The 57,671-nt window shown below is 40.4% G+C and carries 63 protein-coding genes and 10 pseudogenes (2 of these 73 only partly in view); 35 read left to right on the top strand and 38 right to left on the bottom strand.

The features are described 5' to 3' along the window. Positions 1–217 carry the beginning of a right-handed parallel beta-helix repeat-containing protein gene (locus WG932_RS27925; protein ID WP_483086087.1) on the bottom strand. Its footprint begins 947 nt before the window's first position, so only the first 217 of its 1,164 coding nucleotides appear in the window; it begins with the start codon at positions 215–217; the stop codon falls past the left edge of the window. 458 nt (positions 218–675) lie between these two features. Here WG932_RS27925 and WG932_RS27920 point away from each other — a divergent pair, with 458 nt between their 5' ends. From WG932_RS27920 to WG932_RS27895, 6 genes and pseudogenes are all read left to right on the top strand, one after another. Further along, complete coding sequence (locus tag WG932_RS27920; RefSeq protein WP_483086086.1) at positions 676–2,829, top strand: SusC/RagA family TonB-linked outer membrane protein; 2,154 nt, start codon at positions 676–678, stop codon at positions 2,827–2,829. A gap of 8 nt (positions 2,830–2,837) precedes the next feature. After that, positions 2,838–3,839, top strand: coding sequence for a hypothetical protein (locus WG932_RS27915; RefSeq protein WP_483086085.1), 1,002 nt, complete (start codon positions 2,838–2,840; stop codon positions 3,837–3,839). Positions 3,840–3,858: 19 nt separating this feature from the next. Next, on the top strand, positions 3,859–5,349 hold the full coding sequence (locus WG932_RS27910) for a RagB/SusD family nutrient uptake outer membrane protein (protein WP_483086084.1): 1,491 nt from the start codon (positions 3,859–3,861) through the stop codon (positions 5,347–5,349). Further along, positions 5,346–6,893: a sulfatase-like hydrolase/transferase gene (locus tag WG932_RS27905; RefSeq protein ID WP_483086083.1), complete on the top strand. Its 1,548-nt coding sequence runs from the start codon at positions 5,346–5,348 to the stop codon at positions 6,891–6,893. Before WG932_RS27910 ends, WG932_RS27905 begins: the two co-directional genes overlap by 4 nt. Positions 6,894–6,933: 40 nt before the next feature. Beyond that, a complete protein-coding gene (locus WG932_RS27900) occupies positions 6,934–9,033 on the top strand; it encodes a CehA/McbA family metallohydrolase (protein ID WP_483086082.1) in 2,100 nt (699 codons plus the stop codon). A gap of 151 nt (positions 9,034–9,184) precedes the next feature. After that, positions 9,185–9,733: pseudogene (locus tag WG932_RS27895) on the top strand (DUF3841 domain-containing protein); the annotation flags it as partial. 129 nt (positions 9,734–9,862) lie between these two features. Here the strand turns inward: WG932_RS27895 and WG932_RS27890 are convergent. Continuing rightward, the gene (locus WG932_RS27890; protein WP_483086081.1) at positions 9,863–11,368 is read right to left on the bottom strand and encodes a sulfatase-like hydrolase/transferase; all 1,506 of its coding nucleotides are present in this window, start codon (positions 11,366–11,368) and stop codon (positions 9,863–9,865) included. Between the two features lie 571 nt (positions 11,369–11,939). Here WG932_RS27890 and WG932_RS27885 point away from each other — a divergent pair. After that, the gene (locus tag WG932_RS27885) at positions 11,940–12,680 is read left to right on the top strand and encodes a DUF3891 family protein (protein ID WP_483086080.1); all 741 of its coding nucleotides are present in this window, start codon (positions 11,940–11,942) and stop codon (positions 12,678–12,680) included. Positions 12,681–12,727: 47 nt separating this feature from the next. On the opposite strand, the gene WG932_RS27880 is transcribed toward WG932_RS27885, so the two are convergent. The 7 genes and pseudogenes from WG932_RS27880 to WG932_RS27850 form a co-directional block, all read right to left on the bottom strand. Then, positions 12,728–13,354 (bottom strand): hypothetical protein, encoded by a 627-nt coding sequence (locus tag WG932_RS27880; protein WP_483086079.1) that lies wholly within the window; start codon positions 13,352–13,354, stop codon positions 12,728–12,730. Positions 13,355–13,520: 166 nt separating this feature from the next. Then, on the bottom strand, positions 13,521–15,572 hold the full coding sequence (locus WG932_RS27875; protein WP_483086078.1) for an aceric acid hydrolase: 2,052 nt from the start codon (positions 15,570–15,572) through the stop codon (positions 13,521–13,523). Positions 15,573–15,748: 176 nt separating this feature from the next. After that, positions 15,749–16,660, bottom strand: coding sequence for a hypothetical protein (locus WG932_RS27870; RefSeq protein ID WP_483086077.1), 912 nt, complete (start codon positions 16,658–16,660; stop codon positions 15,749–15,751). Then, the gene (locus WG932_RS27865; RefSeq protein WP_483086076.1) at positions 16,657–16,980 is read right to left on the bottom strand and encodes a hypothetical protein; all 324 of its coding nucleotides are present in this window, start codon (positions 16,978–16,980) and stop codon (positions 16,657–16,659) included. Before WG932_RS27865 ends, WG932_RS27870 begins: the two co-directional genes overlap by 4 nt. 151 nt (positions 16,981–17,131) lie before the next feature. Next, positions 17,132–18,120 (bottom strand): annotated as a pseudogene (pelA, locus tag WG932_RS27860) (pectate lyase). Positions 18,121–18,319: 199 nt separating this feature from the next. Next, on the bottom strand, positions 18,320–18,679 hold the full coding sequence (locus WG932_RS27855) for a DUF5060 domain-containing protein (RefSeq protein WP_483088733.1): 360 nt from the start codon (positions 18,677–18,679) through the stop codon (positions 18,320–18,322). 168 nt (positions 18,680–18,847) lie between these two features. Then, positions 18,848–19,446: pseudogene (locus WG932_RS27850) on the bottom strand (DUF1593 domain-containing protein); the annotation flags it as partial. A 475-nt stretch (positions 19,447–19,921) separates the two neighbouring features. Here WG932_RS27850 and WG932_RS27845 point away from each other — a divergent pair. The 22 genes and pseudogenes from WG932_RS27845 (at position 19,922) to WG932_RS27740 (ending at position 35,105) form a co-directional block, all read left to right on the top strand. Continuing rightward, positions 19,922–20,095 (top strand): DeoR family transcriptional regulator, encoded by a 174-nt coding sequence (locus WG932_RS27845; RefSeq protein ID WP_483086075.1) that lies wholly within the window; start codon positions 19,922–19,924, stop codon positions 20,093–20,095. Between the two features lie 65 nt (positions 20,096–20,160). Continuing rightward, positions 20,161–20,693, top strand: a pseudogene (locus tag WG932_RS27840) (DeoR/GlpR family DNA-binding transcription regulator). 38 nt (positions 20,694–20,731) lie between these two features. Continuing rightward, positions 20,732–22,147: an L-fucose/L-arabinose isomerase family protein gene (locus WG932_RS27835; protein ID WP_483086074.1), complete on the top strand. Its 1,416-nt coding sequence runs from the start codon at positions 20,732–20,734 to the stop codon at positions 22,145–22,147. Between the two features lie 36 nt (positions 22,148–22,183). Next, a pseudogene (locus WG932_RS27830) lies at positions 22,184–23,010 on the top strand (transketolase). Between the two features lie 3 nt (positions 23,011–23,013). Then, positions 23,014–23,556, top strand: coding sequence for a transketolase family protein (locus WG932_RS27825; RefSeq protein WP_483086073.1), 543 nt, complete (start codon positions 23,014–23,016; stop codon positions 23,554–23,556). Then, entirely contained in the window at positions 23,553–23,984 is a 432-nt protein-coding gene (locus tag WG932_RS27820; protein WP_483086072.1) for a transketolase C-terminal domain-containing protein, read from the top strand. The genes WG932_RS27825 and WG932_RS27820 overlap by 4 nt, the downstream gene beginning before the upstream one ends. A gap of 118 nt (positions 23,985–24,102) precedes the next feature. Next, positions 24,103–24,953 (top strand): annotated as a pseudogene (locus WG932_RS27815) (substrate-binding domain-containing protein). Continuing rightward, complete coding sequence (locus WG932_RS27810; RefSeq protein ID WP_483086071.1) at positions 24,950–25,573, top strand: DUF2291 domain-containing protein; 624 nt, start codon at positions 24,950–24,952, stop codon at positions 25,571–25,573. The pseudogene WG932_RS27815 and the gene WG932_RS27810 overlap by 4 nt, the downstream one beginning before the upstream one ends. A gap of 1 nt (position 25,574) precedes the next feature. Beyond that, positions 25,575–27,095 carry a sugar ABC transporter ATP-binding protein gene (locus WG932_RS27805; protein WP_149394734.1) on the top strand — a complete coding sequence of 507 codons (1,521 nt, stop codon included), beginning with the start codon at positions 25,575–25,577 and terminating at the stop codon, positions 27,093–27,095. Then, positions 27,092–28,066: an ABC transporter permease gene (locus WG932_RS27800; RefSeq protein ID WP_149394735.1), complete on the top strand. Its 975-nt coding sequence runs from the start codon at positions 27,092–27,094 to the stop codon at positions 28,064–28,066. The genes WG932_RS27805 and WG932_RS27800 overlap by 4 nt, the downstream gene beginning before the upstream one ends. 46 nt (positions 28,067–28,112) lie before the next feature. After that, positions 28,113–28,631 carry an FGGY family carbohydrate kinase gene (locus WG932_RS27795; protein ID WP_483086070.1) on the top strand — a complete coding sequence of 173 codons (519 nt, stop codon included), beginning with the start codon at positions 28,113–28,115 and terminating at the stop codon, positions 28,629–28,631. Further along, positions 28,616–29,587 (top strand): FGGY family carbohydrate kinase, encoded by a 972-nt coding sequence (locus tag WG932_RS27790; RefSeq protein ID WP_483086069.1) that lies wholly within the window; start codon positions 28,616–28,618, stop codon positions 29,585–29,587. Before WG932_RS27795 ends, WG932_RS27790 begins: the two co-directional genes overlap by 16 nt. 27 nt (positions 29,588–29,614) lie before the next feature. Next, positions 29,615–30,145: a DUF1593 domain-containing protein gene (locus tag WG932_RS27785; protein ID WP_483086068.1), complete on the top strand. Its 531-nt coding sequence runs from the start codon at positions 29,615–29,617 to the stop codon at positions 30,143–30,145. Beyond that, positions 30,133–30,447 carry a nucleoside hydrolase-like domain-containing protein gene (locus WG932_RS27780; protein ID WP_483086067.1) on the top strand — a complete coding sequence of 105 codons (315 nt, stop codon included), beginning with the start codon at positions 30,133–30,135 and terminating at the stop codon, positions 30,445–30,447. Before WG932_RS27785 ends, WG932_RS27780 begins: the two co-directional genes overlap by 13 nt. 5 nt (positions 30,448–30,452) lie before the next feature. After that, on the top strand, positions 30,453–31,037 hold the full coding sequence (locus tag WG932_RS27775) for a hypothetical protein (protein ID WP_483086066.1): 585 nt from the start codon (positions 30,453–30,455) through the stop codon (positions 31,035–31,037). 89 nt (positions 31,038–31,126) lie between these two features. After that, a complete protein-coding gene (locus WG932_RS27770) occupies positions 31,127–31,921 on the top strand; it encodes an apiosidase-like domain-containing protein (protein WP_483086065.1) in 795 nt (264 codons plus the stop codon). Continuing rightward, entirely contained in the window at positions 31,873–32,370 is a 498-nt protein-coding gene (locus WG932_RS27765) for an apiosidase-like domain-containing protein (protein ID WP_483088732.1), read from the top strand. Before WG932_RS27770 ends, WG932_RS27765 begins: the two co-directional genes overlap by 49 nt. Beyond that, positions 32,337–32,597, top strand: a complete 261-nt coding sequence (locus WG932_RS27760) for a putative collagen-binding domain-containing protein (RefSeq protein WP_483086064.1) — start codon at positions 32,337–32,339, stop codon at positions 32,595–32,597. Before WG932_RS27765 ends, WG932_RS27760 begins: the two co-directional genes overlap by 34 nt. Positions 32,598–32,760: 163 nt before the next feature. Next, the gene (locus WG932_RS27755; RefSeq protein ID WP_483086063.1) at positions 32,761–33,084 is read left to right on the top strand and encodes a nucleoside hydrolase-like domain-containing protein; all 324 of its coding nucleotides are present in this window, start codon (positions 32,761–32,763) and stop codon (positions 33,082–33,084) included. Next, a complete protein-coding gene (locus WG932_RS27750; RefSeq protein WP_483086061.1) occupies positions 33,060–34,106 on the top strand; it encodes a nucleoside hydrolase-like domain-containing protein in 1,047 nt (348 codons plus the stop codon). Before WG932_RS27755 ends, WG932_RS27750 begins: the two co-directional genes overlap by 25 nt. Positions 34,107–34,260: 154 nt before the next feature. Further along, positions 34,261–34,899, top strand: coding sequence for a mechanosensitive ion channel family protein (locus WG932_RS27745; protein ID WP_483086060.1), 639 nt, complete (start codon positions 34,261–34,263; stop codon positions 34,897–34,899). Positions 34,900–34,919: 20 nt separating this feature from the next. Then, complete coding sequence (locus WG932_RS27740; protein ID WP_483086058.1) at positions 34,920–35,105, top strand: hypothetical protein; 186 nt, start codon at positions 34,920–34,922, stop codon at positions 35,103–35,105. 101 nt (positions 35,106–35,206) lie between these two features. Here WG932_RS27740 and WG932_RS27735 read toward each other — a convergent pair whose 3' ends face one another. Genes WG932_RS27735 through WG932_RS27725 form a run of 3 tightly spaced genes read right to left on the bottom strand, consistent with a single transcriptional unit; the run spans position 35,207 to position 36,754 of the window. Further along, positions 35,207–35,434, bottom strand: a complete 228-nt coding sequence (locus tag WG932_RS27735) for a hypothetical protein (RefSeq protein WP_014020916.1) — start codon at positions 35,432–35,434, stop codon at positions 35,207–35,209. Positions 35,435–35,445: 11 nt separating this feature from the next. Further along, entirely contained in the window at positions 35,446–36,231 is a 786-nt protein-coding gene (locus tag WG932_RS27730; RefSeq protein WP_483086057.1) for a S8 family serine peptidase, read from the bottom strand. Then, positions 36,134–36,754: a hypothetical protein gene (locus WG932_RS27725; RefSeq protein WP_483086056.1), complete on the bottom strand. Its 621-nt coding sequence runs from the start codon at positions 36,752–36,754 to the stop codon at positions 36,134–36,136. The genes WG932_RS27730 and WG932_RS27725 overlap by 98 nt, the downstream gene beginning before the upstream one ends. Positions 36,755–37,190: 436 nt before the next feature. On the opposite strand from WG932_RS27725, the gene WG932_RS27720 reads away from it, so the two are divergent. Genes WG932_RS27720 through WG932_RS27710 form a run of 3 tightly spaced genes read left to right on the top strand, consistent with a single transcriptional unit; the run spans position 37,191 to position 38,325 of the window. Then, on the top strand, positions 37,191–37,907 hold the full coding sequence (locus WG932_RS27720; protein ID WP_483086055.1) for a DEAD/DEAH box helicase: 717 nt from the start codon (positions 37,191–37,193) through the stop codon (positions 37,905–37,907). 14 nt (positions 37,908–37,921) lie between these two features. After that, positions 37,922–38,125 carry a C-terminal helicase domain-containing protein gene (locus WG932_RS27715; RefSeq protein WP_483086054.1) on the top strand — a complete coding sequence of 68 codons (204 nt, stop codon included), beginning with the start codon at positions 37,922–37,924 and terminating at the stop codon, positions 38,123–38,125. Further along, a complete protein-coding gene (locus tag WG932_RS27710) occupies positions 38,122–38,325 on the top strand; it encodes a helicase-related protein (RefSeq protein ID WP_483086053.1) in 204 nt (67 codons plus the stop codon). Before WG932_RS27715 ends, WG932_RS27710 begins: the two co-directional genes overlap by 4 nt. A 98-nt stretch (positions 38,326–38,423) precedes the next feature. Here WG932_RS27710 and WG932_RS27705 read toward each other — a convergent pair whose 3' ends face one another. From WG932_RS27705 to WG932_RS27665, 9 genes are all read right to left on the bottom strand, one after another. Beyond that, positions 38,424–38,879 (bottom strand): phage tail protein, encoded by a 456-nt coding sequence (locus WG932_RS27705; RefSeq protein WP_483086052.1) that lies wholly within the window; start codon positions 38,877–38,879, stop codon positions 38,424–38,426. Between the two features lie 21 nt (positions 38,880–38,900). Further along, the gene (locus tag WG932_RS27700; protein WP_483086051.1) at positions 38,901–39,371 is read right to left on the bottom strand and encodes a hypothetical protein; all 471 of its coding nucleotides are present in this window, start codon (positions 39,369–39,371) and stop codon (positions 38,901–38,903) included. A gap of 451 nt (positions 39,372–39,822) precedes the next feature. After that, the gene (locus tag WG932_RS27695) at positions 39,823–40,056 is read right to left on the bottom strand and encodes a hypothetical protein (RefSeq protein WP_483086050.1); all 234 of its coding nucleotides are present in this window, start codon (positions 40,054–40,056) and stop codon (positions 39,823–39,825) included. A 106-nt stretch (positions 40,057–40,162) separates the two neighbouring features. Next, entirely contained in the window at positions 40,163–41,680 is a 1,518-nt protein-coding gene (locus WG932_RS27690) for a cryptochrome/photolyase family protein (protein WP_483086049.1), read from the bottom strand. Then, positions 41,640–41,783 carry a DUF2256 domain-containing protein gene (locus WG932_RS27685; RefSeq protein ID WP_339680073.1) on the bottom strand — a complete coding sequence of 48 codons (144 nt, stop codon included), beginning with the start codon at positions 41,781–41,783 and terminating at the stop codon, positions 41,640–41,642. Before WG932_RS27685 ends, WG932_RS27690 begins: the two co-directional genes overlap by 41 nt. Continuing rightward, on the bottom strand, positions 41,780–42,670 hold the full coding sequence (locus tag WG932_RS27680; protein ID WP_483088731.1) for an FAD-binding domain-containing protein: 891 nt from the start codon (positions 42,668–42,670) through the stop codon (positions 41,780–41,782). Before WG932_RS27680 ends, WG932_RS27685 begins: the two co-directional genes overlap by 4 nt. A gap of 197 nt (positions 42,671–42,867) precedes the next feature. Beyond that, positions 42,868–43,137 carry a TIGR03643 family protein gene (locus WG932_RS27675; RefSeq protein WP_014020907.1) on the bottom strand — a complete coding sequence of 90 codons (270 nt, stop codon included), beginning with the start codon at positions 43,135–43,137 and terminating at the stop codon, positions 42,868–42,870. A 205-nt stretch (positions 43,138–43,342) separates the two neighbouring features. Then, entirely contained in the window at positions 43,343–43,588 is a 246-nt protein-coding gene (locus WG932_RS27670; RefSeq protein ID WP_483086047.1) for a hypothetical protein, read from the bottom strand. Then, positions 43,576–44,310, bottom strand: a complete 735-nt coding sequence (locus WG932_RS27665; RefSeq protein ID WP_483086046.1) for an acyl-CoA thioester hydrolase/BAAT C-terminal domain-containing protein — start codon at positions 44,308–44,310, stop codon at positions 43,576–43,578. The genes WG932_RS27670 and WG932_RS27665 overlap by 13 nt, the downstream gene beginning before the upstream one ends. A 317-nt stretch (positions 44,311–44,627) precedes the next feature. Here WG932_RS27665 and WG932_RS27660 point away from each other — a divergent pair. Together WG932_RS27660 and WG932_RS27655 are read left to right on the top strand one after the other, a co-directional pair. Further along, positions 44,628–45,915, top strand: a pseudogene (locus WG932_RS27660) (prolyl oligopeptidase family protein). Further along, positions 45,882–46,520: a prolyl oligopeptidase family serine peptidase gene (locus tag WG932_RS27655; protein ID WP_483086045.1), complete on the top strand. Its 639-nt coding sequence runs from the start codon at positions 45,882–45,884 to the stop codon at positions 46,518–46,520. Before WG932_RS27660 ends, WG932_RS27655 begins: the two are co-directional and overlap by 34 nt. A gap of 33 nt (positions 46,521–46,553) precedes the next feature. On the opposite strand, the gene WG932_RS27650 is transcribed toward WG932_RS27655, so the two are convergent. The 6 genes and pseudogenes from WG932_RS27650 to WG932_RS27625 all read right to left on the bottom strand — a co-directional run bounded on the left by WG932_RS27650 (position 46,554) and on the right by WG932_RS27625 (position 48,806). Further along, entirely contained in the window at positions 46,554–46,688 is a 135-nt protein-coding gene (locus WG932_RS27650) for a transposase domain-containing protein (RefSeq protein WP_483086044.1), read from the bottom strand. Between the two features lie 67 nt (positions 46,689–46,755). Further along, a complete protein-coding gene (locus WG932_RS27645) occupies positions 46,756–47,004 on the bottom strand; it encodes an IS66 family transposase (RefSeq protein ID WP_483086043.1) in 249 nt (82 codons plus the stop codon). Next, positions 46,989–47,099 carry a hypothetical protein gene (locus WG932_RS27640; RefSeq protein ID WP_483086042.1) on the bottom strand — a complete coding sequence of 37 codons (111 nt, stop codon included), beginning with the start codon at positions 47,097–47,099 and terminating at the stop codon, positions 46,989–46,991. Before WG932_RS27640 ends, WG932_RS27645 begins: the two co-directional genes overlap by 16 nt. An 870-nt stretch (positions 47,100–47,969) precedes the next feature. After that, positions 47,970–48,095: a hypothetical protein gene (locus WG932_RS27635; protein ID WP_483086041.1), complete on the bottom strand. Its 126-nt coding sequence runs from the start codon at positions 48,093–48,095 to the stop codon at positions 47,970–47,972. A 111-nt stretch (positions 48,096–48,206) separates the two neighbouring features. After that, positions 48,207–48,365: pseudogene (gene tnpB, locus WG932_RS27630) on the bottom strand (IS66 family insertion sequence element accessory protein TnpB); the annotation flags it as partial. Between the two features lie 210 nt (positions 48,366–48,575). Beyond that, positions 48,576–48,806, bottom strand: a complete 231-nt coding sequence (locus WG932_RS27625; protein ID WP_483086040.1) for an IS66 family insertion sequence element accessory protein TnpA — start codon at positions 48,804–48,806, stop codon at positions 48,576–48,578. A gap of 48 nt (positions 48,807–48,854) precedes the next feature. On the opposite strand from WG932_RS27625, the pseudogene WG932_RS27620 reads away from it, so the two are divergent. Further along, positions 48,855–49,157 (top strand): annotated as a pseudogene (locus WG932_RS27620) (prolyl oligopeptidase family serine peptidase); the annotation flags it as partial. 258 nt (positions 49,158–49,415) lie between these two features. Here WG932_RS27620 and WG932_RS27615 read toward each other — a convergent pair. From WG932_RS27615 to WG932_RS27565, 11 genes and pseudogenes are all read right to left on the bottom strand, one after another. Beyond that, positions 49,416–49,829 (bottom strand): type II toxin-antitoxin system VapC family toxin, encoded by a 414-nt coding sequence (locus WG932_RS27615; protein ID WP_483086039.1) that lies wholly within the window; start codon positions 49,827–49,829, stop codon positions 49,416–49,418. Further along, on the bottom strand, positions 49,829–50,071 hold the full coding sequence (locus tag WG932_RS27610) for a DUF6364 family protein (protein WP_242067829.1): 243 nt from the start codon (positions 50,069–50,071) through the stop codon (positions 49,829–49,831). Before WG932_RS27610 ends, WG932_RS27615 begins: the two co-directional genes overlap by 1 nt. A gap of 194 nt (positions 50,072–50,265) precedes the next feature. Next, the gene (locus tag WG932_RS27605; RefSeq protein WP_149394751.1) at positions 50,266–50,916 is read right to left on the bottom strand and encodes a peroxiredoxin-like family protein; all 651 of its coding nucleotides are present in this window, start codon (positions 50,914–50,916) and stop codon (positions 50,266–50,268) included. 704 nt (positions 50,917–51,620) lie between these two features. Beyond that, entirely contained in the window at positions 51,621–51,923 is a 303-nt protein-coding gene (locus WG932_RS27600) for a histidine phosphatase family protein (protein WP_483086038.1), read from the bottom strand. Then, positions 51,920–52,102, bottom strand: coding sequence for a hypothetical protein (locus WG932_RS27595; protein WP_483086037.1), 183 nt, complete (start codon positions 52,100–52,102; stop codon positions 51,920–51,922). Before WG932_RS27595 ends, WG932_RS27600 begins: the two co-directional genes overlap by 4 nt. A 478-nt stretch (positions 52,103–52,580) precedes the next feature. Continuing rightward, positions 52,581–53,150: a PIN domain-containing protein gene (locus WG932_RS27590; protein ID WP_483086036.1), complete on the bottom strand. Its 570-nt coding sequence runs from the start codon at positions 53,148–53,150 to the stop codon at positions 52,581–52,583. Next, positions 53,147–53,605, bottom strand: coding sequence for a helix-turn-helix domain-containing protein (locus tag WG932_RS27585; protein ID WP_339680088.1), 459 nt, complete (start codon positions 53,603–53,605; stop codon positions 53,147–53,149). The genes WG932_RS27590 and WG932_RS27585 overlap by 4 nt, the downstream gene beginning before the upstream one ends. 445 nt (positions 53,606–54,050) lie before the next feature. After that, complete coding sequence (locus tag WG932_RS27580; RefSeq protein ID WP_339680090.1) at positions 54,051–54,482, bottom strand: hypothetical protein; 432 nt, start codon at positions 54,480–54,482, stop codon at positions 54,051–54,053. Between the two features lie 136 nt (positions 54,483–54,618). Further along, complete coding sequence (locus WG932_RS27575) at positions 54,619–54,981, bottom strand: IS66 family transposase (protein ID WP_483088730.1); 363 nt, start codon at positions 54,979–54,981, stop codon at positions 54,619–54,621. A 1,592-nt stretch (positions 54,982–56,573) separates the two neighbouring features. Next, positions 56,574–56,888 (bottom strand): annotated as a pseudogene (locus WG932_RS27570) (phosphoenolpyruvate carboxylase); the annotation flags it as partial. A 220-nt stretch (positions 56,889–57,108) separates the two neighbouring features. Beyond that, positions 57,109–57,671, bottom strand: the 3' portion of a protein-coding gene (locus WG932_RS27565) for a sterol desaturase family protein (protein ID WP_483086035.1). 22 nt of this gene lie beyond the right edge of the window; only the last 563 of its 585 coding nucleotides appear in the window; its start codon lies beyond the right edge, outside the window — the gene reads right to left on this strand; it ends in the stop codon at positions 57,109–57,111.

The following is a 57,671-nucleotide window of genomic DNA, read 5'->3' as shown; positions in this document are numbered from 1 at the left end:
TCGGCCCCATATCACTAGGTTTGGCGCCATAAATCTCATCATTAATAGCGAGCCAACTTGGCTTTTCCGGATTTTCGCCTTCAACAGGTTCAGTCAAAAATGTACTTGGGTTCCAATCTTTTAAGGGAAACCCTAAAGTGCAGGCCGCTAAACTGCTTTTAGCAGCAGTAGAAAAAAATTGCCTTCTGGAATGTTTGCTATTATTATTTTCTTCCATATGTCTTTTCAATGCAAAATACTAAACTGGTTTCAATCCGTATTTTATAAATCTAATTAATTCAAGTTAATTATACAGAGAAATTAATAGTTAATAAGCTTAGAAATAGGGTAGCCATAACCCTAGCACTTCTTAGATAAAATGATTTTATGGTTTAATCATTTAAAATTGTTGGATAGACTTCCTCCCTCATACAATTTCAGTTATTAATTTAAATAGTGAAATAAATTAATGTACTAATCCATTGCCCATCAGCCAGAAATTTAAAGTCAAATCAGAATAATAGGACATAAATTCATACTGAGACACATTTTGAATTCAGAATTTACATTAAACATTATCATAATAAAATTTTAAAAATATAGTATTGTTTTTAATCATAAATTAAATTTAAAATTTTATATTATTGCTTAATCTGAAAAGATTTCAATTAATAATTAAATTATAAACCCAAAAAAATGACGCCAAACATACATTATCATCAAAGGCTTATTAGGCAGCTTTTGACTGGAATAGTGACTTTTGTATTCCTCTCATGCTATATCCCAGCTTTAGGAAACAACAAAAAAGCCCCTAATTCGAATAGGGGCAAATTTATTCAACCGCATGTTTTTCCGGAAAACGAAAATGTTAGGCCTATAGCTAAAGTGGTGGACGTTTCTGTATCCGGTACCGTCCTGGATCAGGCAGGGGAACCCATTCCCGGAGTAACGGTTTCTGTTGCTGGAGCAGGAATAGGCACGGCAACAGACCTGGAAGGAAAATACAGTCTTTCCGTTCCAGAAGGCTCAATACTGGTCTTTTCTTTTATTGGTTTTGAATCCCAAAGAATCCCTGTTGGGGATCAAAGTATCATAGATGTAACCCTTGAAGAAGACATTTCTTCACTTGATGAAGTTGTAGTCGTCGGGTACAGCGCTAAGCGTCAATCAGAGTTATCATCATCAGTTGCTATCGTTGGAGAAGAAGATTTAAAAAACGGTGTGGTATCCAACAACTTGGGAACCATGCTTCAGGGAAAAGTTGCCGGTTTAACCGTATCTAACACTGAAGGCAGACCCGGAAGCGCTACTAACCTTGTTATTAGAGGGGTCGGTTCTATTGGTGCCGGTTATGGGCCTTTGTACGTGGTAGATGGTGTAATTGGCGGATCTGCAAACCCTATGGATATCGCCTCTATTACAGTACTAAAGGACGCTGCCGCTACAGGGCTGTATGGTTCACGTGCAGCAAATGGAGTAATCATCATTACAACCAAAAAGGGAAAAAGTGGTGAAACCAAAGTAAGCTATAGTGGATCAGCAGGAATTAGTCAATTCAGAAATGGCAATTTAGAAATGATGAATTCCGCGGAATTGTATGACAGACAAGAGCAAGGATTTAGGAATTTTTACGATGCTCAAGTTGCAGCAGGTGTTCCGACCTATACCAACCAAACCTTTGACCAATACCTTAACAATGTCCTACCCTCTTCCTTATTGGCTTCCGATACAGACTGGCAATCCCTACTTACCAGAACCGGACATGTTAACCAACACCAGCTTTCTGTTTCCGGTGGCTCTGATAAAACCACCTTTTACGTTAGTGGAAATTATTACAATGAACTTGGGACGGTCTTAGGAACTGAATATCAAAATTTGGATCTCCGTGCCAACCTAAAACACCAGATTTCGGACAGATTTACCCTACAAACCAGAATCAACGCCGGCGCAAACAGAGCCCCAAATGAACCTCTCAGCGGACAGGAAGGAACCATGACACAGTTGTACAATAATTTACCATGGGATCCTGCTTTTGAAACCGATGGAGTCACTCCATACAATCCATTGGAACCGGGATATGTCTGGATAGGAAATGCCAAATCCAATTATTTCTACAACAAAGACCACCAAAGAGACATTACCAAAAACATGCGATTTGGAATCGACCTTCAACTTGACGCTCAAATCACGGATTGGATGCGATTTTCTACCACTAACAGGGTCGGATTAGCCGGTACAGATTGGACCCAGTTGCTGGATAAAGACCATCAATTGGCGAGTTTTGAGAATGGAAGAATTAGCCAGACCTATTCTTATGACCAATCATTTCTTACCTCAAACCTTTTAAACTTGGAACACCGCATCGGTGACCACAGTTTGGCAGGAATTCTAGGGCAAGAATACAATTATCTCAGCTCTTCTTTTACAGGAGCTGTTGGGATGGATTTAGCCGGAGGACTAAGCGCGCTAAGTGCTGCCGGAAGTCCAAAGTCTATCTCCGGAAACAATACCGAAACAGGCTTTTTATCCTATTTTGGACAGGTCGATTACAATTACCAAGGGAAATATTTTTTGGTCAGTTCTGTTAGACGGGATGCCTCCTCTAGGTTTGGTGCCAACAATAGGTGGGCTACTCTTTATTCGGTTGGTGCTTCTTGGAATGTTAACAGGGAAAACTTCTTAAAAGATGCCACTTGGATAGATTTATTAAAGATCAGGACTAGCTATGGCACAACAGGAAATGCCAACATTGCCCCCTACTTATCCCTAGGCACATATAGTTTCACCACCAATAGTACTTACAATAGGTTATCAGGAGCGCGGCCTGCAAGACGAGAAACCCGGATTTAACCTGGGAAATGGCCTACACAACCAATATTGGGGTTGAATTTTCCATATTCAATCGAATCAATATTGAAGTCGATTATTACAATAGGGTAAATAAAAATTTATTGCAAAGCGTACCCCTTTCTGCTAGTAGTGGTTTTTCAAGCCAGCAAAGGAATGTTGGATCCGTTAGAAATCGTGGGTTGGATTTTAATATCAGCACTGTAAACATGGATGGTGCTTTCAGGTGGGAAACCAATTTCAATGTAAACATCAACAGAAACAAAGTTTTGGCCTTGAATCAAGGTGAAGACATTGCAAGTGGGCAGATGAGGATCCGAGAAGGCTTACCGATGCGGTATTTCTACATGAAAGAATGGGCTGGAGCAGACCCCCAAACAGGTGATCCTCTTTGGATCAGGTGGGAAGATGCTGAAGGCAATTTAATTCATGGGGCAGATAAAGTTGAACCGGCAAACATTAGCACTACCAATACCTATAATGCAGCAAGCAACCTTTTTGTAAGTTCAGCTTATCCGGATTTTACAGGAGGGATTAGGAACGACTTTTATTATAAGAATTTTTCTTTAAGTGTTTTGGCCAATTATGCTGTAGGACAAAGCATCTATTTCTCTCACAGAGAACGCATAGATTCGGATAACAACAGCACCAATCAAAACCAAATGAAACTTCAGAAAGACTGGGTGAGATGGGAAAACCCCGGAGATATCGCCACACACCCAAAATTATTAAGTGGTGGAAGTGCTTCCAATGGAACCTCCTCCAGGTATTTAGAAGACGGAAGTTATTTCCGGATCCAAAATGTGAGATTAGATTATGCCTTTCCCCAAAAGGTTTACAAATTCACCGGTATGAGAATTTATATGAGCCTGGACAACCTGGCTGTTTTCACCAAGTTTAGTGGTGGTGACCCTGATGTGAATATGGAAAACCCTGTAATCGCACAATCAGCCAATAGTGCAAGGTTTTCTCCTACCAGAAAAATACTTCTAGGTATCAGTTTTGATCTTTAAGAATTTTAATAACCATAAAATGAAAAAGTACATAAATATCTTTTTACTCACTGTTTTCATGGGATATTTGAGTGGTTGTGACGACCTTGAATATTTCCCAATTGACCAATTGTCAGACCAACAGGTTTCAGAATCACCTGAATTACTATCCAACATCACCATAGGCACCTATAGCCGATTGAGAGAAATGCGGTATGTGAGAAACCGGCAAGCAGCCCAAGAATTCCCTGGGGATGATGCGGTGTGGGTGAAGAACAGTGGGGACAATAGAATGTTAACCTACAGTTACCAGCACATTGTTAATTCTTCCGTTTCCACCCAGTTTTGGCAGGAAGCTTATTATGGTATCTTTTCAGCAAACAAGGTCATTGAGGCCATAGACGACAATGCAGATGAAGAAAATCTCCAATTAAAAGGAGAGAATAGTTTCTTAAGGGCTTTTATGCATTTTGACCTAGTTCGAATGTTTGGCAGGCCCTATTCTCAAAACCCCGAAACCAACTTGGGTGTAATGATTAGAGACAATACTGACGTATCTGCCTTGCCTCCGAGAAGTACTGTTAAAGAAACTTATGAATTCATTGAAAGTGACTTCTTAAGGGCAGCCGAATTGATGAGCATTAGCAAACCCTCCATCTTCGGTTCTAAAGAAGTGGCTTGGGGTATGCTCGCTCGATTATACCTGTACATGGAGCAAAATGAGAAAGCCATTGAATACGCCGACAAGGTGATTAATTCAGGGAAATACAGTCTGCTTGAAACCTCTCAATTTGGAAGTTATTTTACCTTATTACCGGAAAATAATCCGGAGACTATATTTGCTATCAAACTCTTGGAAACAGAGAATATGGGCAAAGGATCCATTGGCTCTTTATACCATGGACAAGGTGGATGGGGGGAAATGTTCGCTTCAAAAACCTATAGGAATTTAATTTACCAAAACCCGAATGACGAAAGGGTCAAGTTCATTGATCCTGATTATATTTATGATGAGGAAGGAAACAAAATACCTGATCCTACGGAAGATGTTGGCTTCCTTCTGCAAAAAAGAGATGGTTTGTCTCAATACTTTATAAACAAATACACCATGGAAGGTGGAGTTCAAATGCTTTCATCCCCCATCGTCATGCGCTTGGCAGAAATGTACTTGATCAAAGCGGAGGCCTATGCAAAAACATCGGGAAAGGAAACCGAGGCCATTGAAATGGTCAATATCATTAGAGAGCGGGCCGGATTGTCGGGAGAACAATTGTTTGACACAAATGACCTCAAAGGGTACGAAACTGTACTGGATGTGGTCTTGGATGAGCGACGTCTGGAACTGGCTTGGGAAGGCCATCGTGCCATGGATGTATTTAGAAACAACAGGCCTTTGGACAGAAGTTCTGTACAACCCTTTGGTTGGTCAGGACCTTTATTGGTACAGCCCACCTCCAATAGCATTGTCCATTTAATTCCTGAAACTGAAATGGCTTTAAATCCGAATCTCATACAAAACCCTACAGAATGAACGACAAAGTTTTAAAGACGCACACCTTATCCAATATTTTCGCTGCACTGATTTTAGGAACATTTTTCCTTGGAAGTTGTAGTGATAAGCCCGAAGACATAAGGAAAAGACCTAATATTCTTCTCCTTATGTCTGACAACCATTCCTGGAATCACTTGGGCTGTTATGGAGATCCGGTAGTAAAAACACCATACATAGACAGTTTGGCTAAACGCGGCCTTAGATTTACCAACGCTTATTGTGCCGCTCCTTCCTGCACACCTGCTCGAGCATCCATGCTTACAGGGATGGATATTTGGAAGCTGGGAGAGGGAGCGAATCTTTGGGGAACCATTTCGTCTGACTTCCAAGTATATACCGATTTGCTCGAAGAATCGGGCTATTTGGTTGGTCACCAAGGCAAAGGTTGGGGACCCGGGAATTATGAAGCAGGCGGATGGGAGCGTAATCCGGCAGGCAATAAATTTGACCGCTTTCAGGATTTTTTGGATCAAAGAGAGGAAGAGCAACCTTTCACCTATTGGTTCAGCTCCAGAAACCCCCACCGGCCCTATGCTGACAATGCAACGAAAGGTACTATTGACTTGTCAGCCATTGAAGTCCCTACCTATTTACCTGACAACGATTCCGTTAGAATGGACATGGCTGATTATTATGCTGAAATTCAAAGTTTCGACAGTGAAGTAGGAGAATTTTTGGAGACCTTAAAGGCTTCCGGCGAAATGGAGAATACCATCATCATTGTTTGTAGTGACAATGGTTGGCAAATGCCTCGGGGATTGGCCAACCTTTACACTTTTGGAACTAAAATACCTATGGTGATTTCCATGCCGGAAAGGTCATCTGGTGCGCGGGTAATCAATGATTTTATTAACCTCAGTGATTTGGCTCCTACTTTTCTTGAATTGGCAGGCCTTCAAATCCCCAAAGAAATGACAGCCAAAAGTCTGGTAAATATCTTGGAGTCAGATAAAAGTGGCACAATTGAACCTGAGAGGGACTTTATGGTAACCGGCAGAGAACGGCATGCCTTTGTCCGAAACGGTGGCGCCGGCTATGGAGGGAGATCTATTGTCACCAAAGATTTTCTATATATCCGTAATTACGAACCGGAACAATGGCCAGCTGGCGACCCTCCACTATACGGAGACGTCGATGCCCATATGCTTCATTACCCGTCTCCCACCAAAGAGTACATGCTTAGGTATAGAGACAATGAGCATGTAAAAGAATTGTTTCAACTTGCTTTCGCAAAAAGGCCAGCTGAAGAACTGTTTGATCTTCGCACAGACCCTGACCAGTTAAATAATGTAGTCGACCAAGAACCCTATCAAAACACCAGAAAAATGCTTGCCGATAGACTGGAAGCCTACCTTAGCAAGACAGGAGATCCTAGAGTAGTCGGAGGGGAAATGAAATGGATGGGTGCTAAATACTTTATGGATAGAGACAAACATCCGGCACCAAGTATTAACGTCCAAGAAGTCCTTGGGCTAAAAGCATCCTATAGTTATATTGAAGACAGTGTAAAACAGGAGAAATAAGCACATTAGGAGTTAATCCCTTAAGCCTGAATTTAACAAGATGACCCAAATTGTAATGAACCCCTTACCCTTCCGTTTCAAATTGACCATGCACTGTTTTTTCATGATCGTTTTGTCTCTCTTATTGGAAAATAGCTATGGGCAAGAAATCATTATAAGCTCGGAAATGCATCATTTGCGCTATGGTGAACAACAAGAATGGTCGGATTTTCCCAAAATAGCAGCGGGAGACCGGCTGGAAATCCCACTTGATTTAGAGAATAGGGATGGTAATCAAACCCTTCAATTTCGGCAACAAGATGTAAAACATGCTTGGCAGGTAAAGATTAACGGCCATCTTCTAGGGAATTTAGACAGGGATGAAAAAGACAAGATCATCTACTTAGACATTCCATCAGGAATACTAACTCTCGGAAATAACAGACTGCAAATTGAGCAGATGGATAAAATTCCGGACGACATTAGAATAGGGCAAATAAAATTAATTAATCAATCAAGGCCAGATGTCTTATCAGAAGCCAGCCTCCACATCGAAGTGTATGACAAAACAAGCGGGAATCTTCTCCCGGCAAGAATTACTGTAACAAATCCCGAAGGAGCCCTTCAAACAGTAGGGGTATCTTCTTCCGAGACCCTGGCGGTAAGACCGGGAATTGTCTATACAGGTAATGGAATAGCCACATTTGGAATTCCATCCGGAAAGTATAGCATTTACGCCAACCGAGGAATCGAATATGGAGTTGATTCGCTTCAATTAGCAATTAAACCGGGAGATAAAATTCATAAAAAACTTTACATCAAGCGTGAAGTTCCCATTGAAGGCTGGATAAGTAGTGACACCCATATCCATACTTTTACCCATTCCGGACATGGCGATGCCAGCATGCAGGAACGTTCCATCACCATAGCAGGCGAAGGAATAGAATTACCTATCATAACCGATCATAATAAACATATTGATATGGACTCAACTGCCAAAGCCATGCAGGTAGCAACATATTTCACTTCGGTTATTGGCAACGAAGTAACTACTCATTTTGGACACTTTAATGTTTTTTCCATAAGGAAGAATACTCCTGTTCCAGAAGTTGATGTTGAAAACTGGGATGGGCTGCTACGAAACATGCAAAAAGCAGTGGGTAAGGGAGTTATTGTATTGAACCATGCGCGAGATGTACACGGTGGGTTCAGACCCTTTGATCAGAAAAGGCATATTGGGGATGCAGGAATTAATCTTGAAGGGTGGAAAATTCCGGCCAATGCGATGGAAGTCATTAATTCAGGAGCCCATCAAACAGATCTCATGCAGTTGTATAAAGATTGGTTTGGCTTATTAAATAGGGGGTATGCAATAACACCAATAGGCGCTAGTGATTCCCATGATGTCAGCAGGTATTTGGTAGGACAGGCAAGAACCTATATCCGAAGCCAAAGCAATGATGCCCGACGTATTGACGTAAAGGAAGCCATTCAAAACATCCGGCAGGGAAAGGTCATGGTGAATTTTGGTTTGATGGCAGAAATGATTGTTGACCACAAATATGGCCCGGGGGATCTGGTACCAAACACCGGAGAGATTAATGTATCTGTCCGTGTCTTGGGCCCAAATTGGTTAGATGCAGATACAGTAAGCTTATATGCAAACGGTATAAAAATTCGTGAAGCAGTCATCTCTAAAGACGATGAAAGTGGAACAGGTGTAAAATGGAACGGCACATGGACACTTCCAAGACCTGCGCATGATGTTTTTCTTGTAGCCATTGCCACAGGTCCGGGAAAGGCCTTGCCTTTTTGGCAAATCGCCAAACCCTATCAGCCCGACAGCCCACTTTGGGAACCCAAAGTTATGGGTTCCTCAGGAGCCGTATGGGTTGATGTCAAAGGGGATGGTACGCCCACGAGTGCTTACGCCTATGCTCAACAATTATGGAAAGATGCCGCAGGCAAAGTTGAACGTTTGATAGAAAACCTAAAACTTTATGATGAGGCTGTCTCCATTCAAGCCGCTTCTATATTAATGGAAGAAGGCTTATTAGATAAATTAATGAAGGACAACAAACCATTGGAACAGGCCTCACCAGCCACAAAGACCGGATTTCATAAATTTTATGCGGCATGGTTGCTAATTGGTGCTGATTAATAATGGCAACTTAGAAGGACCTTGTTATAATATTTCGATACTTATTCAAAAGCCTTCAAAAATCAAATGATATGGATTAATAAACCCTTGGTACAATGACTCTTTGGACAATACAGACGATTGATTGGTACAATGATTTCTTAAAAAAGGAACCATTTACGTATCGAGAGAACACATCGACGAATACTATGATTTCTGTTTATTTGGCTATAATTGGTTAAGAAATAAGATGGATAGTAGCGTGGGTAAACGCCCTTTTCAAAATTGTTATCCTATTTGGGCATGGTATCAATATAAAAACAGCGAAAAGAAAAAACCTGATTTAAGAGCAGTAGGCTTTTTAAGAAAAGGAACCAGAGGTGTTCGTATCGAAATTAAAAAGAAAGAGTCAGAAGTTTTATTGTCTGATTTTATGCTCTGGCAAATCCCTTACTTCCACCATGATTTTATTGGGCGAAATAAAAATGAAAGAAAAAACTTTTCTAATAAATTAGAAAAAATAGGCATGGCCACTTCCCATATAGGCAAGTTGCCAAAAGATCTCCGAAAAGAAATGATAAAAAGTTGGGACAGAGTTTTAGATTTGGATTTCAATGACCGGTATTTTACTAAAGCAAGGAAAAACAAAAGGATCCAAGCAACATTTTGGTCTTTGTCAATAGACGAAGTTGTTAAGGTTGATGAATTTACGGCCCGCTAACTTTGAAAAACAATAACATTACCCACTGCCCAAAACTAAATTATCGATCTGTTTTAATTCAAACCCATTTCATAAACCAAGGCATCGACAAATTTAAAAACCTCATTCTCAACCAGCACCCCTCAACTTTCACTCATTCCCTTCCATCAAAAACCTCTTTTGATTCCTTTTAAATTCTTCGGGCTTATTGTGGTTGGCTTTCTTCTCTTCGTATATTGGCAGGCCTTCCCAGTTAGGGCCTTCCTCCTTTACCTCCTCCAGCAAGGTAAACATGGCACTTTTCATTTCCTCAAGCTTCTCCGGTTCGATAGTGGAAAGGTCCTCTTGTTGACCTGCATCGTTTGCCACATTGTACAACTCAAAATATTCCGGGTTAATGGTTTTGATAAATTCCATGTCCTTATCCGTAACGCCATGGGTTCTGGGCATTTCATCATTGGCACGAGCCATCAACATATAATCTCCTTTCCGCATGGCAACCTCCGGAGAACTTCTATAAAAATACCAGAGCATGGGTTTATCCCTTTCTATTTCCCCTCCCTCAAGCAATGGCAATAAATTTATCCCATCGTATTTCCGATCTGAAGGAATGGCCGCCCCAGCCAATTCTCCGATGGTTGGCAGCAGGTCTTGAAACCAAATGGGCGTTTCAATTTCCCTTTTCCCCGGGAAAGCACCCGGATAGGAGAAAATTCCGGGAACCTTGATGCCCCCGTCATATACCTCCCCTTTCAATCCGCGTAACTCCCCTTGGGACCCCATTCGGTAAGGCCCGTTATCAGAAGCAAAGAAAACCATGGTATTTTTATCCAATCCTCTTGATTTCAAAGCTTCTAATACTCGGCCGGCTGCCAAATCCATGTTTTCTATATTGGCAAAGTATTCAGCTGTCTTCTTGTCATAACCAGGGTAATTGGCGATTAAATCATCCGGTGAAGCAACCTTTGCATGAGGCTCATGAAAAGCCACATAGAGAAAGAAAGGTTTTTCTTTTTGATATTTTTGCTCAAACCAAAGGTCCACTTCATCGGCGACCAGTTGACAGGAATACCCCTTCTGTTCTCCTATTGGGGTTCCATTTCTAATAAAGTTGACAGGATTGAGATGAGAAGGTTGCGCATTATTTTCTGTACCAAGTGAATAATCAAAACCCTGTTGATTTGGCTGGGGCTGATTAAGGTTCGGGTCCTGGGGGAGCACACTCAAATGCCATTTCCCAAAATGGGCTGTCTGGTATCCCGCAGGCTTTAGTAGTTCGGCAATCGTTATTTCATTGTCTGGTAGATGCATGGGAGAACCGGGAGGCCTATAGCTATACATGCCCGCACGTGCAGGAATTCTACCTGTCAACAACCCCACCCTTGAAGGCGAACAATTGGGAGCACCGGCATAGCAATTGGTGAATTTCACCCCTTCAGATGCCAAAGCATCCAAGTTTGGAGTGTTGGCTACTCCACCGTACCCTTGAAGATCCGAATAACCCATATCGTCTGCAAGGATGATCACCACATTTGGGAGTGTTTTCCCATTCTCGCTCTTTGTTACCTTATTGTTTTGGGACCAATTATTTTGAGCATTCACCGCCTGAGTCAATCCAAAAAGAGGAAAAGTAAAGCCGGAAGGGCTATTTGACAAATTAAATTCTTTAACATTTGTATGGTTTAATTAAAGTCTTTGATATCCTACTTTTAAAAGGTTGTTTGCTGAATATTCGAACACCACCTACCGTCTACACATGATAATTATTAAAAATGAATTGTTCACTTTATATTATTACAAAAGCTTTGCATCTATTCAGCCTTAGGAACTTAATCCCATCGCAACCAAATATAAACTTACCCTATAACTTCAGTTGTTCAAAATTAAATTAGTCGCTTTATAGCTGATATAGACTGGATGCATTAAAAGGGTGAAACTCCTATTTAAATCATTGAACATCTACTACTTACAATTGTTTTTAAGAACATTATGCTTATAAATATCAAACCCTGAGGACTCCTTAACCATAGTGGCCTTAGATTTGATACTTGTTTATTTCAAATCTATACTCAGACACATTAAGCAATGACTTCGACATGGACGTTCTAATAATTGAACATTAATTAATGAATTTACCATAAATGAGTGCGAGAGAATCTTAACAGAAAATAAATCAAAACGTTTATTACGAGCAATATAAATTCTAAAGATCAAAAACAAAATATCAATGATCGTAAATAAATCCATAGTAGGACTTCATATCATCCTCCATGAGGCACATGGTATGTTGGCAGGTAAGATTGCTAACGAAATTAAAGAAGTTTATAGACCCATTCATTGGTTTGAAACCCTAATAGCCATTAGTGAGCATGATGACAGGCAACTGGACTTGAACGAAAAAGAGTACCTTTCTGACCTTGGCGTACCAATGGATTTTACCGAAGAGAATTATCAGGTAGATGAAGTTGTAGAAAGGATGAAGCGCATTTTGAGAACCTCGGAAAATAAGTCTCAATGGATAAAATTATTGATTTCTTATCATTTGGAATTTATATATGGCCCTCTCAAAAAAAAGAGCAAAAGAATTTCAGCGTTTTTTCAACAGCAAGCGTCTGAACGGAAAATTATACTCAAGCATTTTGGCCTTCCCAATAAAAAAGCAAAGGAATACCATGAGTTTTTGCGCTTTTGTGATCGATTATCCCTCATCCTATGCAAGGATGAAACCCCTGAATTGGAAAGGCTGCTTGAAATTAACACTTCTATTGGTGAGGAAACATTTTTCATAAAGAAAACAGATGATGAACGTTTGATTATAAGCCCGTGGATTTTTAAGAAAGATAAATTTGAGTTATCGATTGAAGAAAGAGTTTTAAAGGAAACCCAATTTAGCTCTAAAGAAAATTTTAAGGAATCTCTCTTGAAAACCAAGCCACAAACAAAAAAATGGATACTCGCTAAAGAATAAGCAATTGAACAATTACCTTCTATCACTTTCAGGCAAAGATAAATTTGTCACTTGTTCTTCAGAATACTTTTCAGGATCGTAAAGGACAATTCGGTCCAAAAATGATGAGCAGATCTCGCTGAGATCTCTAATGAATAGGTACATTTTCTATTGATGCGCACATAAATTTCATGTGGATCGTTGTCACTGGTTTTGGTACGCCATGTCCAGTCTGTAGTACCGTTGCTATATATTTTAAACCAGCCATCCTTGCCTGCCCCTTCAGGACAATCATCCTGACATTTTCCGTGAGGCTTTACAATATGTTCTTCATTTTTTCCGAAAAAGTCTGCTGCATCCAGTATCCTGAGCCAAGTGTCATTATTATCAGTTGAAGAGGTCCCCAAACCTACTTTGGAATGCCAAATGATTTTGTAAAGCCCGGGATTATTGATTTTGACAGGGTACCTAAGTGTCTTATTCCCCGGATCTTTGAAATGTTCGGTGTTTGAATACAAAAAATGAATCGTACCATCTTCTACGCTCGAACTATCTCGCATCCAACCTTCTATCCCAGCGGCCGACTCAACCTCTAAAACAAGCAGGGAATTCTGCTCATTGAAGACACCTTGTGCAATTGCTTGAAAGCCTATCAAATAAATAAAGAAAAATAGCTTCGATAAAATGGTTTTCATAATTGATTCTGAATTTGCGATAACACAGGGTTCAACTTTGACTATTTTTACTAAATAACGCTATAAAAGAGGGTCATCCAGAATCATCTTGGATTGTGATAACATCTATTTATTAAATAATATTCAACCTACGATAATACTCAATTTTTTATGGAAATACGAATTGTTACTTTCTCAGTGGCATCCAAACTGCCATTTCTGATTCTCCTCTATTTCCCCAGGCGAAATAGGGAATCAACCTGATATTGATGGGCTTCAGTGTGTTTTTTTGGTCTACTTCCTGGTACAATTTACCGGCCCAATCGGGCTTTTCTTGTAACAAGGCCTGCCCCTCCAAGAAGGTTAGCGAGGCACCTTTCACCATTTTTATTACAGGGGTAAATTGAATGGCAGCAGGAAGCTCAACATCAAAAATGCGAGCATCTTGCAAATCTGAAGATTCAATACAATAAACGATTGGGCCCCTCACTACAGCTACCTGATTCCTGGTTTCCTCTACCAGCGGGTTGGCCTCCATCAACCGGGCAGTCATGGGTAGATTTAATTCAATCACATCTCCTTTTTCCCACTGTCGTACTAGAGTGAAATAACTTCCGGCTATAGGTTTTTCCTTCGATTTTTCTCCATTAACGGTGATTTCAGCCTGACTGGCCCAGGCAGGGACCCGTAGATCTATGGCAAAGGGATCTTGCCCGGTTTTTTGGATGCTTAGCTTTATCTTTCCATCCCAGGGGTAATCCGTCTCCTGTTTTAACTCCAGGCTTGAGCCATTTGGCAAACTGGTTTTCAGTTCATTGCTACCATACAAATTAACGACCAAACCATTATCAGATAATGCATAGGCATAATTATGGGTTTCGGCAACCGTTCTGACGACATTGGGAGGACAACAGTTCGATTTGGAAATATAGGGTTCCCTGACCTTGTTCCACCGAAATGTAAAGGGCAAATCTTCATCTACCCTAAGGGGATTGGTATAGTTAAAATGAGTTCCACCCAGATCAGTTCCTGACAACACACTATTGAACAAGCTAAGCTCTAATATATCAGCAAAACGGCTATCTCCGGTTATCAAAAGCATGCGGTGGTTCCACAACACATTTCCAATATTAGCACAGGTTTCATTGTAGGCTGAAATATTGGGAAGCTGAAAAGCCTGCCCATAAGCCTGGTGGACTTGCTGAATAATTGACTGCTTGTAGGTGGTTCCATTTGGGGACACTCCGTCATACAAAGCCCCTGTAGCTCCAGTGATGTAGAGTTTTTTAGTGACCACATCCTTCCAAATACTTTCCAATGCCATCATCAAGGAATCCTCCCCTGTCTCTGCATAAAGATCCGCTACGCCAGCATACAGGTAATTGGCACGAACGGCATGCCCTACGGCTTCTCGCTGCTGCCTGAATGGTATTCGATCCTGATTGTGGTCTGTACCATCAGTTATCATTCCACGAATATCAATCATTTTACCTGCCAGGTCGAGATATTCCTTTTTTCTGGTGGTTCTATACATTTCAATTACTCCCATATAATGGGAAGGACAAATCGCATTTTGAGCTTGTTCGGCAGTTGCATTTTCATGGTAGGCAACAAGAAAATCTGTTGCTTTGATCGCTATGTCTAAAAAGTTGGTCTGCCCGGTAATGCGATAGTGTAAGCTGGCCGCCGTCATCAAATGGCCCATATTATACGTTTCAAAGTTCATTCGATCTTCAAACTCGACCGCATCTTGAGGGTTATTGCGCTGCTTAATTATTGTAGAAGTATGAATATAACCATCTGCTCTCTGTGCGTCCGCAATCACTTTTATGATCCGCTCTAGCTCATCATAATACCTTTGGTCTTTTGTGCTGGCATAAACGGACACTAGGGCTTCAAGCGTTTTATAGAAATCTCCATCATGAAACGGAGCGCCCCTATGCCTGCCTTCTTTGTATCCGGCTGCTATTTCAAAATTAAGAAAGCCGTGGCTAAGCGTATCATTTTTATAAATGCCCAACATGTTCATGGCCATGGTGTCCTTGCTGACATCCGCCCAATGCCCCCAAAAGCCATCAGTCCATTTTACCGCATCCATGTCCACCGAAACTTGTTTGGCATACGGGCTTTTGGAGGTGTTTACCAAAGCTTTTTCCTGAGCATATACCGGCAATAGTGGTGCGAAAATGATTGCCGTAAAAAAGCCAATCCAATTACTACTCCATTTAATATCAAGCATATATTTGTTTTTCTGGGTCAAATATTAATTGATGCTATTTAAATATTTCTCTAGCATGGTGTAACCATCCGCTAAATTGTTTCTATCCGCCGCATTCGAGGGATCAAGACCGTTTTTCTTTTCCCAATCATCTGGCATGCCATCGTGATCTTTGTCCTCAGGTGCTGGTGCACTTATTAAATTTGGCCAGCCCCCACATCTTTTTGTGAATCAATTATACCGGACTTTTTGGACTTATCTGCCAGGTTTTTGTTTTTCTTATAGCTTTCACCCTCAAAGGAAGCCTGTCCTTCTTTTGCTTCCTTTATTATTCTTTTATCAACAGGATCTCTTTTTGGCAAGGTAGCTCCTGCATTTTCGAGGACTGCCTCATAGGCTTTTTCCGCTGTGTGCTGATGAATAGGCATAGAAGGCCATGATGCTTCCATTTTTACAAATTGAAGATTTTGGGCTCCTCCCTGTGGCTGCACTCCTCCATCCCAATTGTCAGCAGTCACTTTGTTATTTCCTTCAATGACATTGTCAGCAATGTACCATTTGCCAAAATCACTGGTTTTCTTGCGCATGGATGGGTTGGCAATCCTATAGGAAACCTCTCCCGGAATTGTGGCCGGTCCCGGTTTATAATAATTGGCCACAATATTAAACTTCGAAAAAGAAAATTTAGGATTGCCAACTTGTTGATTTTCTCCACCATAGCAACTGTTGTACCCCCAATTGTATATTACATTGTTTCTATAATCTGTGTAGCCAGAACCTGATGCCATTCTCGGATTGCGACTGCCATGACTAGCAATTAGATTATGATGGTAGGTACCATAGTTTGAGCCCCATATCCCTCCAAAACCATGTGCTCCTTTTACGTGATTGGAGTTATACATACTTTCAGAAATAATGCTCCACTGAACAGTAATGCTGTCACAATGATAAATAGACATGGTTTCATCCACACTCCAACTGGCTGAAATATGATCCAGAATAATGTGTTTGGTATACCTGCTTGAGACCGCATCGGTATCTTCTCCTGATTCATTCCCCAACCTAACCCTCAAATACCTAATAATGACATGATCTGCCTCTATTATCAATGGATTCTTTTAAGGCAAATCCCATCACCAGGGGCCGTCTGACCGGCAATGGTGATATAAGGATGCTTGATCCGCAAAGGAGATTCCAGGGAAATGGTGCCTGAGACTTTAAAAACCACTGTTCTTGGCTCCGAAGCCTCTACTGCAGCTCTTAAACTCCCTTCACCACTGTCATTCAAATTGGTAACTTCAAACACAACACCACCTCGTCCCCCTTGAGAAAATTTCCCGTAGCCTTCGGCTGTTGGAAAGGCAAGTTGTTGGGCAGGGCTATTAAATCCTATCAATAGCAATACTGCACTAAGAATTAAATGTTTCATGGAATGTTTTATTTTAAAAGGGCCCAAATGAAGCGGAAAACCGAATTTTTGTACTCCTGTTAATTGTGTTTATTGTCCTCAAATTATTTGATTGGTATTAAAGAATCGATTAAAATCCATTTCATCAAAAAACAAATTGCCAATTCCTGTCTTAGTTAATCCCATTTCTTTTTTTCCATTCCGGGTATTTTTCCAGCATCTGTTCCGGAGCCCGGGTGAACCAGCTATAGCCGTTTCTTCGCTCATGACCTATCTCCGTTATGGAATCCTTTTTAATACCGTCTCTATCGCAGAAATATATTTTCTCGGTTTCCAAGTCATAAAATCGGCCCCAATGTAAAGGCGCATTTTTATCTTCTACCACAATTCTGTCCTTGCTTCCATCAGGCATTGTCTGGGTGTCTATCCTTAATCGACCAACACTGTGTTCTTCAAACCATTTTACAGCTCCGTTTATAGAAGCCTTGACTTCATCGGATGGGTTTTCTATCTCCATAAGCATCAGCACTATTCCTACAGATTCCGACCCACTAAATGAAGGCAACTCGTAACTTCTGGCTTTTGCGGGTGCAAGGCTTACCGAATCATGTTGTGCACACCATGCGGTAGGCTCCCCTTTGACGACAATCTGAGTTTTTAGAAAACACGCTATTCCTTTGTCATAAGCTTCTTGGATTTTGGCTTTTTTACTGTCCGACAATTGCATGGACTGAAAAGCGGGATCATCGGATAGCAATTCTTTTAGGAAGCGCATTATATTGACCATGGCATCGTCATTGAAGGTGATGTGACCTGAATAGGCCACGCTTCCTTTGCGTACAGGATAAAACTGAGGCCAACCCCATTGTCGTATTGGGCCTCTAGGATATAATCAACCCCTCTGTCAAAAGCCTTCTTGTAGCGTTCGTCCTTGGTTTTTGAATAGACATTGGCGAGAAATCTCAACTCGGTAATGGTTGCATCATTGTCAAATGTTGCGCCTATTTTATCTTTCGATTTTAGGTAAGCTGCTTTTGTACTAGCATCTATAGGGTGATGATAGGGTTTGTTTTTCTCCCAGCCACCTATTGCCTTTTGGGTCAACAGGACATTTTCTGCCACAAGTTTTGCTTCATCGGAGGCATACCAGGCTTCCGGCATTTTCACAGCAACATCCTTCCAGCGCATGTCTTGAAAATCTTTGGAATCATTCTGACCCATTGCGGAGCCAATCGCAAAAAGCAATTAACCCTATTAATCCCATTGTTTTTGAAAGTGCGATTCTATTTTTCATTGTAATTGAATTTCCTTATTTGTAGTAATATTAATCCCTAAGTAGGCAATAATTTTTCTATTACGTTTACTTCTCCAACCATTTCCATCTATCTCCCCAGTCGCCCAAAAAGGCTTCTCTGAATTTAGCAATGGTTTTTGCTCCTTGTTGGTCTTTTATAAATAATCCTTCAGCTAATCGGTCACTGTACCAGTTGGAACCTAACTGGTAATCGTCTGAAGAGGGTTTACCTGGCCAGGGAATAGTACTGATATACTCTCCCTCCAAGCCATTCAGTTCAGGAATTTCACTACTGGTTTTGTATTTACCGTGTTCAGCCTTTTTAGAGCTATATTTCACACCATAAATTCCCTCTCCGAGGTAATAACCCGGCCAAACTTGACCTTGTATTTTGATATGAAAAACTGCAGAATCCTCCGGAACCATTATTTTAGGCCCTTTAAATCTCCATTCGATTGTAGCATAAGCCGCCACTGTATCTGCATTGGTGCTACCGCCTTCAAATACGCTTCTGGAACTGCGGTCTATCTTCTCAAAGCTACCACCCCAACTTTCTCCTGTAGGATCTTCGGGGTCTCCATTCATGACATAGGCGAGTGATGGGGTATCTCCCATTTTTATTTCTCCTTTATAATAATTGATGAAATCCTTACCCATTACACCTCGGCCTTGGATAAAATTGTCATAATAAGTTTCAGCTTTAAATGCTTCGGGAGAATCCTCATCCATAAACCAACCCCTGTAGGAGGCATTGGCTTCTATCATCCAAAGGTCTCCATGATGAGCAGCTATATAAGAGTAGGCATTGATGCTCCATTTCTTATTCGGGCCTCCGATCCAATACACCCTTATGTTCTCCTTTATTTCCGGTGCATCATGCAATGCCTGGGCGAGATCTTCTATTCCTCCCCAAACCAAAACCCAAAGCGGCTGATCACTTTCTTTTTGGCGCATTTAATTATCCAATCTGAACCTTCAGTAGAAGTAGAATATCCCTTAAAAGGAGCTGCCGGAATGGCGCCCTGCTTGACCACCGCTCTCAAAGCAGCGGGTTTCGGAAGGTCACTTGCATGTTTTGCTAACTGGGCATAATCTTTTTCATAATCGTCAATTATGTCCAAATAATTGCTTTTACGCCCATCTCCGAAAGGTGAAGCTACCAGCCCCTCAATTTCAAATTGATCCGCATACATTAGTAAATGTATCATGGACTGAAAATCATCAGGATCAGTCCCCCTATATCAGAACTAATTAAAACCCTGGGCTTAACAACATCATTTTCAATGGCTTTACAGCTCGATATTAAAACCATATAAATCACACATTGTAAACCGATTCCAAATTTTAACTTCATTTATATTTTTTTTATTTCCGAAATACTTAACCTTAAAAATCATTATAATCAGACACTTAAGGGATGAAGAAATTAATATCAATAGATTTCAAACCTTAAAACGAAAGTAAATGAAGGTAAAAATAAATAATAATAAAAAATATTTACGGTTTTTTTTATTATTATTTATTTTTTTGGTTTAATTTACAACAGTGAAAAACACAATGGCATAATTTAAAATTATACATTTCACAGATTTTCAATAGATTACATAACAAAACCATTCCTTTGTAATACCAAATTATTACATCTCCTATTGCTTCAAACAAAAGAACATGTTACCAAAACAAAGAAAAGAAAAGATACTTGCCTTACTAAAAGAAGATGGGTCTGCCAAAGTAAACGATTTGGCAAAAATCTTTAAAGTCACAGAGGTCACCATCAGGCAGGACCTAGAGAAATTGGAAAAAACGGTTTGGTTATCAGAGATCATGGTGGTGTACATTTAAAAAATGTCGAAGATCAGGTGCGAAATTTCTCACTAGTGCACCAAGATCATCTAAAGGAAAAAGAAATGATTGCTGAAAAATGCTTGGAATTCATACATCCCGGAGACACAATCATTCTTGATTCTGGCTCTACTACGACAGAGATCGCTAAAAAAATAATAAACATCAAAGGGTTAACCGTCATTACGAATGCCTTAAATATAGCACTGATGCTAGGAGCAAATCCAAACATAGACATTATCATGACTGGAGGTGAATTCAAGGCGCCTACATTATCACTTACTGGCCAAAAAGCGGCTGACTTTTTTAAGGGACTGAATGTGCAGAAACTCTTTCTGGCTACTGCAGGCATATCCTTAAAATCTGGACTTACTTATCCAAGCCTTAGCGATCTTGTAGTGAAAAAGCCATGATTGATGCCGCAGACATTACCTACCTGGTAGCTGATTCCTCAAAAATTGGAAAAAGTGCTTTTGCCAGTCTCGGTGCTTTATCCCTTATCGATTACATTATCACCGACGAAGGTGTCGAAAATAAACACAAAGAAGTCTTCAAAGAAAACGACATCCAATTAATCATCGCTGAAGACAATAATTAAAGAAACAGAAAGTAAAAAGTACCATTTCTTACAAAACAATGAAAAATCAAAACATTACTTTAGGCATTATCATAGGAAACAGAGATTTTTTCCCTGACAAACTTGTGTCAGAATCAAGGGTTGAGGTCTTAAACGTACTTGAGAAACAAGGTATAAAAACCGTTATTCTTGGAGAAAATGAGACCAAACTTGGTGGTGTTGAAACCTATACAGATGCAAGAAAATGTGCTGATCTTTTCAAGAAGCATAAGGAAGATATAGCAGGTGTTTTGGTAGTACTCCCAAACTTCGGAGATGAACGAGGAATTGCAGACACTCTACATCTTGCTGATCTTAAAGTGCCGGTACTTATTCAAGGATACCCTGATGAGCTGAATAAACTAAATGTAGCCAACAGAAGAGATTCTTGGTGTGGGAAAATTTCAGTTTGCAATAATCTTTACCAATATGGTATCAAATATTCGATCACTACCAAACATGTGGTCCACCCTACCGACCCATCCTTTCAGGCAGATTTACAAAAATTCCTGGGTGTTTGCCGTGTAGTTAAAGGAATGAAAAATGTTCGAATTGGAGCCATTGGCGCCAGACCCACTGCTTTTAACACGGTGAGGTACAGTGAAAAAATATTGCAAAAAAATGGTATTTCTGTGATTACCTGCGATTTGTCGGAAATACTTGGCAAAGCCAATAAATTGGACAATACCCATCAGCGGGTAAAAGACCATTTGGAGAAAATTCACAATTATGCTTCTACCGGAAAAACTCCAAGTGAGTCTTTAATTCAGATGGCTAAGCTTGATGTGGTATTGAATGACTTTATGACTGAAAATCAACTGGATGCCAATGCCATTCAATGTTGGACTTCGCTTCAGCAAAATTATGGCTGCAATGTTTGCACCAGCTCAAGTATGTTTAGTGAAGGCATGATCCCTAGCGCCTGTGAAGTAGATGTGACGGGAACCCTCAGCATGTATGCAATGCAATTGGCCTCTGGTTCTCCTAGTGCTTTGGTAGACTGGAACAATAACTATGCGGACGATGAAGATAAATGTGTGCTTTTCCATTGTGGAAACTGGGCCAAATCCTTCTTACCAGACATTGAAATAAGCAATGCCCCAATTCTAGGTACAACTGTAGGAGTGGAAAACACCTATGGTGCATTGGACGGGCGTACTCCTGCCTCCCCATTGACTTTTGGAAGAATCACAACAGATGACACCAAAGGAATCATGAAAGCCTATGTGGGTGATGGTGCTTTAACAGATGACGAATTAAAGACCTTCGGAAATAGGGCCGTTGCTAAAATCCCAAACCTTCAGGGATTAATGAATTATATATGTAAAAATGGTTTCGAACATCATGTGGTGATGAATGCCTCACATACTTCTGATGCTTTGAAAGAAGCATTTGAAAATTATATGGGGTGGGATGTGTACCATCACGAAGGGTAAAAAAAGGTTAATTGTTACCAAGAAGACAGAACAATAATGTCAGATAAAGAATTAGAAAAGAAGTCAGTATTCCTGAGAAAAAATATTCTCAAATACATTTATAAAGCAAAAGCCGGACATACCGGAGGTAGCTTGTCTTGTGTGGACATATTGAATGTATTGTACAATAAAGTACTTAATGTAGACACCGAAAATTTCAGAACCCCCGATAGAGACCGCTATATTCAAAGTAAGGGACATTGCGTAGAAGCCTTGTTTGTCACGCTTGCAGACAGAGGTTTTTTCCCTGAATCAGATCTGGAAACGCTTTGTCAGTACCAATCTCACTATATCGGCCACCCTACAAAAAAGTCAATGGTGTGGAGCAAAATACTGGAGCTTTGGGCCATGGTTTACCTATCTGCGTCGGAGAGGCTATTGCAGCCAAACTGGACAAAAAGCAACACCGGGTATTTACGCTTTTAGGAGATGGTGAATTGCCTGAAGGCTCCAACTGGGAAGCATTTCTTTCCGCATCGCATTATAAATTGGACAACCTTTACGCGATTTTGGACAATAACAAACAGCAAATTACAGGTTCAAATCAGGAAGTAATGAATACTGATTCCCTTAGGGACAAATTGGAAGCATTTGGTTGGTCAGTAAAAGAGGTTGATGGCCACAATTTGAATGCCTTGGTTTCAGCCTTAAACAATGGGCCTTTCCAAACAGGAAAGCCCAATTTCATCATTGCCCATACCGTAAAAGGAAAAGGGGTAAGCTATATGGAAGGCGTTTTAAAATGGCACCATGGCGTCCCAAGCCCTGAACAATATGAATTGGCATTGTCAGAACTAGATGCGGCTGAGGCATTAATCTCATAGATCATGGAACTGGATAAAATTGCAAAGAAAAATTTAAAAATGGGTAGAGCAAACCAAGAAGTTTTTGCTGAAACTATTGAAAACTTAGCTGCTGCTGATCCATCGATCATTGCCGTAACAAGTGACTCCCGTGGTTCGGGGAAACTGGTCCCCTTTGGACAGAAATATCCAAACCAGATTGTAGAGGTTGGCATTGCTGAACAAAATCTGGTAGGCGTTGCCGCTGGACTTGCTTCTGCAGGAAAGAAACCATTTGCCGTTTCACCCGCTTGTTTCCTTACAGCAAGAGCACTGGAACAAATCAAAAACGATGTGGCCTATTCTGACAACCCCGTGAAATTGGTAGGAATAAGTGCTGGTGTAAGCTACGGTGCATTAGGCACCACACATCATAGCCTTCATGACTTTGCCGTACTTCGGGCCATCAACAATATCACCATTGTCGTGCCAGCGGACAACTTCGAAACTGAACAAGCGGTTCGTTTAGCGGCCAATCTTAAACAACCGATTTACCTTCGCTTTGGTAAAAAAGCGTACCCTTCTTGAGTGAAGAAAACCAAATATTCGAATTTGGTAAGGGGAGAGTAATCCGTGAAGGAACTGACCTTACCATTATCGCCAATGGTGAAACCGTCCAACATGCATGGCAGGCAGCAGAGGTTTTGGAACAGCAGCATGGGATTACTACCAAGGTTATCAGCATGCATACCATCAAACCTTTGGACACAGAGCTTCTGGATGATTTAGCCAAAGCTGCAAAACCAATAATCACAGTAGAAGAACATATGGTAAATGGAGGATTAGGAGAAGCCTGTGCTTCCTACCTCTTTCAACAAGGGGCGAGAAACCCATTCCATATTATGGGCATTCCCGATGAGTACACCGTGACCGGTTCCCAAAATGACATCTTTAAGCATTACGGGATTTCCTGTGATGGCATAGTAGCGAAAGCAACATTAGTCTTAAAAAATTAACACCCAAACCCAAAATGACCAATTTCAACCCCTTAAGAATGCTTTGCTTTTTGCAGTAGCATTGATTTTAAATGGCTGCGGAGGACCTGATGAACGCGCCTTGAATCAACCTAAAAAAGTGGCCGTAATTGTGTCCACGCTAAACAATCCCTGGTTTGTAGTATTGGCAGAAACAGCCGCAGATCGTGCTACTGAATTGGGATTTGAGGCAACTATTTTTGATTCCCAAAACAATACCGCACTAGAAACAGATCATTTTGAAAATGCTGTTTCTTCAGGATATGACGCCATACTTTTCAACCCTACAGATGCAGATGGCTCAATTGCCAATGTAAGGATCGCCAAAGAAAAGGGGTGCCGGTATTTTGCATGGACCGAGAGATCAATGCAACGGATGCTGCTACAAGTCAGATTCTTTCAGACAGCTATGCCGGCTGCGTAGCCATTGGGAAATACTTTGTTGAAAAGCTCAATAAAAAGGGCAAGTATGTAGAGATACTAGGCTTAGTTGGCGACAACAATACCTGGAGCAGATCCAAGGGATTCCATTCTGTGGTCGACCATTACCCCGAACTTCAAATGGTTGCCCAGCAAAATGCAGATTTCGACAGAAACAAAGCCATGGAAGTTATGGAATCCATACTACAGGTGCACCCCGACATCAAGGGGGTATTTTGTGGCAATGATGCCATGGCGATGGGAGCATATCAGGCACTTGTTTCTTCAGGCAAAGCAGATCAGGTAATGGTTTTTGGATTCGATGGTGCAAGCGATGTTATTAACTCCATCAGAGACAAGAAAATACTGGCCACAGGCATGCAGTTCCCAAAATTGATCGCCAGGACAGCAGCGGAATACGCACTATCCTATTTTGATGGAAAGCGGGATTTTGCCCAGAAGGTACCTGTAACGGTGGAAATGGTCAACCAGGAAAATGTAATGGATTACCAAGCCTACGGAAGCAAATGAACAGGAAAGCAATTAAATACAGCATTGGAATACTTGTCATCGGTTTATTGGGATATAACTCCGTCTATTTTCAGCCACTGGATAAAAAACTGGCAGATGGAAATGAAATAAGTTTTGATGCAAAAGCCTATGTGGATGGAATTTGGAGCAATGAATTAATGAAGGTCTATAAAGATGCACCAGACATTGCGCTCTTAATAGATAGCTTGGAGCAAAATACGGTTGCTGCCTTTGAAACTTATGGATACGCACTGGGCATTGGGAATATCGGCTATTTCAGGGTCCAAGGAGAAGGTCTGGTTACAGCCGTCAATAACAACAATGTCCTGCTGCAAGTGGGAAGCCATGTGATTGAAGTGGAAACGGAATTTGTGTATGGGAATGCCATCCGAGACGCTTCAGGTTTAGTCAAGTTAAATGATTATGACAACTCCTCTGATTTTAACAGCATCTCTGAATCAATCAATGAAAAAATTCGAAAGGAGCTTATCTCGGAATTCAGGTCTAAAGTAAAAATAGGAGATAAGGTAAGGTTTGAGGGGGCGATTGAGCTCAATAAAGCGCACCTAAAACTTAGCCAAATTGAGGTGATTCCTATTACTCTTCAAATAACAGAATAGCATGACAGCGCTACTTGAAGTCCAACAAATAACCAAGAAGTTCTCCGGGGTGACTGCTCTCAGTCAAGTGGATTTGCGCCTCGAGGGAGGGAAAGTCACCGCCTTAATTGGTGAAAATGGTGCTGGAAAATCCACTTTATTGAAGATCATGTCGGGAATTCACACCGATTACGAAGGTGAGCTATTATTTAAAGGTCAGGAAATCAAATTCTCCAGACCGAAAGATGCCCAGGATATGGGCATATCCATTATCCATCAGGAATTAAACCTTATCCCCTACCTCACTGTAGCCCAAAATATTTTTCTGGGCAGAGAATTGGTCAATGCTTTTGGATTTTTGGACCGTGATAAAATGATCCGAAAAACCAAAGCACTTTTGGAAAGGCTAAAACAGGAAGTAGAACCAACCGCTATGGTAAGCACCCTGAGAGTAGGCCAACAACAAATCGTAGAAATTGCCAAGGCACTTTTGACTGAATCATCCGTAGTATTTATGGATGAACCTACCTCTGCAATAGGAGAAAGTGAAACAGCTGTACTCTTTGAAATAATTAACAAGTTAAAAGCTGAAGGAAAAGCCATTGTCTACATATCACACAAGCTGGAAGAGCTGTTTGCCTTGGCTGACAATTTTGTGGTTTTGCGAGATGGAAAAGTCGTTGGACAAGGCGAGATTTCAGCCATTTCCCGCCCCATGCTGATCAATATGATGGCTGGCCGCTCAGTAAATGTCATTAAAAAATCCAATAAAAAGTCCTCTAAAGAAAAAGTTTTACAAGTCAAAAACCTGCAATTAACAAACCCTGACAATCCCAGCCGACCTTTGCTTAACAATATTCATTTTGACCTGCACAAAGGGGAAGTTTTGGGGATATATGGATTGATGGGGGCCGGAAGGACAGAACTTTGCGAAAGCTTGTTTGGCCTTCACCACCGCAGAATGACCGGGAGTATCGAATTGGAAGGAAAAGAAATGCTTTTCAAAAACCCGATTATGGCCATTGAAGCAGGTATGGCACTGGTACCGGAAGACCGTAAAAAAGACGGGATTGTACCCAATATGTCTGTAGGCAAAAACCTAAGCCTTTCCGTACTGGAGCAGGTAAGCAGCTATGGATTTCTAAACAGTGTCCTACAAACGAAACTTTACGACAAATATGTAGCCTCACTAAAGATAAAAGTCCACAGTGAAGAACAACTAATTAAAAACCTAAGTGGTGGAAACCAACAAAAGGTTATTCTCGGCAAATGGATAGCCCGGTCTCCAAAAGTCCTTATGCTGGATGAGCCTACCCGAGGGATTGATATCAATGCTAAAAATGAAATCTATGAATTGATATCCCAGTTGAGCCAATCGGGCATCTCTATTCTCATCGTCTCTTCAGAAATTCCAGAAATTCTGGCCATTTCTGACAGGATACTAGTGATGGCTGAAGGGGAAATTTCCGCTCAATTCTCGAGTGAAGATGCTACAGAAAACAATATTATGAATGCCTGCATACCGGAAAACCTGAACCAATGATCTCTATAAAGAAAAATTTAAATATCGCTCAGTTTCAGTCTCTCATAGCCTTGTTTATTTTATGCCTGGCCCTGGCTTTGATGACAGACAACTTTATGACTACAGACAATTTCTGGAATGTCATGCGTCAGATTTCGGTAAACGTTTGCATTTCAGTGGGCATGACGCTGGTAATTTTAACTGCTGGAATTGATCTTTCTGTAGGTTCTATTCTGGCCTTTTGCGGGGCTGTTACTGCCGGCCTGCTTAGCAATGGAATCAGCATCCCTGCTATCAATTTATTCATAGGCTTTACCGTTTTAGGAGCTGTACTTGTCGGCCTACTTGTTGGGGGTGGCTTAGGGTTTATCAATGGCTATGCCATTACCAAATTTAAAGTGCCGCCCTTTGTGGCTACCCTGGCCATGCTTACAATGGCACGTGGTTTCACCATGCTTTGGACCAAGGGGCATCCGATTTCGGGTTTGGGCGAGACCTTTGGTTTTTTAGGCACAGGTTGGTTTTTGGGCATTCCCATGCCGGTTTGGATTTCAGGAATTGTGGTCGTTACAGCGATAGTTCTAACCGGAAAAACACGGTTTGGCAGGTACATCTATGCCATAGGTGGCAATGAAAATGCCTCACTCCTCTCCGGAATACCCATTGCAAAAGTTAAAATATGGGTATATGCCCTTGCCGGCATACTTGCCGCAGTAGGTGGGATTTTGGTAACGGCTCGTCTGGATTCTGCTCAACCCAATGCCGGCTTCAGTTATGAGTTGGATGCCATTGCTGCAGTAGTGATTGGAGGCACTTCCCTATCAGGTGGAAGGGGAACCATCCTGGGAACTGTGTTAGGTGCTATCATTATCGGAGTCCTGAACAATGGGCTGATCCTTATGAGCGTTTCCCCATTTTGGCAACAAGTAATCAAAGGGCTGGTCATTCTCCTTGCGGTAATCATTGACAAGTCCAACCAGAAAAGTGAATAAACCAGCGTTGCTTAAGTCCTAACAACAACGCATTACGAAAATAAAAATGTCTTATATATTAGCCATAGATCAAGGAACAAGCAGTACCAAAACCATCATTTTTAATGAAGAAGGTAAAGCTTTGCACAAGGAGACCGCACCACTAAAGACCCACTATCTTGATGGAAACCGAGTAGAGCAGGAGCCTGAAGAAATCTATCAAAACATTTTAAGCTCAATAGGCAAATGCCTGGAAGGATTTAGGGCTAAAAACGGTGATTTAAGCAAAATCAAAGCCTGCGGCATTTCCAATCAACGCGAAACTTTTGTCCTGTGGAACAAAGCAGGTGAGGCACTTTACAATGCTGTAGTTTGGCAATGTAAACGATCTGTCCCTGTTTGTGAACGACTGAAAAGCGAGGGGTTCGCACCCAAAATCAATCAAAAAACAGGACTAATCATAGACCCTTATTTCTCTGGAACTAAGGTGATCTGGCTGCATGAAAACGAGCCTAATATCAAACAGGCTATAGACAATGGAGAGGCTTTTTTGGCACCATTGATACCTGGTTGCTTTATAAATTAACCAAGGGGCAGTCCTATTTGACCGATTATACCAATGCTTCCAGAACCTTGTTTTTTGATTTAAACAAGCTTTGCTGGGACAAAGAGTTATTGGAGGATTTCGGATTGTCAAAGCTTAATTTACCAAAGGTAAAACCTTCTTCCTTTCATTTTGGAGATACAAATTTTGAAGGATTAATAGATCATTCTGTCAGTATTTCCGCCATGATTGGGGATTCCCATGCAGCGGCTTTTGGCGAAGGATGTTTTGATCAAGGAAGTGCAAAAGCAACTCTTGGCACTGGAAGTTCTATTTTAATGAATATAGGAAGTAAACCAAAAACTTCTCAGCATGGCATGGTGACCACCATTTGCTGGAGCACTGAAGATCGGGTGGATTATGCACTGGAAGGAATCATCGTTTCAGCCGGTGCCACAATTGAATGGGTTAAAAACCAACTCGGATTGTTTGAAAATGCTGCATACTTAGAGGAAATATGCTATTCCTTGCCAGACAATGGTGGCGTATACATCGTGCCTGCTTTCTCCGGATTAGGAGCACCACATTGGGACATGAAGCGGAAAGCGTCCATTGAAGGGCTTTCATTTGACTCCACCAAAAACCATGTGATCCGAGCTGCGGTAGAGTCTGTCCCCTATCAAATAAAAGATGTGATTTCAGCCATGGAAGCAGATTCAGGCACCCCACTTTCTGAACTCAAGATTGACGGAGGGATTACCGCAAATAAATTTGTATTGCAATTCTTAGCAGACCTGCTTGAAAGGAAAGTCACCAATATAGCCATTGCAGATGTTTCCGCTTTAGGAGCTGCCTATTTGGCTGGACTTCAATCAAAAATATACGAAAGTCTGGAGCAACTCCAGGGATTTAACCAGACTGCCAACAGCACCTTGGCGGGAGATGGCAGGTACAAAGCAAAACAGGCCTATAAAGGTTGGAAAAACGTGATTGGATAAATTTCACCTCCACAAAGAAAACATACCATGAAAAACAAACTCAAAATACAACTGGCAATAACGGCGCTGCTGGCATTAGGTTTCAGCAACCTAATCGCTCAAAATAAGGCAGGGGAAAAGACAAGGGTCATCGTCACCAGCGATGGAGAAATAGACGATCAGTGCTCTATTGTTCGCTTTCTTTATTACGTCAACGAATGGGATGTGGAAGGAATCATCACCTCCAGCTCTCAATACCATTGGCATGGGCATAAATGGCCCGGAGATGATTGGATTGAACCTTATCTGGATGCCTATGAAAAGGATTACCCAAATCTTGTAAAACACGACCCTGCATTCCCCACAGCAGCTTTCCTACGCGAACGCACGCTTTTGGGAAATGTGAAAACCGAAGGAGAAATGACCGAAGTTACAGCTGGTTCAAGCCATATTGTGAAGGTTTTATTGGACGAAACAGATGACCGACCTATTTGGGTTCAGGCCTGGGGAGGAACAAATACTATTGCCAGGGCCTTGAAAACCATCGAGGAGAATCACCCTGAAAAATGGAATATGTAGCCAATAAAATTCGCCTTTACCTGATATGGGAACAAGATGTTACTTTTCAGGAATACATTCGACCGCATTGGGGTAAATACAATATTCCAACCATCATCTCTGATCAGTTTGAAGCCATAGCTTACCGATGGGCCAAGGTTCAGCCCAAAGAAATGCTGCCCTATTTTGAAGGACCATGGATGAAAGCCAATATTCTTGAAAACCACGGTGCATTGGCAGCGCTTTATCCGGCTATGGAAAATGGTGATTTCCGTTCTGAGGGTGACCTCCTGCCTTTTTGCACAGCATACCCACAGGGTTAAGAAGCTTGGAATCACCTGGATATGGTGGCTGGGGAGGAAGATTTGTCAAAGTACGTGAAAACACCTGGCTTGATCCTGTACCTGTACCAGGTTATCAATACCCTGAAGGCAGGTGGTATGGCAGCAATGGCTGGGGCAGACAAAGTTTGCGTGAAGGAAGCAAAGCCACCCCAACGCAGCGCAGCGAATATTTCAAACCCATGTGGCGTTGGTCAGACGCTTTGCAAAATGATTTTGCAGCTAGGGCAGACTGGGCTGTGAAATCTTATGAAGAAGCCAACCATGAACCTAAAGTAATACTTAAACATAAGGACGATCTTAGTCTGAAAGCAGGGGCAAAAGTCAAGCTTGATGCTTCCCTATCAACGGATCCCGATAAAGATCAATTGAACTTTAAATGGTGGAAACACCAAGAGGCAAGCACTTATCCTGAAAGTATTGCTATTAGAAATTCTGAAAGTGAAAAGGCTACTTTTATTGTACCTGAAAATGCTTCCAAAGGGCAAACCATCCATATTATCTGTGAGGTAAGTGATATCGGAACGCCAAAACTTACCAGATATCGAAGGATAATCATTACAGTAAAATGAGCTGCTTTAGACCGGACCTAAGATTATCTACAATATAGATGTAGTACTTTTCAAGTCTATGTCATTCTTTCCACTTAAACCCAAAAGTAATGATCCCTATTAAACATTTAGCCTCCACCCTATCTCTCCTGCTTCTTTCATGCAATTTATATGCTCAGGCCCCATGGGAATCACATGGCCCACTTGAGGTTGCTCCTAATAGGCACCATATCTCCCATAAAGATGGCACGCCATTTTTATGGATTGCTGATACGGGCTGGGGCTTGTTTCAGCAACTTACAAGAGAGGAAGTAGATCTGTATCTCGACCACAGGCAAAAAACCGGCTTCAATGTCATACAGACGGTAGCCTTTTGGTACCCCCATGGAGGAGGAATAAAAAGTGGCCCTCACAATGCTGCCAATGCTTATGGTCACAGGCCATTTACAGGTGGTGAAGATGCACCAAATACATCCGAACCATTAATCGTAGCGGGAGGAAGTACTGAGGCGCCCAATGATTATTGGGACCATGCAGATTACATTATTCAGGCCGTAAAGAAACGGAACATGTACCTGGCCCTACTTCCGAATTGGGGCAGGGCCTATATTTCCAACCAATTTGGTGGGGCACATTCCGAATTTACTGCACAGGAAGCCAAAGACTATGGTGAGTTTCTTGGCAAGAGATACCAAAATGAACCCCATATTCTTTGGGTATTAGGTGGGGATGCAAAAGGCTTTTACAAGGAAGGTGAGAAAAGCTTTGATTCACGGTCCATTTTCAGGGCCATGGCTGAAGGGATTGTTTATGGCGTTACTGGACAATCGGCAAAATGGAATGAACCAAATCCTGCCTGGAAAAAGTTTTTATCACCTATCACCCGGATGGGGATGCCACTATAAATTCATCAAATTGGTTTCACGAGGATGCCTGGCTAACCGCAAATGGGGTGGAAGTATGGAAGGAAGTTGAAAAAGTGTATCCAAGCATGTTGAGGGAATACAATTTGGATAATCCCAAAAAACCGAGTTTATTCTTAGAGGGATCCTATGAATTTGGTGCCTACGGGCATGATTGTGGATGGATAACTCCTGTTCGTTTACGGCGCCAGGTCTACCATACCTTTTTTGCAGGAGGGGCCGGACACACTTATGGCGCAGGTCCAATTTGGCCCATGCGAGGCAATAGAGGAAGTTACAGCTGTGGGTACACCTGGCAACAAGCCTTGGATTTTCCTGGTGCTGTGCAGTTTGCCCAACTTGCCAAAAATTCCTTATCGACCATCAATGGGCAGAATGGATTCCCGATCAAAGTATTTTGCAGGGCTCAGAAAGTGAAGGAGAAAGCCTGAAAACAGCTGTAAAACTGGACAATGGTGAAATGCTATTGGTGTATTTTTCCAATATATCCCAGGCCACTGTTAAAAATATACTTTCAAAATCTGCAGAAGCCAAATGGTTGGATCCTAGTGAAGGCCGTGAAGCCAAAGCAGAAGCCTTCAAATCTGGTGAGCTACGACAAATAACACCTCCATCGGCATGGGAAGATGCCATTCTGGTCTTAACAGCAAAAGAGTAAATACCGGCCCCTTTTCAGGAGCTTTCAAATTGTTTTAAACCTATTAATCATGTTTAAATTATTACCAACAAAAACGGCTCATCTCATGAAAAATTATTCATTCAAATTTTTCCTCCTTGGCCTAATCCTGTTAGGAAGCATTGATCTAAATGCACAAAATACAATGGAGAAAGAGCGAATCATCGTGCTCACAGACATAGAAAACGAACCCGATGATGCCATGTCACTCATTCGGTTCCTTACCTATTCCAATCAATGGGATGTGGAAGGCCTTATTGCCACTACTTCCCGGCACCAGCGAGATCAAATTGCTGCTTGGAGAATTCGTGAAATTCTAACTGCCTATGATAAGGTCAGGGACAATTTAGAAAAACATGAAAAAGGCTACCCAACCGCGGACTATCTTTTGTCTATACTCAAGGAAGGTATTCCAAAATTTGGCATGGAGGCAGTTGGGGAGGCATGGATTCTGAAGGTTCAGAATTAATAATCCAATCCGTAGATGCAGAGGATTCCAGACCCGTTTGGGTATTGGTTTGGGGAGGCCCCAATTGTCTTGCCCAAGCCCTCTGGAAAATTAACCAAACCCGTTCTCCTTCGGAAGTGGATAAATTTGTAGCGAAACTAAGGGTATATACCATTTCTGACCAAGATGACAGTGGTCCTTGGATAAGGAAAACATTTTCCAATTTATTTTATATTGCCAGCCCGGGAATTCATTCACTTGGAGCCTATCACCATGCGACCTGGACAGGCATCAGCGGGGACAAGTTTCATGGACGTTTTTCAGGAGGAAACTTTGAAATCGTGGACAATCCATGGCTTGATGAACACATTCGAAGCAAGGGACCATTGGGTGCGGAATACCCACATATGGATTATCTGATGGAAGGGGATTCCCCAAGTTTTATGCATTTGATACAAACAGGCATGGAAAATCCTGAACGACCTGATTTCGGCAATTGGGGAGGGCGATATGAGTTCTATCAACCCCGGATGGAAAAATGGTTTTCTGAACCGGAAACCCGTGCACTTTGGACAGATGCTCAGGATGAGGTATTGGGCATGGACGGGAGTTACCATACCAGTAATAAGGCAACCATTTATCGTTGGAGAGAAGCTTTCCAGAATGACTTTGTGGCCAGAATGGACTGGACAATCAAGCCTTATGTTGAAGCCAACCATCCTCCTATTGCCAACCTTAAATCAGCCGATTATATCAATGCAAAAGTTGGAGACACTATTGAATTGAGCGCTGAAGGAAGCAAGGATCCGGATGGAGATAACTTGACTTATAAATGGTACCATTACAGAGAACCGGGGAGTTTTACCCAATCCGGAAGTAGGGCGCCAAAGCCAATTGAAATTAATAATGCGGATAAAGTGAATGCCCAACTAACTATCCCAAAAGCTGAAAGGCTAGGAACGGTCCATATCATTTTAGAAGTTACAGACAATGGTTCTCCTGCGCTTACACGATATAAGCGTACCATAATAAGAGTAAATTAACGTTTTATATTAAATACCCCCTCAAGAAAGGTCTTAATCGCATTGAATTGAGACCTTTCTTTTTGGTTGATAAATTATATGCACTAAAAAGAAAGAAGCACTACCAATTGGCATCATTTTTAGGTAATTTACTTCCAACCAAAATAATTAAATTTTGAAGGAAGCTTTTGAAAAATTACGAGGAATACTATTGGGTGATCTGGAAAGTGTAGAACAACTGGCTGTCTCCATCCTTGTCGCAATCTTAATCCTTATCTTTTTCATCTACTTGTCCAGGTGGATAAAAAAGATAGTCAGTAATCGACTGAGTAAGAAAACCGATGATCACTTGCTTACCAATTTTATTAGTGCTTCCATCAAAAGTTTGGTTATGCTATTTGGCTTTGCCTTATTGCTACGATTCTTAGGGCTTACAGGGGTAGTCAATAGTCTCCTTGCCGGAGCAGGAATAACCGCATTTATTATAGGTTTTGCACTAAAAGATATTGGAGAAAATTTTCTTGCCGGTATTCTCTTGGCCTTTAAACGGCCTTTCAAAATCGGTGACATGGTAGAAATCAATGGTATTAGTGGGAAGGTTCGAGCATTGAACTTACGGGACACCCAAGTCAAAACCATAGATGGGAAGGATGTTTTTATCCCGAATGCCTCTATTATAAAAAACCCAATGATCAATTTTACCATTGATGGTTACTTGAGCTACAGCTTTATTGTCGGTTTGGATTATGGGTCTGACTATGAAGCTGCCCTAAAACTCATTACTGAGCTCATTGAGTCTGTCCCTGAGTCTTAAGTGGAGAAAGGAAGCCCACAGTGTATGTAAAGGAACTGGCTTCCTCCACCTTGAATGTCAAAGTTACCTATTGGGTGAACACCTACAACCGTGATCAGATAGACGCAAAAATTCATTCCAGAGCCATTATCAAAGTGCTTACCGGACTGGAAGAGAAAGGCTTCACCTTGCCCGGAGACATTGTTGAAGTCAAAAATCGCCAATAATACCCCTAAATTTCAAATACCAAAACTAAAATCCATTACCCTAGACTTAATAAATTGAACCCGCTATAAGTATCCGTTAGAAAAATTTTTGATTCAAGCATTTACTCCTCTCCTAAAGCTCCCAGCTCTCGGTCTTCTTCGATATGCTTGATTCCGGAGATTTTTAAATCTTCAAGGCGTCCTTCTTTTCCCGAGCTACAGCCGGTGATAATTCCCGAAAACTTTAAAACTTGCTTAATTGTACAGCCTTGTTGCCTCAATTGGCCGGCTATCTGCTCTATATCTCCTGTAGCATTGTCTTCAACAGATGCGATAAAATTCTTTTTCATGTCTGTATCATTTATTGTGGTGCTTGCACCAAACCTGCTCCGGCATCCCTTCCCGGCAAACCAACGTTTCTGGCACTATCGGTGAGTTTTTCCCATATCTCCATAGCACTTGCAGAGGGGTATGCCTCCCAAAGCATTGCCGCCACTCCTGCCACATAAGGCGTAGCCATACTTGTACCACTGATGACCGCATATTCTTGTGGTTTTTTCCATGCACTGTAAATCTCTACCCCAGGTCCGGCAATGTCCACACTTCCTCCATCGGGGTTAAGCCCACCACATGAAAAATTGGCTACAGCTGAGTTTTTATCCAAAGCACCTACTGCCATAATATTGGGACAATTTCCGGGATGATTTACCGGCATAATGGTACCCTGACTCCTTTGGCTGTCATTTCCGGCTGCGGCAATAATTAGTGTTCCCATATCCATAGACCTTTTGGCCAAGTCGTTGTAAATATTGGAATACCTGGTATTTTCACCTACCGACGCTCCCAAGGACATAGATATTACCTTACATCCATTGTTTACAGCCCACTCCATACCGGCCAATATTCCACTGTCACTACCTACCCCTTTATTGGACAAAACTTTTCCGGCATAAAGTGAAGCTTCACTTGCTGCACCATAGCGAATACCCGTTGTACTATTTACCCCTCCTGTAGCTATCCCTGCACAATGGGTGCCATGTCCGTTTAAATCATCCACAGTTTCTCCCGCTATAAATGATTTGGATACAATGGTCCGATTTTGAAAATCCGGATGTGCCAGATTCATGCCTGTATCTAAAATGGCCAAATGGCGACCTTTTGCCCGTTTTCTGACTTTGCAAAGCATTCAACGCATGTACCGCCCAATAGGCTTTGTCGTCGTTTTCAAAATTCGGGGGTTTTACCACCGGAGGATTTTTAGGAACATCCTCAGGCTTTTTAATTCCAAAAATTTGACAAATAAAATTCCACAACAGCATACCTAAATTCCCTCGGCCGGGAGAATCTAAGGTATATACATAACGCTCAGGCTCCATATATTGGAAAGACTGTCTTGCAGCCATCAGGCTATTCACCTGTTCATCATGATCTGCATTGATTACGGCAACATTAAATTTTTCAAATACAATTCCGTCTCCTTCATCAAAAGCTTTGGTGTAGTCCCCCTCCTTATTTTTATACTCACCGGAGGGTGCCAACCTCAATGCAGCACCACTAGCTTCTTCATTAATATTTTCAAAACTAGCTTCAGGATGAAGCAATACTAGTTTTTTACCGGTAAACTCAGGCTTTTGGCCTGATGCAGCTTGGTTGTTAAAATATGGATCCATAAGGGCTATTGGTTAAAGGCTTAATTCTTCAATAAAAAAACTATTATCCTTGTTAAGGTAATCATTAATTTGAGAAAATTCAATAGAAAAAAAACATCTAACTCATTGAATTTCTGCACCATTAATTATTATTCCCAATCAAATAGCAGCTTTGGTCAAAAAGTAATTCTTCCTTCCAATCCACAAAAAATCATAAGGTACTTGAAATAAGAGAGTGGAGTGGATTAATATTTATGTAGGCATTCAAAAGATTATATTTTTCAGGTTCAATTGCTTAATTTTAAATTTGAATGGCTTCACGAATGCTATACAAACAAACACTACCCTAAAATAGTATACAATTAATAGAGTGTAACCTTTTTTATTGGCTTTACTTTATTTTTAACCCGCTTTTAAGTCAATTAAATTCCTAATCCATTTACTATAAATTTGAACCATGTCTTTTGCAAAACTCAAGCTCCACCCTACCCTTCTTGAAAATATTTCTTCCTTAGGCTATACGACTCCTACCCCCATACAAGAGCAAGCCATTCCTGTTATTATTCAGGGAAAGGACCTACTAGGCATTGCCAAAACAGGTTCTGGAAAAACAGTAAGCTACGTAGCCCCTATAATAAACCATTTGATAGGTGGAAAACAAGCTAAAAAGAGCCGGCAACCGAAAGTTTTGGTCTTGGTCCCATCAAGAGAATTGGCCATTCAAGTAGTGGAAGTATTTAAAGAATTGTCCCTCAAATCCCCCATCCCTGTCAAATCCATGGCAGTATATGGTGGTGTTTCGATCAATCCTCAGATGAAAGGCCTTTTTGGCGTTGATATATTGGTAGCAACTCCCGGACGTTTGCTTGACTTACAAAGTTCCGCTGCCATAGACCTTTCCAAAGTCTCCACATTGGTATTGGATGAGGCAGATAAAATGCTGAACCTCGGCTTCCATAAGGAAATGGAAGAGATTTTTGATCTACTACCAAAGAAAAGGCAAAATTTATTGTTTTCAGCGACTCTAAGCGACCAATTGTCAGGAATAAACCGGGTTTTACTTTTGGATCCGGTAGTAGTTAAGGTTGAGGACAAGGTTGAAGACGTGGAATCAATCAATTTATCCGGCTATTTCGTTAGTGATGAAAAAAAGGACCACTGCTCAGACACCTGATCAAAGAAAATGACATGAAACAGGTTTTGATCTTTACCTCCTCCGGAATCAAGGCGGATAAGGTGGCCAATAAATTGCAAAAAAATGGCATCCCTGCCTTATCCATACATGGAAAAAAGAGCCAATTTGCCCGATTAAAGGCCTTGGACCAATTTAAATCAGGGGAAACACCCGTGCTGGTTGCTACCGATCTAATTGCCAGAGGAATTGATTTTTGAAACTCCCTTATGTAATTAATTATGAATTGCCACGCTCTCCTAAGGACTTTGTACACCGGGTAGGGCGAACAGGGAGAGCCAAGGAAGAAGGTTTGGCCATCTCTTTTGTAACAAGAGAGGAAATCCATCACTTTAAAGTGATCTTGAAAAAAATGAAGCGCTTTATTAATATGGTGGATAGCGAAACCATGGATTTCTAATTGATGTTTCGCTAAAAACGCTTTCACTCAAAGAAAAAGGATGTCTAAAAGTAATTCAAGACTTGTACGACAGCAAATGGTAAATGAAATAAAATAGCCTATTTGGTAATGATTGTCAATCCATCATAAACCAGTTCTATTGTTTCAATGGCTACTTCCTCTGTATTCGAATTAAGGTCAAATCCGGTGGCTTTGCTGACCCAGGCATTGGATAGGGACCAGGTCATTGAAGGATTTCCGGATTCATCTAACAATTCGATAATGACATTTTCTCGCCTTGCAGTACCCACTTTAACGGAATTAAACCAATTGTAAAATTCCTTTGCATCTGAAAAAACACCTTTTCTTAGGGTTACATTCGAAAGTTTTGATTTTCCCGGTAATTTAAAGGCAGAAATGGACTTGCTTTCGCTCTTTCTGTATTCCAAATACGCTACTTCGGGATCCAAACCTGATATTTCCTGAAAAGAAAATGTCTCACTTAAAGTTTCAAACTTGACCCTAAAGTAAAACTTAGGTTGTGGCCAAACTGAATCCTGCTTTTCTCCTGCCATATTTTTCTGATTGTATATGTTTTATCTAAGTTTGGAATTACTTTTTGCAATTGTGTTCCAGGACTTTTTTAGCAGTTCCGGCTCAGCAGTTCCTACCATCACCCTTTTACTTTTCCCTTTGCTTTTGTACTTAATCCGCAATGCTTTCCATCCATGTATGCTGTATAGCATACCCTTTGGGGTGATCCTGATTCCAATACCATAGTACCATGGTACCCTGATAATCTCCGTTTCCTCCAGTTCATCGATTTCAAATTTGAGGTTTATCAGTCCTATCCCATAGGACAGTCTGAGCGTAGTGGCCTTAACTTCTACCGTAAGTTTGTAAAGCATTAGCCCTAATATCACAAAAATTGAACTCAATGCTAGAAAAGGAACAAAAGGAAGTGGATTGTTCCCCCACTGAAAGGCATAGGCCAGGCAGAGAAAAGCTACCATAAGTGTAAACAATATAATTACAACCCATCCAAACTGCGATTGCTTGTATTTCATTAGTGGAGGAATTTAGGTTTATTCTGATAGTACAAGATACAGATTTATCTATCAATCTCCATCTAATTTTAGGGCAATGCAGTAGGAAAACGGGCTTTTAGGCCTTCTTCTTTTACGTTTTGGGAATGATCTAGTTATGAATGCTATAACACGTTATTTTTAAAAGGAAAGTCATCCGCATCCATAAAGATCAGATTATTCAGAATTGATGGCAACCCCTGTAAAAGAGCGAAGCCTTGGATCTACTTTAGGGGGAGGCTATTTCCCTCTATACTTAAAAGCGCTATTCATGTTCGGTGATACCTTCGTTACTTAGCTCAATAAAACTGTTTTGTTCAAGGCGTTCATGATAACCAAAGCGTTGTTCCTTATTAAGTCAACAAGCTGCCGGTTTTTCAAATTTCCGGTTTTGATTAAAAATAGCTTCTTAGGCTTCGGGTCCAGAGTAGAATCAATCCATCCATTCCGAATCTACTTTTATAAGGTCAGCCTCCGAAAATAAATTACCGTTTTCAATGTCCTTCTCACTCATTAGGAGCATTTCGATATGATAGGAATTGAGGGCCAACCGTTCTTCGGTTTCGGTCGAGTTCAGAATACTTTCTAACGCTTCCAACAATTTCTCATTTTCAGAAACCATGATCCTGTCTATCAATCTATTTTTTAAATTGTCTAAAGATTCCATGTTCTAAATTTCGGAAATTCCCCTTAGAAATCAAATGCCCAAATACCCAACGTTCAATTGCCAGCCTTAAATTCTAACAACTTTATTGGGTTTCACTAATAACCAGTCACTCAGCCTCTCCTCCCAACTTGTTCTTGATAAAAGATTCGGCATTGTCAAGATGAGTCTGTTGTTTGTCTTTATCCATTTTATCAAGGGAATATACCAGCATATTAGTTCGGTGATTCTTCCGGAAAAAATCCTCCTGTTTCATGACAAACCGCCAAAACATACCGTCCCATACTTCCTCCCATTCTCCTCCGGGATAATTGCTCATCTTTTTGATATAATTTGATCCTCCGATATAGGGTTTGGTTGCAAAAGTTCCTCCATCAGCAAAGAGACACATGCCATACACATTGGGCACCATCACCCAGTCATAAGCATCAATAAACAGTTCCATAAACCAAAGGTAAACGGCATCGGGATCAAACTCACAAAGGAGCATGAAGTTCCCAAGAACCATTAGCCTTTCAATATGGTGGCAGTAACCGGTCTGAAGCACCTTTTTAATGGTTTGGTCTACAGGCACTATTCCAGTGGTCCCCTCATAAAAAGATTGGGGTATTTTTCTTTTGAACTTCCAGAAGTTACGGGTACGCGAATACCTACCCTTGCAGAGATACATCCCTCGAATAAATTCACGCCAGCCAATGATTTGCCGAATAAATCCCTCCGTAGAATTGATAGGTATTCCCTCTTCTTCTGCGAAGGAAAGGGCCTCTTTCACAACTTCAGCAGGCAAAATCAAGCCGCTATTCATTAATGGTGAAAGCAGGCTGTGGTTGATAAATGAAGGCTCTTTTAGTATAGCGTCTTCGTATTTGCCAAAATCATGAAAGCGATAAGTTAAAAACTGCTCAAGCCAATCTTTTGCTTCTTTATGATTGATTGGATAAATCCTGTCTTTGGAAACATCACCTGGATTATCGCCGAACCATTTTTTTGTATAGGCACAGGCCTCTTCCCATACCTTTGATTTTTCGGGGAAATTAATAGCAGGAGGTGTTTTCCCTTTGGGGAATTTCCTCCTGTTTTCCGCATCATAAGACCATTGCCCTCCCATGGGGTTTTGCTCTTCATCGATCAGTATTCCAAGTCTTTTGCGTTGCTGCTTGTAAAAGGTGGCCTGCAAAAATGATTTTTTATCCTTTCGAAAGAAATCGTCCAGCTCTTCTTCATTGTTCAAAAATTGTGGACTTGGAAAAACCTTGACTTCACAGTATTGGGAGAGACTTTGAATGCGCTGCATCAACCAATCATCGACAGGGTCTATAAGGCGGATTGTCTCAATCCCTTTAACTTCAATTTCCTGGTGAAATTTTCTGATATCAGACAAGGCATCGTCAGAAGCTATATATTGGATCTTAATTTTAAGGTCTTGAAGGTATTTTTCATAAGCCTTCATGGAAGCTCGATGAAAGGTTATTTTCTGCTTGTGAAATTTGTACTGCCGGAAGAAAAGGTACTCTTCTATCAGGTAAGTCTCATGTCCATTTTTTATAAGTTCGCTATTTTCAAAAAGCTGATGTGGAAAAACAATATTAATGACTTTCATGGCTTTTATTTCGTTTGCATTTTTCACTGCAGTATTTCACATGCTCCCAATCCCTTTCCCACTTTTTGCGCCAGCTAAACGGGCGTTTACAAGTCAAACAAATTTTGCTGGGAAGGTCTCTTTTCTTCATTTTAACAGTTCTTTCTTACACTTCTTCCAAAAGGAGAAAAAGGAAGGATAGTAACCTGTGACTGTAATAAGCCATTCCCGGGATTCTTGGTGACCTTCATAATGTCTATTGAGCGGATGTTCTTTATAAGTGATTTTCTCTGGGCTTATTTGGGCCAGAAGCTCCTTAAACTCCCCTACATACAACTGTATACCCGGAATATTTTCAGACAAACCAATTACAAAATCGATACATTTTTGATAGACAGGGAATTTCTCTAATAGGGAGGGTTCCAGAAGGAGCACCCGCTGGAAACTTTCCCCCTTATGCCAATCAGGATCTAAGTTATAGTAGTTGTAGACAAGGGTAACTTGGTCTGCCAATACAGGAGGGTTTTCCAATTTCGGTAAATGAAGGTCTACTTTTAAAGCAATATTGTCATTCAATACATTGGGAATTTCCATGCTCTCAAAATGCTCGTAGGGAACATCCAGAAAAGTATGCTGCTGCACACTGTGAAAAAATCTATTGATGTTTTCCTGGTTGGCATAATACTTCTTATTGGAAAAGGTTCCTGCAACCCATTGCCAACTGAGCTGGTTACTGGCAATATCCCCATCCAAAAGATGTGAATACATCCATTTTGCAGGGGTCAACCAATGGGAATGTCCCATATTGCAACAAATGGCTGCCACATACATGCGCATATGATTGTGCATATAGCCGGTTTCATACAATTCTCTGATGGCCTCATCTACCACCTCGATACCAGTGGACGCCTCAACAATAGCCTTTGGCACCTGATAATTTGAAACTGGCTTTTGCTCCTGCTTCAGGTCTGTATGGATGGCCTCTCCTTTGGCTATCCATACCTGCTGCCAATAATCTCTCCAGGCAAGTTCCTGAATAAGTTTTTCGGAATTTTCTTCTGCCCTTTCTAAGGAAATGATGTGTTCATAAACCTGTCTAGTACTGATTACACCCCTAGAAATATATGGACTCAGGCGGGTAACCGCTCCATCTCCATAATTCCGGGATTGGGCATAGCGTACAGGGTCTATTGCTGTAATCCGCTTTCTTATGGCTTCTATGTCGGTTGGAAAGGCTATCTTTTTGAAATTTTATTGTTGGAAATCGCTCTTTGCCTGGAAGATTTAAAACGGTTTATGGCCCCATTTCTCTTGAGAAGATGTTTTTGACTTGTGCCACTGTTCACACGCTTTCTCCAGTTCCTGAATGAACTGGGTTTTAATTCCCTGCGCATGCAAACAATCACTTCGGCTTCCGAAAGCCCAAATTGAGCTCGTATGGCTTCAAATGGCGTTTTATCTTCCCATGCCATTTCGATAATTCTATCTGTATCAGTTCCTGTCATTTCTTAGGATATAACTGATTCGTGCTCGGGTTGTTTTGGAATTGAGAAGATACTTTTCATGCAATGTTTGGTGAAAAAATTTGAACTTCATCTCCCAGTCTCCAAACATTTCTCTTTTATCTCAAAAAATTAGATTTGAAGGTTTTTATACGGAAATGGTTCCGTCCCTGTAACATCCCTCTTTGTACAGGTCAATTCTTTTAATTTATAACTTATCAATGAATTCCATCAACTTTATTTTGGCTTCTTGTTTTGCTTTGAAATCACCATCCTCAGTCCCGCCAAATTCATAAGCATACTCTTTTCCATCAATGTTGACCCTTCCGGCTCTAAGGCGCTCTTTATGCTCAGGGTTATTAGCAATTAAATGTCCCGCATTGTCATATTTAATATTCAGAAAGGCATGCTCAAAGTCATGTTCAGCCAATCTCTTTTCTATCAAGTCTGCCATGACTGAGGATGGCCAGACCTTGTCATCTCTTCCGGAAAAAGCAGGATAGGTCCGTTAATCTTTTCTACCTTGATCATGGCTTTTTGAAGTAAATCTTTTTTCGCCAATCCATCCAACCAATAGCCTTCCATCTCAATTTTACTGGTCTTATTTCCCTTGATTTTATCCATAGGAAGATAAGGAATATCAATTCCTTTGTATTTCCAACTCGCTTTTATTTCATTGGAATTGTAGGGCAGAACTGTATTTGACCAAGACACAGCACTTGGGGCATAAGCCACCACACCACGAATGTGTTTGGGGAATACTGAGGCAAGCACCAGCGCTAATTCAGCATTTCTTGAAGCACCCATCACCACTATTTTGTTTGGATTAACCTCTGTTTGTGCTTTAAGCCAAGTGAGGACATTTTCAAAATAGGTCAACTCAATTTCTTCCGGCAATTCTGGCAATCCTTCCTTTCCTATATAAGGTAGCGACAATCCAACCAAGCCCTGTTGAGCAAATTGTTGGCCCCAATAATCTCCCCACTGTCCTCCACCTACCAAGATCACTGTGGGGCTATTCTTAATGCTTTCCTTGGCAAAGAAATTTGCTTGAAAACCACTCCCATCTATAGCTCTCGGTTTAACCCCACTGAAAAGCAGCTTGTCAGCAATAAAGTAGCCACCTAATAGGAGGAGTAGCATTCCAACAATTAAAATGTACTTTTTATATTTCATGATTATTTTCAGATAGATAAGTAGGTAAAACAGCTTGGCTTTTGTTTTCAAAATTAGCAAAGACAAAAAATTTACTGCCAACTTTATTCACTTTTTAAGTGACGGTATTTATTGTAGTGATAATTGGTTTCCTTCATAAAGGTTTGCCTCATTTTTCAATCAGCCAAGTAGCGACGCTCCTAATATCTGTCTAAATATTAACATTTACGGTTCTTCCTTTTTCTAAAATTACCTGAACACAAAAAAATAAATACCTAAATTTAAAGAATGATGTATTTATAATCGCCATTGTCTATGTCAATGCCATAAAAAGGAAAATGATGCAAAACGGCTTTATATTATTACCAAAATTGAAAAACAAAAGGCTATTGTGTCTGACAATTCTGACCTTGGCCTGTACTAATGAAAACCATTTCAAACCTATACCTGTGGAATATCCAATTACTCAAAAATCTAATCACGTTGACTTGTATTGGGGTGAAGAAGTAGCAGATCCTTACCGATGGCTGGAGGACGATTATGCTGAAAACACCAAAGAATGGGTGATCGCCCAAAATAAAGTCACTTTTGATTACCTTCATAAAATCCCTTTTAGAGAGGCTATCAGAGAAAGACTTGAAAAAGTATGGAATTATGAGAAAGTAGGGGCTCCATTTTTCTACGGTGAATGGACTTACTACTTTAAAAATGACGGGCTGCAAAATCAGTCTGTGCTGTACAGATCACGGGATGAAGAAAATGAAGAAGTTTTTTTGGATCCCAATAAGCTGTCTGAAGATGGCAGCACTTCCTTGTCCAGTATTGCCTTCACCAAAGATGGAAGTTTATTTGCTTATGCTTTTTCAGTCGCAGGATCGGATTGGAGGGACATCTATGTCATGGACACCGAAAGCAAGACCTTACTAAAAGATCAAATCAAGGATGCCAAATTCACAGGCATTTCATGGGAAGGAAAAAAGGCTTTTACTACAGTACCTATGCCCAACCTGACGGATCCAAGCTTTCTGCGGTGACCAATGATCACAGGCTTTATTTCCACGAATTGGGTACCACACAGGCCGAAGATGTATTGGTATTTGGAAATGATGAAACACCTAAAAGGTATGTTTCAGGGACTGTTACAGAGGATGGTCAAGTCCTTGTTATCAGTGCTGCTAACAGCACCACAGGAAACGAATTGTACATCAAAGATTTAAGCAAAGCAGGCAATATCATTAAGCCCATTGTAGCCAATATGGACAACAACCATGGCGTTTTGGATCATCGGGAAGGCTGGCTATTGGTCCAAACCAACAAGGATGCACCCAACAACCAACTGGTAAAAATTGACCTGAACAACCCCGAACCGCAAAAATGGCAGGTGCTTATTCCTGAACAAGAAGAAGTCATGCAAGTATCCAAAGGGGTGGGAAGCTATTTGCTACTTACTTAAAAGACGCCATCAGCGAAATTCGCCAATATGACTATGAAGGCAAGGAAGAAAGCAGAATCGAACTGCCCGGAGCAGGTACTGTTAGTGGTTTCTCCTCCAAAAAACGCAAGACAGCATTTATTATTCCTTCACTTCCTATGTGCAACCGGGAAGCATTTATCGTTATTCAATAAGAGAAGGGAAGAGTAAACTTTACCGACAACCCCAACTGGATTTTGATCCGGAAGCCTATGAAAGCCATCAGGTTTTTTACACTTCCAAGGATAGCACGAAGGTACCTATGCTCATCACCCATAAAAAAGGCTTGGCCTTGAATGGCAAAAACCCGACGATATTGTACGGATATGGCGGTTTTAACATTAGCCTCACACCTGCTTTCAGCATAGCGAATACCGTATGGTTAGAAAACGGTGGTATTTATGCTGTCCCTAATATCAGGGGAGGTGGAGAATATGGTGAAAACTGGCACAAGGCCGGCACCAAGCTTCAGAAACAAAATGTATTTGATGATTTCATAGCTGCGGGAGAGTATCTAATTCGTGAAGGATACACTTCAAGTGATTATTTAGCCATCAAAGGCGGTAGCAATGGTGGGTTACTTGTGGGTGCTACGATGATCCAAAGACCTGATCTTGCCAGAGTGGCTTTGCCTGCTGTGGGAGTTATGGACATGCTAAGGTACCATCAGTTTACTGCAGGAGCAGGATGGGCTTATGATTATGGAACTGCAGATGAAAGTGAAGAGATGTACATAAGCATCCGAACCTGCACAGATTAATTTTGGAGTTGTTGGATTTTATGCTTTGAGGAGCTACTTGATTTTATATTTCTCCCAATTGGAAGGTAGTAGTTGATAGAAGTCTTTTTGCTTGTGGCTCTGGATTCTTTCGAATACGTCCTTGAGCCATTCAAACTCATTAATTTTGTTCTTTTTGCAGCTGGCCATGAAAGAATATGGCTGCTGTCATCTCACAACCTTGTGCGATCACCTGACGAATACGCACGACCCTTAGCTAGTGGACGAACGGCATTTTCAACCGGATATTGTCTATTTCCATTTGTCCATGAAGTGCATAAACACTCAGTCCTGCCCATCTTGACCTGGTATATTCTATAGCCTTACCCATTGGACTTGTTGGTCTGTGGCTGTATTGGTGCTTTTCCAGCCATTGCCCTAATCTGTCCAGCACAAGTGTATGCTCTTTTCTCTCCTTCGTTTTCTGTAGATAGTCATACCCCTTTTCTCTCATCTGTGCTTCCAACTTATAGAAACAGATTGCATTTCATCAAGGACATGGTTTGCCTGTTCCTCATTGTCATTGAGCGCTTCTACAAACTTGCGTCTGGCATGTGCCATACAAACGTTAAATGAATAGTGTCATGTTTTCCCATGGAATCATACACCTTGTAGCCATCTGGATGATACCCTTAAAGTCAGCAAGCATTTCTTTAGGACCCGATCGATCCTCCCTTTTCTGTAATCAAGAGTACTAGACTATCTACCGGCGCATGGTAAACCACATGAACCCCTGATGAATACCTTTTTTGGCAGTCTCTATCTAACACTTTTATAGGCGTTTCGTCTACCTGAAGGTATTTTGACTTAGGACTACCATACTGAGTAGATCGAGTGGCTTGAGCTGTTCCCAGCCCTTGATTACCCAGTCAGAGGCTCGAAGCAGGGATTCTGACGCCCATCTTGCTGTATTTATCCAGCTGCACCTGTGAAGCAGCATTCCGTAGACGACAATGGGTTGAGTGGTCGTTGAATCGTTCGTTCGTTGATTATGCGATGAGTTGAGCAATCACTGATTCTGAAGGTATTCCTTTTTCTATTACTCTGTCTGGTAATGCCAATGAGGATGCCTTCCACCGTTCCGGTCTCGCGTATTTTGGACGTACGTAGCGTTTCACATAAAAAAGATGCCGGAACTACTTCCAATACTTCGGTTACTTCCCCAGCCTCTATCTGCACACAACCTTCAGTGGATTCTTTTGGCTCTATCGCCACTTCTTCCCTTCTGAGCTCTTCGGGAAGGCTCATACGGAGGTACCCTTGGCTCTTTTCTTTGGAGTGGTTTTTGCTCTGTGGTAGGTACTGACTCGGAAAGCTCCTCTTGTACAGGTAGTGCCTAGCTCGAAAAGCCCCATCTGATTTAGTCCCACATTAGCGGTTCTCTTTTCACTCTTGGTGCCAAAAATATACCTAGCTTTTCAAGTTCATGCTTTAGTCTGCTATTGCACTTTCCTTTTCGGAGATGGTCAACAATGACTCTTGATGGGCTTGGAGCTCTTGCTCATATAGCTTTTTGTAGTCGATTGTCTCATTTTCTTTAGCACTAAAAATAAGCATAAAAAATAGGTTTGAAGTAGTTTTAAGGCACTTTTTACTTAATTCACGTGTTTATTTTCACGCCCTTTTTAAGGGTGTGTATCGGGTTCTGTAGTATTACCGATTCCAGCCTTACCCCTGTAAGAGGAAGCTGAGTTGAGTACTCGTAATGGCTGTTCCGATGAGAATAGGACGTTCAAAGTACCTCGTTCCAACTTTTTTGATATATAAGGCAAAACCATCTTTGTCCCGTTGCAAGAATCGGATTTGGTTGCCTCGCTTGCCAATAAAGAAATGAACACATCTCCATTCATGGGGTCAAAGCCAAGCTTGTTACGTACCAGTCCAGAAGGGCATTGATACCAAAACGCATATCAGTGGACTTATCATATAAAAAGTAACGACATGAAGAGGATAAGCGCAACATTCGTTGAACAAAAAACGTTTTAATAAACTCAGGTGGGGCCCCATCATATGAATTTCTAGGCTGGTTAAGAAGGATTAATGAATATGCGCTATTACTCGGCCTTCTCGACCAACAGATGGAATAGTGTCCAGCAATTGGAAAGCTTTCCCATTATTTGTTTCTTCTTCCTGTGTGCTGAATTTTTGGTCAATAATAAAAAGTTGTTCGAACGATCCCATGCATATCGGAAAATGCTGATCTGCTAACCCCTGAGGATAACCATTCTTGATAAAGTTTACGCATGTGCTTTCTGTCTGTCTTTTCATGACACAAGTTTAGCAACAGATTAGCTTTAAAAGATGTGATTTATGGGACAGATGTACCGGTACCTTAAAAATTATTCACCTGTTCATGCCTTGAAGCAAGGAACAGCCTACCCGTCAACTTTGGTCACTACGGCCGACCATGATGACCGTGTGGTTCCTGCTCATTCCTTTAAATTTGCTGCAGCACTTCAGGAAGCCCATAAAGGAGAATTGCCCGTATTGATCCGCATCGAAACCAATGCAGGACATGGTGCAGGCAAGCCTACTTCGAAGGTGATTGAGGAACAGGCAGATATCTTTGCCTTTACCCTTTATAATATGGGGGTGGATTTTGGAGGAAAAAGTGAGTAGGAGGTAATTTTAATCGAGGATAATTATTGAGACCTAGATAATAAGGATCTCCAGTTTGACCATGGGAGGTATAAATGATCATGGTTAGAAAAAATAGGATAGTAAAACCCCTTATTTAATACACTTTAATAAATGTGCAAAATATCGGATCTACCTCCTTCTTGTTTTTATGTCACCAGTTTATAACAGACTAGCATTTATAAAAGGTCTAATTTTCGGATGGATATGAGATTATGGAAGTTTACCCCATAAGTTTTGTCATCCTTTCATTCCCAGGTATTCCTTGGCAGTCAATACTGGAATCTTCGAATGCTTAAAATCTTTTTGATTTCTCGTTATGATTATTCTTACCCCATTTTCAATGGCAGAATAATACTGTATGGCATCTTCAAAATCTTTAAATTCCGAATCAAGCGCCAATTCAATCACCTTATCATCTATGGGAACCACTTCAACCAATACCTTGAACTGCCTCAGTACCTTTCTCGCACTTGAAACCTTCAATTGCTGAGAAAGAATATAATAGGTATTGGCAAAAGTAAGTGCTGACACAAATAATTTCACCTTTCCTTTATCACCCAGGGTAAATAGCTCCTGAGCCTCTTTTAAAAAACTTTTCCGTTTCCCTAATAAATCCAAAACCACATTGGTATCTACAAGTATTCTATTCATTAGTTATACTTATTAGATAAATAATCAATGTATTTTCTTTTCTCTGCACCTTCTTTCAGTTTAACCACACCTGTTAAACTCTCGACCAACGGGCTCACTTCTGCCTTTCCAGCATTTCCCTTTGTAAGTGCATCCAAATAATTTTCAATTAATTTGGACAAGCTAATGTTCTGTTCTTTGGCGTACATCTTCGCACGCTCAATTACACCATTATCAAGTTTTAAGGTCAGTTTTGAATCCATAGCTCTAAATTGTACGTACAAATTTAAAAATATCATACGTTATACGCAACACTTAACTATGATTTCACTTATACGACGTTGGGTTTTACAGGACCATCAGTTTACTGCAGTAGCAGGGATACCATCATAAAGGTTTTAAATTACAAGCAATTCTTTCTCTTTATGGGGTTCAGGAACTTCAGTCAGTAATTTTCTTAAGATAGATTTTTCAAGGCCTCAATAATCTCATCAGGTTCTGAACGTGTTCTATAATCAATATTGACATAGCTCCACTTGACCACCCCGTCACTTCCCAACACAAAAGTGGCAGGAATTGGTAAGATGGTACCATTACCATTATTGATTTTTTCCAAATCAAGTTTACGATCTACTCGCATATGTTCAATCAAAAATTCCGGTACTTCCCAAGCAACACCATATTTTGAAGCCACCTTGGCATCTTGGTCAGACAATACAATAAATTCCATTTTACTAATTTCATTTTCTGTCATTGACCCGTCAGGCACTTCTGGACTGATGGCAACTAATGTAGCCCCTAATTCATGGATATCACCCAATTTGGCTTGTAAGGCTCTTAGCTGTAAGTTGCAGTAAGGACACCAACTTCCGCGATAAAATGTAATCACAACAGGCCCTTTATTCAATAAAGAAGTTAAGGAAATGGTTTTCCCCTGTGGGTTAGGTAGCTCGAAAATTGGCGCTTTTGCCCCAATTTTAATTGCATGCTCTCCCTGTTGGAAAGCTTTTGCCTTGCTAATAATATCATCAACACCTTTCATAAAGTCAGGGTTAGCTTTTCGCCCTGCTTCAATTTTAGCATCTGTTTGTTCTTTTAATTTTCCCATTATTTTTCTTTAACCCAATATAGTTATAACTCAAAGATTCATCTTTAGATCTCATTATTGTCTAATAAAATCCATTCGGTGTTTTTCTGAAAGACAAGGTTCAGAATATTCAATTTTCCCTGCTTTTTCTAATATTTCCAATCGTCCTTGAATGGTTTTGTAATTTATTGCCCCTCCTCTGGTTCAAGTTTAGCCTAGTGTAACTTGGACCCAAAATACAGAAAGTTTTCAACTGTCATCAATTAAACGCTTTGTTCAATCCAAGTAGAAATACTCGGGTAATTTTTCGGTAAATTTTTGCAGTATCCTGCGGAGAATGCACCATACCTTAGTTTATGCAAGATTTCCACTGGTTATTCTAATTTTCTAATTAGGTTTGGTGCATCTTTTTCTATTTTTTCAAGTATTTCTGACGAACTCATTTTAGGTTTGCCTCGTAACTCAACCCAGTTTCCACCGTCTGGAGATGTTTCAGGTTGTGTCGGGTTTGTTATTCTACGCCACCTTATTTTTCCTTCGTCTTTTCCTGTAAATGGGTTGAAGCGTGCATATTCTAAACACTGGCAATTTTTAACCTTATAAGCTGGATTGTTTTTAATAGATTCATATTCTTCGGGTAAAACTCTCTCAAAACCAACTCTCGCTGCACGTATTAGATCTCCATGGGTAACGACTATAATATTTTTCCCATCCTGTTCTCTTGCCTAAGTGTTCATAAGATTACGAATACGTTCATTTTTCACTCCCCAAATACTTTCACCACCTTCAAAAGCAGCGTGAAATGGGTCATCGTTCATCAATTTATCTGTTACCTCATAAAGTTCTTTACGTTCGGCAATAGTCAGCGTTCCATGAACGCCCCAATTACGTTCTGCAAGACGGTCATCTATTTCCCATTTAATTTCCGGTTCATTTGCCGAAATTATTGCTGCTGTTTCTCTTGCACGGAAAAAGCTTGAAACAAAATTTGTGTCAAATTCGCCTACTTCAAGAATATTTTTGTTCACCCATTCTCTTGCTTGTATTGCTTGACTAATACCTTTTTTGAAAGTCGATGTTTATAATCAGTCCGTTTTCGAATGGCTAAAATTTCAGCACTCATTACATCTTTTCCTTGCTTATCCCATTTCTGAACAACATTGGCTTCTGATTCACCGTGCCGTATTAAAACTATACGTTTTGGCATTCCCATATTTTTCTAATTTTTAAGTGATTTGTTGATGTCATCATTGTGCATAAAATCTAGTTAAAGCGCACCATGCCCTTTATTTACCTTCCAAAGATAACTTTTTAACTAAAAACTTAGCTTAACAATTGGATTAAAGCACCTACTCCATATAAAATTCACTGTTTTTGACACAATACTTAATTATATAATTGTTAGCTTAGGCTTTTGTAAACGATTAACCTTTCAAGTTTAGCGAAGCGTAACTTGGACTCAAAATGAAGAAAATTTACAAATTTCATTAAATATTAGTCAGACAAATTCCCGGCAAACTTCATATGACTTCGACAGGTTCAGCCAACGGCGATTATAGGTAGGTAGTTATAATAGAAAAGTAAACATCACCTGAAATATTTTATTGAAGTTGACCCTGCACATTTCTCAGGGTTTAACATTAAATTCAGACTAGGTTATTCCAAACGTCAGAATTCTTAGTTATTTAGCAGTTGTTTTTTAATTTTTCTATGCTTTCCCTTAATCCGCAATTTTCCAAAGTTGCTAAAACTTCATTCTTTGTCTTTTTTGGATTTTTTAGCCTTTTAACCATTTTATTAAAAGCCTTACAAGCTAATTCTGGATGGATATCAAATAAATTTAAAATGAGTTCATCAGGTTTTTGAATCTCAATATCATATTTTGATAGTTCATCCTTTGGGAAATCCCTTGAATTAAATGTAACTATTAAATCTGCATTACACCTTATTGCACAAGCGACTACGTGTCTATCATCTCTATCCGGAAGTTTAAGACTTGGAATTAAATCTTCAAAATCCTCAACATTAGCATCGGGAAAAGCTAAATTCATAGCGGTAATAGTTTGATTCAGTTGTTCTTTTTTCAAATCAGTTCTGTTTTTCAAAAGATTTCTTAGCCACTCATCTTGAATTATGTCAGACCATTTTGCTATAAATACCCCTTCAGCTGCAAGGGATAACAAAATATCTCTAATTGGTGCTGGATATAAAACGCAGGCATCTAATACAACTTTAAACCTAGGTGAATGTATCATTCGTACCCTAGCTTTAGGTCTTGTGCTTGAGTAGATAAAAAATCAAGTTGAGCTTCCCGTTGTTTAGTCAGCTGTTCTTTATAATCTATAATATCCTTTAACAATATTCTTCTGTGACTTCCTACTTTTTTAAACGGAATTATTTTAGTCTCAAGAAGTTTTATCAAATGAGGTCTTGATACATTTAACATATCAGCGGCTTGCTGTGTGCTTACTTCCGAATTTGAAGGCACGATTGAAATCGTCTTGCCTTCAGCCATATTTTGAATTATGGCAGAAAGTAATGTTAAAGCTTTTTTAGGAATAGTTATAAACTCACCAGTTTCTTGTACTTTTATTTTGACTCCTTTTTCTCGAGAAGATTTAATTCTTTTTGATACGACCTGAAAGCCTTTTAAAGAACTTAGTGCAATCTTTTGGTCTTCTTTTGTCGTTCTTCTGATTAAAGTTTTCATAATTATTGTTTTTAATAAAGTTAATCGAAATAAACGAAACAAACAAAATAAACGAAATAGTTTTCCAATGTTCGTTAAAATACATCATACTCATTAATTATTAACAGCTCGGCTAGCATGCTTAGTTTAGCCCTACACACCGGGCTTTGGCGGCAATGAATGCTCGCCATTTGTGCCGGTTGGGTACCTCTAGGTTCAACTCTTGCGAAGCGTAACTTGGACCCAAAATGAAGAAAGTATATAAATTTCATTAAACTTTTGTCGGACAACTTTCCGGCAAACTTCATATGGCTTCGACAGGTTCAGCCTCTAGTGATTATAGGGTAGGTAGTTAAAATAGAAAAGTAAACATCACCTGAAATATTTTATTGAAGTTGACCCTGTACACTTCTCAAGGTTCAACACTGTTTTCAGACTAGGCTATTCCAACCGTCAGAATGTTTAGTTATTGTGGATAGTTTTTATTTATTTCAAAGGTGAATGCTTTCAGATTTTCTGACTTCAAATTACAACGTTCATCGAATAGATCATTGATGGCGTATTCAGAACTGGAATAAAGTTTTATCTCATGTTGGTCACAGTCACTCTCGAATATGATCAACCCTAAATTTAATTGATCTATAAGATTTTGGAGCTTATTTAGCGCATGAAATTTTCCAATCAAAGACTTGAGATTTAAAACATGTTGATAGTGATTAAACCTTTTAAGTCTATCGTGATATGGATACAGCTTCTCAGGTTCGAGAATACCGATGTCTGTACCATTCATGAAAATGTGCAGCTCGGACGACAGTCCAAAGTTAGTTTCAAGAGGTCTACAATCCAATTTCTCAAGGTCGGCCTTTTGAATCAAGATTTCAAAAATGTCTGCACTCATTTTTTTCTAATTGTCCAGTAGAGTAGCCCCTGATAGGCTACCTTATTTAATTACCTATAAAGATAAGAATAAAAGTAAGCATCCGAGGAACCCATATAGATTAATTTGGAGTTGTTGGATTTTATGCTTTGAGGAGCTACTTGATTTTATATTTCTCCCAATTGGAAGGTAGTAGTTGATAGAGATCTTTTTGCTTGTGGCTCTGGATTCTTTCGAATACGTCCTTGAGCCATTCAAACTCATTAATTTTGTTCTTTTTGCAGCTGGCCATGAAAGAATACATGGCTGCTATCATCTCCGCAGCCTTGTGCGATCCTGCAAATAGATACGCTTTACGACCTATAGCTAGTGGACGAACGGCATTTTCAACTAGGTTATTGTCTATTTCCATTTGTCCATGAAGTGCATAAACACTCAGTCCTGCCCATCTTGACCTGGTATATTCTATAGCCTTGCCCATTGGACTTGTTGGCCTATGGCTGTATTGTCCGTCTCTAATTACAACATCGGTATTCTACCTCTAGGTTGAGCCTATTGTGTATTTCCCTTTGCATTTATAACCAGATTCCCGGGTTCCATATTTGAGCCCTTGTATAAGTCTTGCCACCTGAAAGACGCCAGTCATACAGAAAGTAAACAGGTGACTTCTGTATTCGGTGCTGTTAAACACCACTTTTTACTCCGTATCATACTTCCTAGCTTTTGACTGGATGTACCCACTTCTCGACCTCATCGGTGGTTCACTTACGTTCAACTCTTACACAAATACCTGTTATCCTCGGGGATAACTTTTCCCAATCGCTCAATACCTTGGCTCTTTACCAAAGCACCATTAGGTGGTTTGATGCTGTCTCCTGTAAAACAACATCGGTGGGTCAACCATTTTAAAGGATTCCACCATCTCAAATACAGCATGCAGAACTATTTATTACCGATGTTCTACTTCTCGGCACACTATGATGAGTGGGGATTAGAAAGCACCAATCTTTCGTCTCGTACATAGCCACACCTTGATTTAAATTTAAAACTTGTGGCGGACTTTCCAAGTGCCACCAAACTTTCCTGAACGATAAAACCCCATTCATTCATAGTATATGTTAGGTATAGTTTATTTCATTGAAAGTGGGAATGACAGCATATTATCAGACTTCACGCTATAACCATACAGAGTAGCAGGTTTACGGTTGCCGATTTCAGTTAAAGTTTTTTCAATTAATGCTCCAATGTCTTCTGGGAAGTCCATGGATACCACCTCACATTTTTCAATGTTCCCTTTTCGATCTACGATTACACGAATTCCAATTCGATCGTATTCATAGGGTTCGAATGAAAGTTTGGAAAAGTCAATTTTCTCATGAAGCTCTTCATACAGTTTTTCCCATCCTTCCTTAAAGTCAGCTCGTTCGTCAATTCGTCCATATCCGTAGGTGTAGTCAAAATCAATTATATCTTCAATTTCGTTCTGACTTAAGCTGTTGAAAAGTTCATATAATTCACGGATTTCTGGTTCAACTTCTTCGAAGAAATTTTCACCGTACTTTTAGTCAATTAGAAGTTGCATTTGGTCCGCATAACATTCTTCATTTCCAATTATTACGCATCCAGCTTCATATGAATCAATTTGATATTTAGATATTAAGTAAACCTCACGGAATTTCGAGTATTCAAGACTGAAATTTGGATCAATAACCAACCCATATGTTATTGACTTAAGAGTTCCAGTTTCTGCGTCCTTGTTAGCTCGAGTGACTGCCTGTTCACAGGTTTCGTTCAAAATATCTTCCATAGTCTGTCCAAATGTTGTTGAACAGACGAGCAGAAGTAAAATGAACAGATTTGAGTTTCGCATAATTATACCTAACGTACGAATAAAGTGCGCAGTGCACTTTATTCGCCTTACAACTGTAGGCCAATCTAACTAAGTTTTCAATATTTTAAAAGCACTTATTGTGTCAACAGAGAATTATATTTATATAATTATGGAATTGCAAGCTATAAGGACATAGAAATTTCAGAGTCAAGGATAAATTCACAAAAAAAGGCCACTGAAACAGTGGCCTTCTCTATTTATTAGAAAAATTCTAATTTATTTTATGCGGCATTTCTGGCGGCATTGATGATACCAAACATGGTCCTGAGGATCAGCTTTTGTAAGGCAGTATCTTCTTTGCCTTTGTCCAAAATGGTCTGAATGCCCTACTGCTGAATGGTGATCAACGGTAAAACAATTCTTTCCCTAATGGCAATGGATTGATTACTTAGCGGACTGTCCTCCAATAAGTCTGTTATTCCTGCCACTGCAAGCACCTTTTCATAAGACCTTTGGTACTCAACGTACATCAAGTCCCTGAATCCTCCAAATTGAGGATCCTCCTTAAGGTAAGCGGTCGCCGGATGAAAAGATTTGCAACTGTCTGAAACCAGAATGAAGGGTTGTTAAATAAGAAGCAGAGATTTATTTTCCTCTTTCATAAGGAAGTCAAATAAACCAAGGAAATGCCACCTTAGCTAACTGAAGGGTTTAGCCGTTAGGATGTTTGGTGCTCGAGTGGAGTTTTTTTATTCCGGCTTATTCTTTTTTCTCCGTCAATTGTAATTCTCTTTATATTTAAAAAGGGGCTCTTAATTAAAAAAGAAATGTTTGCTTCTTATCCTCATCAAACTCTGTCAAGCCGTATTTATTTTTCTGTGCCGGCATAATTTTGAAGGTCCCAAAGATCCTGTCCCAGACTATAAATATGTCGGCATAATTGGAATCTGTATAATATTGGTCTTGCTGATGATGTACCCTGTGGTGATCAGGCATCACAAAAATCAATCCGAGTGTTGAATTAAGCCATTTTGGGTAGGTAAGATTGGCATGTTCAAAAAAGAAAAACACATATAAAAATAAATAATATACTGCCATAGAAAGAACGTCAGTACCAAATAGTGCAGCAGTCAGGATATTCCCCATTCCAAATACTAATATTAATTCAAATGGGTGAAATCTAAAAACTGTTGATGCGTCCATTGAGGTATCACTATGGTGTACCCTATGAAATCTCCACAGCAAAGGAATTACGTGCGTACCCCTATGTATCCAATATGCTGTAATATCATATAAAGCGACAGAGATAAAAAGCTTAATCCAGAAGGGTAGTTCTATCAGATACAAGAGTCCAATATGATGCTCATTTAACCACTCTA

It is taken from the genome of Cyclobacterium sp. SOCE241, from assembly GCF_056867545.1.
The sequence above is the reverse complement of the archived record's forward strand: the minus strand, read 5'-3'. Positions and strand labels throughout refer to the sequence as shown.

Coding starts and splice junctions, on each gene's coding strand:
- WG932_RS27920 (WP_483086086.1), top strand. CDS start 676: ATGACGCCAAACATACATTATCATCAAAGGCTTATTAGGCAGCTTTTG.
- WG932_RS27915 (WP_483086085.1), top strand. CDS start 2,838: ATGGCCTACACAACCAATATTGGGGTTGAATTTTCCATATTCAATCGA.
- WG932_RS27910 (WP_483086084.1), top strand. CDS start 3,859: ATGAAAAAGTACATAAATATCTTTTTACTCACTGTTTTCATGGGATAT.
- WG932_RS27905 (WP_483086083.1), top strand. CDS start 5,346: ATGAACGACAAAGTTTTAAAGACGCACACCTTATCCAATATTTTCGCT.
- WG932_RS27900 (WP_483086082.1), top strand. CDS start 6,934: ATGACCCAAATTGTAATGAACCCCTTACCCTTCCGTTTCAAATTGACC.
- WG932_RS27885 (WP_483086080.1), top strand. CDS start 11,940: ATGATCGTAAATAAATCCATAGTAGGACTTCATATCATCCTCCATGAG.
- WG932_RS27880 (WP_483086079.1), bottom strand. CDS start 13,354: ATGAAAACCATTTTATCGAAGCTATTTTTCTTTATTTATTTGATAGGC.
- WG932_RS27875 (WP_483086078.1), bottom strand. CDS start 15,572: ATGCTTGATATTAAATGGAGTAGTAATTGGATTGGCTTTTTTACGGCA.
- WG932_RS27865 (WP_483086076.1), bottom strand. CDS start 16,980: ATGAAACATTTAATTCTTAGTGCAGTATTGCTATTGATAGGATTTAAT.
- WG932_RS27855 (WP_483088733.1), bottom strand. CDS start 18,679: ATGGTTCCGGAGGATTCTGCAGTTTTTCATATCAAAATACAAGGTCAA.
- WG932_RS27845 (WP_483086075.1), top strand. CDS start 19,922: ATGTTACCAAAACAAAGAAAAGAAAAGATACTTGCCTTACTAAAAGAA.
- WG932_RS27835 (WP_483086074.1), top strand. CDS start 20,732: ATGAAAAATCAAAACATTACTTTAGGCATTATCATAGGAAACAGAGAT.
- WG932_RS27825 (WP_483086073.1), top strand. CDS start 23,014: ATGGAACTGGATAAAATTGCAAAGAAAAATTTAAAAATGGGTAGAGCA.
- WG932_RS27810 (WP_483086071.1), top strand. CDS start 24,950: ATGAACAGGAAAGCAATTAAATACAGCATTGGAATACTTGTCATCGGT.
- WG932_RS27805 (WP_149394734.1), top strand. CDS start 25,575: ATGACAGCGCTACTTGAAGTCCAACAAATAACCAAGAAGTTCTCCGGG.
- WG932_RS27800 (WP_149394735.1), top strand. CDS start 27,092: ATGATCTCTATAAAGAAAAATTTAAATATCGCTCAGTTTCAGTCTCTC.
- WG932_RS27795 (WP_483086070.1), top strand. CDS start 28,113: ATGTCTTATATATTAGCCATAGATCAAGGAACAAGCAGTACCAAAACC.
- WG932_RS27785 (WP_483086068.1), top strand. CDS start 29,615: ATGAAAAACAAACTCAAAATACAACTGGCAATAACGGCGCTGCTGGCA.
- WG932_RS27780 (WP_483086067.1), top strand. CDS start 30,133: ATGGAATATGTAGCCAATAAAATTCGCCTTTACCTGATATGGGAACAA.
- WG932_RS27770 (WP_483086065.1), top strand. CDS start 31,127: ATGATCCCTATTAAACATTTAGCCTCCACCCTATCTCTCCTGCTTCTT.
- WG932_RS27755 (WP_483086063.1), top strand. CDS start 32,761: ATGGAGAAAGAGCGAATCATCGTGCTCACAGACATAGAAAACGAACCC.
- WG932_RS27750 (WP_483086061.1), top strand. CDS start 33,060: ATGGATTCTGAAGGTTCAGAATTAATAATCCAATCCGTAGATGCAGAG.
- WG932_RS27735 (WP_014020916.1), bottom strand. CDS start 35,434: ATGAAAAAGAATTTTATCGCATCTGTTGAAGACAATGCTACAGGAGAT.
- WG932_RS27725 (WP_483086056.1), bottom strand. CDS start 36,754: ATGGATCCATATTTTAACAACCAAGCTGCATCAGGCCAAAAGCCTGAG.
- WG932_RS27720 (WP_483086055.1), top strand. CDS start 37,191: ATGTCTTTTGCAAAACTCAAGCTCCACCCTACCCTTCTTGAAAATATT.
- WG932_RS27715 (WP_483086054.1), top strand. CDS start 37,922: ATGAAACAGGTTTTGATCTTTACCTCCTCCGGAATCAAGGCGGATAAG.
- WG932_RS27705 (WP_483086052.1), bottom strand. CDS start 38,879: ATGGCAGGAGAAAAGCAGGATTCAGTTTGGCCACAACCTAAGTTTTAC.
- WG932_RS27700 (WP_483086051.1), bottom strand. CDS start 39,371: ATGAAATACAAGCAATCGCAGTTTGGATGGGTTGTAATTATATTGTTT.
- WG932_RS27695 (WP_483086050.1), bottom strand. CDS start 40,056: ATGGAATCTTTAGACAATTTAAAAAATAGATTGATAGACAGGATCATG.
- WG932_RS27685 (WP_339680073.1), bottom strand. CDS start 41,783: ATGAAGAAAAGAGACCTTCCCAGCAAAATTTGTTTGACTTGTAAACGC.
- WG932_RS27675 (WP_014020907.1), bottom strand. CDS start 43,137: ATGACAGGAACTGATACAGATAGAATTATCGAAATGGCATGGGAAGAT.
- WG932_RS27670 (WP_483086047.1), bottom strand. CDS start 43,588: ATGGCAGACTTGATAGAAAAGAGATTGGCTGAACATGACTTTGAGCAT.
- WG932_RS27665 (WP_483086046.1), bottom strand. CDS start 44,310: ATGAAATATAAAAAGTACATTTTAATTGTTGGAATGCTACTCCTCCTA.
- WG932_RS27650 (WP_483086044.1), bottom strand. CDS start 46,688: ATGGCCAGCTGCAAAAAGAACAAAATTAATGAGTTTGAATGGCTCAAG.
- WG932_RS27640 (WP_483086042.1), bottom strand. CDS start 47,099: ATGGCACATGCCAGACGCAAGTTTGTAGAAGCGCTCAATGACAATGAG.
- WG932_RS27635 (WP_483086041.1), bottom strand. CDS start 48,095: ATGCTTATTTTTAGTGCTAAAGAAAATGAGACAATCGACTACAAAAAG.
- WG932_RS27625 (WP_483086040.1), bottom strand. CDS start 48,806: ATGAAAAGACAGACAGAAAGCACATGCGTAAACTTTATCAAGAATGGT.
- WG932_RS27615 (WP_483086039.1), bottom strand. CDS start 49,829: ATGAATAGAATACTTGTAGATACCAATGTGGTTTTGGATTTATTAGGG.
- WG932_RS27610 (WP_242067829.1), bottom strand. CDS start 50,071: ATGGATTCAAAACTGACCTTAAAACTTGATAATGGTGTAATTGAGCGT.
- WG932_RS27605 (WP_149394751.1), bottom strand. CDS start 50,916: ATGGGAAAATTAAAAGAACAAACAGATGCTAAAATTGAAGCAGGGCGA.
- WG932_RS27595 (WP_483086037.1), bottom strand. CDS start 52,102: ATGCCAAAACGTATAGTTTTAATACGGCACGGTGAATCAGAAGCCAAT.
- WG932_RS27590 (WP_483086036.1), bottom strand. CDS start 53,150: ATGATACATTCACCTAGGTTTAAAGTTGTATTAGATGCCTGCGTTTTA.
- WG932_RS27585 (WP_339680088.1), bottom strand. CDS start 53,605: ATGAAAACTTTAATCAGAAGAACGACAAAAGAAGACCAAAAGATTGCA.
- WG932_RS27580 (WP_339680090.1), bottom strand. CDS start 54,482: ATGAGTGCAGACATTTTTGAAATCTTGATTCAAAAGGCCGACCTTGAG.